The organism is Micromonospora sp. WMMA1998 (genome assembly GCF_027497375.1).
Taxonomy (GTDB): Bacteria; Actinomycetota; Actinomycetes; order Mycobacteriales; family Micromonosporaceae; genus Micromonospora; species Micromonospora sediminicola.
In genome coordinates this window covers 946,388-1,000,082 of the sequence record NZ_CP114911.1, presented here as the reverse complement: position 1 = coordinate 1,000,082, position 53,695 = coordinate 946,388, and the positions used below count along the sequence as shown (strand labels likewise).

Sequence of the window (53,695 nt, the reverse complement as noted above, 5' to 3'; positions counted from 1 at the left end):
TTGCGGGACTTCCTCGGCCGCGCCGTGCGGGCTGTCGCCGCCGACGGGGTGGACGGCTTCCTGGTCTTCGGCGCCGGCGTGCCGACCTGCGGCAACGTGCACGAGGTCGCGCCGGACGCCACGGTCCTCTACACCGACGTGGACCCGGAGACGGTCCGGCTCGGTCAGCGCCTGCTGGCCGGCAGCGAGCGCGCCGGCTACGGGTACGGTGACGCCGCCGACATCGGCACGGTCGACCCGGCCCAGCTGCACCGGTTCGTGCCGGGGTGGGGGAGGCGGCCGGTGGGGGTGGTCTTCCTCGGGCTGGCCGCGTTCCTGGACGACGACACGCTGGCCCGTACGCTCGACGAGCTGTACGCGGCGGCCGCGCCGGGCAGCTGGCTGGCGATCGACTTCGACAGCGAGGAGCTGGCCGAGCACCCGGAGGCGCTGGCCATGATGGGGCCGGAGTTCCGGATGCGGGCGCCGGAGGAGTTCGCGCCGCTGCTGGGCCGGTGGCGGCCGAGCGCCGACGGCATCGTGCCGGTGGCCCGGTGGCGGCCGGAGGGGGAGCCCGAGTCGGTGCCCGACGCGTTCTACGGCGGGCTGGCGTCGCGGCCGGCCGGCTGAGCCAGGTGGGGGCGGGGCGTTGTCGGTGGCCCTCCGTATGATGTTTGCCTTGTAGCAATAGTCGTCATCGGAGGATGAGCATGCCGGAGGCGTCCGGAACGGTGTCGCGTGCCCTGCGCACGGCGCCGCCCGACCAGGTGGCGGAGACCGCGGACGCGGTGCTCCGCCAGACGCTCGGCGCCACGCGGACGGAGGTGTTCGTCGCCGACTACCGCGCCAGCGGCCTCTGGCCGGTGCGGGAACCGGACCGGCCCGACGGCGTCCGACTCCGCTCCGACGGCGTGGCACAGCGGTGTTTCAGCAGCCAGCAGCCCGTGCTCGACATCGTCGACGACGGCCGTTGCCGGGCTTACCTGCCGCTGTCGGTGTGGGGGGAACGACTCGGTGTGCTGATGGTGGAGCTGCCCGCCGCGCCGGACGCGGCGACCGTCGAGGAGGCCCGCGACGCCGCCGGCGAGGTGGCGCTGGCCATGCGCGCGGCCGACCGGGAGACCGACCGCTACCGCCGGGCCCGCCGCCGGGAACGGTTGAGCATGGCCGCGGAGATGCAGTGGGACCTGCTGCCCGGGCGCAGCGTCCGGCACGGCGACGTGCTGCTCGCCGGGCAGCTCGAGCCGGCCTACACCGTTGGTGGGGACCACTTCGACTGGTCGGTCGACGGCGACCGGCTCACCGTCACGGTCCTCAACGGCACCGGCACCGGACTGGCCGCGTCGATGCTGACCGCGATGACCGTGAACGCCATGCGCAACGCGCGCCGGTCCGGGGGCAGCCTGGTCGAGCAGGCGGAGCTGGCCTCGGACACCATCTTCTACCAGCACCGGGGCAACCGGCACGTGGCCACGCTGCTGCTCGAGCTGGACGACCGCCGGGGTGTGGTGCGGGCGGTGGACGCCGGCTCCCCGCACGTGCTGCGGCTGCGCGGCGGCCGGGTCACCCGCGTCACCCTGGAGCAGCAGCTGCCGCTGGGCATGTTCGCCGAGACCCGCTACGACGTGCAGGAGTTCCCGCTGGAGCCGGGGGACCGGCTGTTCGTCGTCAGCGACGGCGTGTACGCGGCCGAGCCGGGTGAGCAGGAGCCGTACGGGGTGCGGGCGATGGCGCGGTCGATGCGGTCCACTCGGTTGCAGCCGGCGACCGAGGCAGTTGGTACGGTGATGCGCGAACTGCACGCGTACCATGCCGACGCGGATCTTCGCGACGACGCGGTCGTCGTCTGCCTGGACTGGCACGGTTCCGACCGGTCGGGCGACAGCGCCGGGCAGTGAGCGGAGCGGCGGAGCGAACACGAGCGGGACGATCCCAGGGGACAACGGGTGGAGCGACCTCCGAATCTTGCCGCAGCCGTCGAGGCGGCTGCCGAGGCGCTCATCGGTGTGCTCGACTCCGCCACCTCGCGCCACAACGTCAGTGTCTCGCCCACCCAGCTGCGGGTGCTGTCGCTGATCGTGTCGCACCCCGGCACCAACGTGAACCGGCTGGCCGAGCTGCTGGACGTGGTGCCCTCGTCGGCGAGCCGGCTCTGCGACCGCCTGGAGGCGGTCGGGCTGCTGCGCCGGGTGGCCGACCCGCGGGACCGGCGCGAGGTGCGGCTGGTCCCCACCGTGGCGGCCGAGACCCTGCTGCGCGAGCTGCAGGAGCGGCGGCACCGGGCCGTCCAGGCGGTGCTCGACCGGATGCCCAACCGGGTGCAGCACGAGCTGCTGCTGGCGCTTCTGGCGTTCGGGCAGGCGGCCACGACGACGACGGTGCCCCAGCCGGGGTCCGACGCCACCGCCCGCACGGCCTGATCTCCTCCCGCGTCCCGTCGGATCCACCTTCCGCACCGGATGCCAGCTAGTGTCCTAGGACGCCTTAGCGGTTGTGACGCTGCCCACCATGACAACGCTGAGCAGTGACGCAGCGCGGCGACCGAAGCGGACCGGACGGCCCGATATAGTGGCAGCGCAACTGGCCGGCCCATGATCGAAACGATGGTGGGCCGCATCGGGGAGGTCCCAGCCCGGGATCGCAGAGGGCGCCGGCGTCAGACCGGCCGGCAACGCGCACGTCCCTCCGGCGGCCGCACGTTCGGCTGCCGGACCGTGCTGCGGAGGGAGGGTTCGGTGTCGCGTCGGCCGACTCCAGCGGAGCACCCGGAGGATGCGGCGACGGCCGCGGGGGACCGCGTCCTCACGTTGCCCAACCTGATCAGCTTCGTCCGGCTCCTGGGTGTGCCGCTGTTCCTGTACCTGTTCCTGGTGGTCCGGGCCGACGTGGTCGCCATCGTGGTGCTGGCCGTGGGCGGCACCAGCGACTGGGTCGACGGCTGGATCGCGCGCCGGCTGCGCCAGGTGAGTCGGTTGGGCGAGCTGCTGGACCCGTTGGCCGACCGGCTCTACATCCTGGCCACGCTGCTCGCGTTCACCGCCCGCGAGGTGGTGCCCTGGCAGTTCACCGCGGCGCTGCTGGCCCGCGAGCTGCTGCTGCTCGGCTCACTGGGGGTGCTGCGCCGCTACGGCTACGGCCCGCCGCCGGTGCACTACGTCGGCAAGACCGCCACGTTCCTGCTGCTGGCGGCGTTCCCGCTCCTGCTGTTGGCGGACGCGGCGCCGAGTGTGGCCACGGCGGCCGGCGCGATCGGCTGGGGGTTGGCGTGGTGGGGCCTGGTCCTCTACTGGGTGGCCGGCGCGATGTACGTGGTGCAGGCTCGCCGCCTGGTCCGGGGGATGCGGGCGCGGCGTACGGGAGCGGCGGCGTGACGGCCACCCCGCCCCGGGACGGGGATCGTGACCCGTCGGCGCGGGTGTACGCGCCGGACTTCCTGACCGAGCTGTTCCGCAATCCGCTCGATCCGGGTTACGGGGACGCGGCGGCGCGGCGGGCGGTGGGGCCGGTGTCGCGGGTGCGTGCGGTGCTGGGTCGTCCGGTGAGCCTGGTGGTGCTGCTGGTGATCGGGTTCCTGTTCGCGGTGGCGTACCGGGAGACGATGGCCGAGGAGCCGAGCCGGGCGACGGCGCGGGCCGGGCTGATCGCCGAGATCAAGAAGCGCGAGGCGGAGACCGACCGGTTGACCGAGCGGGCGGAGCGGTTGCGCGAGGAGGTCGGCCGGCAGCGGGATGCGGCGCTGAGCGGTTCGCAGGCGTCCCGGTTGCGCAACCTGGAGGCCGGTACGGGCCTGGGCCGGGTGCGCGGCGACGGTGTGGTCGTGCGGTTGACGGACGCGCCGCAGGCCAAGGACGCGGTGACGGGCGAGGAGACGGAGACGGGTCCGCAACGGGTGCTGTACTCGGATCTGCAGAAGGTGGCAAACGCGTTGTGGTCGGCGGGCGCGGAGGCCGTGGCGATCAACGGGCAGCGGTTGACGGCGACGACGACGATCCGGCAGGCGGGCGAGGCGATCCTGGTGGACTACCGGCCGGTGACGAGTCCGTACGAGGTGCAGGCGATCGGGCCGGGGTCGATGCGGGACCGGTTCGACGACAGTCGGGCGGCGGAGTTGATGCGGTACCTGGCGCGGACGGCGGGGTTGTCGTTCGCGGTGAAGGAGGTCGACGACCTCACCCTGTCGGCGGCTCCTGAGCCACAGCTACGCTACGCCGGGCCTCCGGCGAGCCCGAGCCCTGGTGCGTCGGGTTCCGGTGTCGCCGGTTCGTCCAGTCCCGGGCCGTCCGGCTCGGGTTCTCCCAGCCCTTCCGGAGGTGGCCGATGATCGCGGTGCTGGCGTTGCTCGCCGGTGTGGTGCTCGGGGTGTATCTGGACCCGACGGTGCCGGCGGCGTTGCAGCCGTATCTGCCGATCGCGGTGGTGGCCGCGCTGGACGCGGTGTTCGGTGGGGTGCGGGCGAAGCTGGACCGGATCTTCGACGACAAGCAGTTCGTGGTGTCGTTCATCTCGAACGTGCTGGTGGCTGGTCTGATCGTGTATCTGGGTGACCAGTTGGGCGTGGGTGGTCAGTTGTCCACGGGTGTGGTGGTCGTGTTGGGCGTGCGCATCTTCGGAAACGTCGCGGCGATCCGCCGGCACCTGTTCCGGGCGTAGGTTGGTGGCGATGAGCGAGGAGCACAGGGAGACGGGTACCGGGTGGCCGCAGCCGGCGGGGCCGGGGCGGCCGTCGGGTCCGGCGGGTGAGCCGGATCCGCGTCCGGACGCGCCGGATCCGGACGAGTTGAGCCCGTTGGCGCCGGAGGCTGAGCCGGCGGCGCCGGTGGAGCGGGAGGACGTGCCGGCGCCGGCGGAGGAGCCGGGCGCGGTCGTGTCGCCCCGGCCCGAGCCGGAGGCGGAGCCGGGGGCGGAGCCGGGCCCGGAGCGGGTCTCGGTGTCGCGGCGGTTGACGTCGGCGGGCGCGATGATCGCGGTGTTGCTGGCGTTGTTGGGTTTCACGTTGGTGGTGCAGCTGAAGACGACGTCGACGGATCCGACGCTCGCGGCGACGCGGGAGGAGGACCTGGTCCGGATCTCGTCGGATCTGGATGCGCGGGAGCGGCGTCTGCGGCAGGACATCGAGGCGTTGGAGGACAGCCAGCGGCAGTTGCGTTCGGGTGAGCAGGGTCGGCAGGCGGCGTTGGAGGAGGCGACGCGGCGGGCGGACGAGCTGGGCATCCTGGCGGGGACGCTGCCGGCGGTGGGGCCGGGCCTGACGGTGGAGTTCCGGGGGCCGGAGAAGGCGACGTCGTCGACGCGGATCCTGGACGCGGTGCAGGAGTTGCGGGGTGCGGGCGCGGAGGCGATGCAGATCCAGGGTGCGGACGGCACCGCGGTTCGGGTGATCGCGTCGACGTATTTCGTGGACGGCCCGGGTGGAGGCCTGGTGGTGGACGGGCGGCGGTTGAGTGCGCCGTACACGATCCTGGTGATCGGTGATCCGGCGACGATGCGTACGGCCTTGAACATTCCGGGCGGGGTGGTCTCCACGGTGCGGGAGGCCGGCGGTAACGTGACGTCCGAGGATCGTGAGGTTGTGGAGGTTTCGCAGCTGCACGCGCCGATCAAGCTGGACCACGCCCGGCCGGTCTCCTGACCGGTCGCGGCCGCGCCGGTTTCTCCGGTGCACCGATGACGAAGGACGCAGTTGGTGATTCCTGAGGATCTGCGGTACACCGCCGAGCACGAGTGGGTGGTCGGTGGTGACGGTGGTGTCGTCCGCGTCGGTATCACGCACTTCGCGCAGGACGCCCTGGGTGACATCGTGTTCGTGCAGCTGCCGGAGCCGGGTGCGGTGGTGGCGGCGGGTGAGTCGCTGGGCGAGATCGAGTCGACGAAGAGCGTGTCGGAGATCTACGCGCCGTTGAGCGGTACGGTGGCGGCGCGCAACGAGGCGTTGGCTGACACCCCTGAGGTGATCAACACGGATCCGTACGGTGCGGGGTGGTTGGTGGAGATCACTCCGGATGATCCGGCGGCGGTCGAGGGTCTGTTGACCGCTGACGCGTACCGCGAGCTCACCGAGAGCTGAGTTCGTGTCGTTTCGGGCGGCGGGCTTGGTTCCGCGCGTCCGGTTGCCCTGCATTTCGGCGCTGGCTAGGCTCGCCCAGTCGACCGAGAACCAATAGTTTGAGCGTTGCGGAGTGCGCCTTCCCGGGCACGGGGAGCCAGCCGCCGGGTGTGGGTTTGCCCGGCGGCCAGACCCGCCATTCCCCGACGCCGACCGAACAGATCCGTGAGGTGGTCCCATGACGCGCCCAGACGACGAGTTCCCCCCGCTCGACGTCACTTCGACGCTCAATCTCGGTTCGCTCGACGAAGTGCTGGAGGGCCCGGACACCGATGTGGTGCCGAGCCGTATGTCCGGCTCGTTGCCGCCGGGTATGGCGTTGCTGGTGGTTCGCCGGGGCCCGAACGCGGGTGCCCGGTTCCTGTTGGACCACGACGTGACGACGAGTGGGCGGCACCCGGACAGTGACATCTTCCTCGACGACGTGACGGTGTCGCGGCGGCACGCGGAGTTCCACCGCGACGGTGGGACGTTCACGGTGCGGGACGTCGGGAGCCTGAACGGCACCTACGTGAACCGGGAGCGGGTCGAGGCTGCGACGTTGAGCAATGGTGACGAGGTGCAGATCGGCAAGTTCCGGGTGGTGTTCATCGCCGGTCCGCGCCCGGAGGAGGAGGCCGGCCGGGGGTGAACGAGCCTGCGGCTTCGACGCCGTCCGGGGCGGCGCGGGCGCCGGCGCTGATGAGTATCGGCGAGGTGCTGGCGCAGTTGCGGGCGGAGTTCCCGGACGTCACGATTTCGAAGTTGCGGTTCCTGGAGGCCGAGGGCCTGGTGGAGCCGCAGCGCACGCCGGCGGGTTATCGGAAGTACGGCTGGGACGACGTGGCTCGGCTGCGGTTCGTGTTGACGGCGCAGCGGGATCAGTATCTGCCGTTGCGGGTGATCCGGGAGCAGTTGGCGGAGTGGGACGTCTCGGATGCGCCGGTGGGGCGGTCGCGGCCGAATCTGGTGGCGGTCGGTCCGGGTGGTGAGGTGCCGGGTCGGGAGTCGGTGGAGCCGGTCGGGTCGTCGGAGGTGCGGCTGGGTCGGGCGGAGTTGATCTCCCGCAGTGGGGTCGACGAGTCGACGTTGGTCGAGTTGGAGCGGCTCGGTGTGCTGGTGTCGGATCCGCCGGGGTGGTATGACGCGGACGCGTTGATCATCGCGAGTGCGGTGGCGGGGTTGGCGGCGTACGGGTTGGAGCCGCGGCACCTGCGGGCGTACCGGTCGGCGGCGGATCGGGAGGTCGGTCTGTTCGCGCAGTTGGTGGCGCCGTTGGTGCGGCAGAGTGATCCGGCGGCGCGGGCCCGCGCGGCGGAGACGGCGCGGGAGTTGACGGCGTTGTCGCAGCGGTTGCACGCGGCGTTGGTGCGGGTGGGGCTGCGGTCGACGTTGGGTCGGTGAGGTCGGTGGTGGGGCCGGGTGCCGTGGGGTGCCCGGCCCTTCGTCGTGGGTGGGCGCGGAAAGATCTGGTGCGGGAAGCGTGTCGTAGGCTTGCCGGGGTAAGCCCGTCCGTCGAGGCGTGGTGCACGTAGCGCGTGGGACTCCCGTGTCCTGGTCCGTGTACCGTGCAGGGAAGGGCGCGGTGCGAAGGTGACGACGACACGGAGGCGGCGGTGCGCGAGCTGAGCGTGGTCGGAGTTCGGGTGGAGTTGCCCAGCAACCAGCCGATCGTCCTGCTGCGGGAGGTCGAGGGGGACCGTTATCTGCCGATCTGGATCGGTGCGGTCGAGGCGACGGCCATCGCTTATGAGCAGCAGGGGGTCAAGCCGGCGCGGCCGTTGACGCACGATCTGCTGCGGGACGTGTTGGCGGCGTTGCAGGCGCCGTTGCGGGCGGTGGAGATCACCGAGTTGAAGGAGAACGTCTTCTACGCGGATCTGCTGCTCGGTGACGGGGTGCGGGTGTCGGCGCGGCCGAGTGACTCCATCGCGTTGGCGTTGCGGGTGGGGGCTCCGATTCGTTGTGCGGAGCAGGTCCTCAGCGAGGCGGGGATCGTGATTCCCGACGAGCAGGAGGACGAGGTGGAGAAGTTCCGCGAGTTCCTGGACCAGGTGCGGCCGGAGGATTTCGCGGGTTGAGTGTGCCGGCCGGGTGGCCGGGGTGCGCGGCGGTGGTGGTCACGGTGGGTGGCTACTGGCCGCCGTGTGTGCTGTCGTGGGCCGGTGGCGCGGCGTGTCGGGTGTCTCCTGCCGGTGTGGGGGCGGGGCCGGCGTTAGGGTTGCCGTGTCGAGGGGTGCGCGTACGGGGAGTCGACGTGGCACCGCACGGGCGCGGGGAGGTTGGTCCGGATGCACGAGCCGCGGGATCCTGGTCCGAGTGCGGAACAGCAGGCCGGTGACGGCGAGGTGGGTTACCGGGGTGTGACCGCGTGTTCGGCGGTGGGCATCAGTTACCGGCAGTTGGACTACTGGGCGCGGACGGCGCTGGTGGTGCCGAGTGTGCGGGACGCGTCGGGTTCGGGGACGTCCCGGTTGTACTCGTTCCGCGACCTGGTGGTGTTGAAGGTCGTGAAGCGGCTGTTGGACGCCGGGGTGTCGTTGCAGAACATCCGTAAGGCGATTGAGGCGTTGCGGTCGCGTGGCGTGGATGATCTGGCGGGCATCACGTTGATCTCCGACGGGACGACGGTGTACGAGTGCCGGTCGCCGGAGGAGGTGGTCGACCTGTTGCAGGGCGGCCAGGGCGTGTTCGGGATCGCGATCGGTGGCGCGTTCAAGGAGATCCAGGGTTCGTTGTCGCACCTGCCGGCGGAGCCGGTGGGCGCCCCGGAGCGGGAGGACGCCCCGGTGGTGGAGCCGGAGGCGGATTCGGTGGGGGACGAGTTGGCGGCGCGGCGGGCGCGGCGTCGCGCCGGGTGATCCGTCGGCGTCTCGTGCACGGGATCGCGTCGTGGCCTTGTGGCCCGGCGCGATTTCTCGTTCGGTGACGGGTTGTGTGGGTGGCGGCGCGGTGCGGGTTGTCGTTGCCGGTGGGTCCGGGCCGTTGTGGGTGTGTGCAGGTCACAGTGGGTCCGGATGCAATGTCCGAAAGGGACCGTGGGCGCGCTGTGTTGACCTTGCGTGTGGGGCTGCTCGCGGTGTGTGCACCGTCTCGGGTGGATGTGTTGACTGTCCGTAGTTGACAGTTGTCGGGAACTCGATAGGCCAGGCGTGAAGTGTCGCGGCGGGCGCGCTATGGTCCGTCTCGGTCGTCGGCGTGTCGGCGTCATCGCGGAACGCTGTGTGACGCCGCGCCGGCTGGCGATGCCCCTGCCGCGGCGCTGCCGCGGACCCCTGTCGGAAGGACCGAGCATGACGGTGACGAACGAGACCACCCCGATCTCCCACTACGAGCGCATCGGCGGCGCGGCGGCGGTGAAGGCCGCGGTGGAGCTGTTCTACGACAAGGTGCTCGCCGACCCGGATCTCGCCGGCTACTTCACCGACGTGAACATGGCCGACCAGCGGCGGCACCTGGCGCTGATGCTGGCGGTCGTGCTGGGCGGCCCGAACGAGTACACGGGTCGGGGGTTGGCCGAGGCGCACCAGCCGTTGGACATCCCGGGCGAGCACTACGCGAAGGTCGGGCAGCACCTGACCGCCACGCTGGTGGAGCTGGGTGTGCCGTCCGATGTGATCGCCGACGTGCAGGTGGTGCTGGGTCAGGTGCGGGAGCAGGTCGTGTCGGCGGGGAACGCCTGAGCGTGGACGCGGCACGGCTCAAGCAGAGCTGGGCCCTGGTCGCCGCGCACGGCGACCAGGTGCCGCTCTACTTCTATTCGACGCTGTTCCTGGCGCATCCGGAGACCCGGCAGATGTTCGGCACGAACATGGCCGGGCAGCGCGACCGTCTGGTGTCGGCGTTGGGGCACATCGTGTCCCACGTGGACCAGGTGGACCGGCTGGTCGGGTTCCTGCAGCAGCTCGGCGCGGACCACCGCAAGTACGCGGTGCGCGCCGAGCACTACCCGGCGGTCGGTGCGGCGCTGCTGGAGACGTTGCGGCACTTCTGCGCGGAGGCGTGGACCGAGGAGCTGGCCGCGGACTGGGCGGCCGCGTACGGGCTGGTGGCGCAGGTGATGACGGAGGCCGCGCAGGCGGCGGAGGCGCACTCCCCGCCGTGGTGGGTGGCGGAGGTGCTGACCCACGAGCGGCGCACGTTCGACGTGGCGGTGCTGACGGTGCGACCGCAGTACCTGCTGCCGTTCACCCCGGGGCAGTCGATCGGGGTGTCCCATCCGGCGGTGCGGTCGTGGCGGTACTACTCGCCGGCGAACGCGCCGCGCCCGGACGGCACGGTGGAGTTGCACGTGCGGGCCGCGCCGGGTGGCGCGGTGTCGTCGCGGCTGGTGTACGGGTGCGCGGCCGGTGACCAGATCCACCTGGCGTCGCCGGTGGGGGACCGGTTGACGTTGTGGCCGGCCGGGTCGTCGGATCTGTTGCTGCTGGCCGGTGGCACCGGCTGGGCGCCGGTGAAGGCGTTGGTGGAGCAGGTCGCGGCTGAGGGTTCGGGGCGGCGGGTGGACCTGTACGTGGGGGCCCGCTCGCGGACCGAGTTCTACGACAGCGAGGCGATCGACAAGTTGGCGGCGACGCATCCGTGGCTGCGGGTGTCGTACGTGGCCGGGTCGGATCCGGCGCGGCCGGGGGAGCCGGTGCGGCTCGCCGACCGGGTGCTGGCCGACGGGGACTGGCGGTCGCGGCACGTGTACGTGTGTGGCTCCGACGAGCTGGTGAGCCATTCGGTGGCGGCGTTGACCGGTGCCGGCTACCAGCCGGGTCAGGTGCACCACGAGGGTTTCGGCAAGCACTGGTACGGGCCGACGTGGCGGACCGTGACGACCCCTGACGGAGGTATCCGATGAGTGCGACTCCGATCAGTCGGTACGACGCGCAGCAGGTGTCCGGGCCGGTGCAGGTGCGGCTGACCGCGGACCGGGTGCGGCGGTGGGAGTTCGGGTCGGCGGCGTTCACCCGCCGCGGCTACGAGCAGGCCGACGTGGACCGGTTCCGGATGCAGGTGGCCGACGAGTTGGATCTGCTGGCCGCGCAGGTGGCGAACCTGCGGGCGGAGAACGAGCGGCTCAACGACCACCTGGAGCTGCACCGGCACGGGGTGATTCCGAGCGCCGACAAGCCGGCGATGCCGGCGGCGAAGGAGGTCAACCTGCTGTCGGCGGCGCAGCGCGAGGCCGAGCAGATCATCGCGCAGGCCCACGACTACGCCCGCCGGGTCGCCGAGTACGCCCGGACGCAGTACGAGAGTTACATGCGGGCGGCGGCGGAGGAGGCGAAGCAGGAGGCGGAGCGGGTGGTGGCGGAGTACCGCAGCAGCGCCGGCGGGAGCTTCGACGACTCGGTGGCCGCGCGGGAGGCGTTGCGGATCTTCGGCGAGATGATGATGTCGCACATGCAGGCGGCGGCCCGGCACCTGGACGAGGGCAGCGAGCAGTTGGCGCGCACGATGGAGCGGATCGCCCGTGAGGCGCCGCCGGTGGGTGGCGTCGCGGCGCAGCCGGCGTTGCCGCGTCACCAGCGGTAGGCCCTCAGCCGCCGGCCCGGCTCATCCGACCGTCCGGCCCGGCCCACCGGCGTCGGTGGGCCGGGACGGACGGTCGGGGTCGACGGTGGACTCTTCGACGATCCGGGCGGGTGGTGGAGCGGCACCCGCGGGCACGGGACCGGCTGCGGCCGGTGGACCTGGCTCGGGGCGCGCGGGCGGGCCCTGCTCACCGGCGCCGCCGCTCTCGCCGCCTACCTCGACGCGGACGGGACCTAGCCGGCGCGAGCGCCGACGGGACCTAGCCGGCGAGGGCGCCGACGGCCTCGGCGATGGGGGTGTCCCCGCCGACGAGTTCGACGGTGTGCCCGGCGGTGCCCGGGGCGTACAGCAGGGCCAGCAGCACCCGGGCCACGTCGGCGCGGCTGACCGCGCCGGCGTCGACGTGCCGGGCCAGGGTGATCCGGCCGGCCGGTTCGTCGTCGGTGAGCCGGCCGGGGCGCAGCACGGTCACGTCCAGGTCCCGGGCGGTGACCTCGTCCTCGGCGGCCTTCTTCGCCCGCAGGTACGCCGCCCACACCTCGTCGGTGCCGGCGGCGGGCGGGTCGTCCACGCCCATCGAGGAGACCAGCAGGTAGCGGCGGACGCCGGCGCGGACGGCGGCGTCGGCGAGCAGCACGGCGGCGCCCCGGTCGACGGTGTCCTTGCGGTCGGCGCCGCTGCCCGGCCCGGCCCCGGCGGCGAACACCACCGCGTCGGCGCCGGCGAGGTGGGAGGCGAGGGCGTCGACGTCGGTGTGTTCCAGGTCGCACACCAGCGGCCGGGCGCCGGCGGCGCGCAGCGCGGCCTCGTGCTCGGGGTTGCGGATCAACCCGAGCGCGGTGTCCCCGCGCCCGGCGAGTTCCCGCTCCAGCAGCTTGGCGATCTTCCCGTGGCCTCCGGCGATGACGACGCGCATGCCCTCAACCTAGCCCGCCACACCGCACCCCGCGGGGTGACCGGCCTCGTCGATCATGAGGTTGGCGGCACGACACGCCGGGCCGGGCCACCGCCAACCTCATGGTCGACGCAGTGATGCGAACCGCGGGGGTGGGAGGTGCGGGGGTGGGCGAGGGAGCATGGACGGGTGAGTGACGAGTTCGAGGCGTTGACGCGGCTGGTGGCCGCCGGGGGTGTGGTGGTGCTCAGCGGCGCCGGCCTGTCCACCGAGTCGGGCATTCCCGACTACCGGGGACCCAGCGGCGCGGCCCGCCGGCACACCCCGATGACCTACCAGGCGTTCACCCGCGACCCGGTGGCCCGGCGACGCTACTGGGCGCGCAGCCACCTGGGGTGGCACACCATCGCCCGGGCCGCGCCCAACGACGGGCACCGGGCGGTGGCCCGCCTGCAGCACGCCGGGCTCCTCGACGGGATCATCACCCAGAACGTCGACGGGCTGCACACCGCCGCCGGCGCCACCAGGGTGATCGAGCTGCACGGCCGCCTCGACGAGGTGACCTGCCTGGACTGCGGCAACGCCACCGGCCGCGACGAGCTGCACCGGCGCCTGTCCGAGGCCAACCCGGGCTTCGACGCGGTCGCGGCGCACGTCAACCCCGACGGCGACGTGGACCTGCCCGACGAGGCGGTGGCCGGGTTCCGCGCCGTCGACTGCGGGGTGTGCGGCACCGGCATGCTCAAACCGGACGTGGTGTTCTTCGGCGAGACGGTGCCGGCGCCCCGGGTGGCCGACTGCTTCGCGCTGGTCGAGCGGGCCCGGGCGCTGCTGGTGCTGGGGTCGTCCCTGACGGTGATGTCGGGGCGGCGGTTCGTGTTGCGCGCGGCGAAGCACGGCATCCCGGTGGGCATCGTCAACCAGGGCGCCACCCGCGGCGACGGGTACGCCACGCTGCGCCTGGACGCCCCGCTGGGCGCCACCCTCACCGCGCTGACCGCCGCGCTCACCGCGCCGGCGCCGGCGGCACGGTGATCACCCCCGGGACATGAGCCGGAAACACGCCCGCTGGTAGCGTGGGAGGTGCCGGTACCACCCACGTGGGAGAGACCGTCTCGCCGACGGCGCCGAAGGGGCAGATTCTCCCCGGAACCTCTCAGGCAAAAGGACCACGTGGGCAGGCGCTGTGGAGCGCGTCAGCGCGACTCAGGGGGAGGCCGACCCGTCGACCTCGCCCCCACAAGGAGCGCCGCCCATGACCGCAGAGCAGTTCGCCGACCGGCACATCGGCCCCGGCCCGGACGACGAGCGCCGGATGCTGGAGGCCGTCGGCTACAGCTCCGTCGACGAGCTGATGGACGCCGCGATCCCCGAGGTGATCCGCTGGCACGGCACCCTCGACCTGCCCGCGCCCGCCTCGGAGCGGGAGGCCCTGGCCGAGCTGCGCGCCCTGGCGGCCCGCAACACCGTCGCCGTGTCGATGATCGGCCTGGGCTACCACGGCACCCACACCCCGGCGGTGATCCGCCGCAACGTGCTGGAGAACCCGGCCTGGTACACCGCGTACACGCCGTACCAGCCGGAGATCAGCCAGGGCCGGCTGGAGGCGCTGCTGAACTTCCAGACCATGGTCACCGACCTGACCGGCCTGGCCACGGCGAACGCCTCGATGCTCGACGAGGGCACCGCCGCGGCCGAGGCGATGACCCTCGCCCGCCGGGCGTCGAAGAGCAGGAGCGCGGTGTACGTGGTGGACGCCGACGCGCTGCCGCAGACCGTCGCGGTGATCACCAGCCGCGCCGAGCCGCTCGGCATCGAGGTGCGCGTGCTCGACGTGGTGCGCGACGACCTGCCGGCGGAGTTCTTCGGCCTGCACCTGCAGTACCCGGGGGCGTCCGGCGCGGTCCGGGACCACCGGGCGCTGGTCGAGGCGGCGCACGGTGTGGGCGCGCTGGTGACCGTCGCGGCGGACCTGCTGGCGCTGACGTTGCTGCGCCCGCCGGCGGAGATCGGCGCGGACATCGCCGCCGGCACCACCCAGCGTTTCGGCGTACCCATGGGTTTCGGTGGCCCGCACGCCGGTTACCTGGCCGTGCGCGCCGGCCTGGAGCGGATGCTGCCCGGCCGGCTGGTCGGGGTGTCCCGCGACGCCGACGGCAACCCGGCGTACCGGCTGGCGTTGCAGACCCGCGAGCAGCACATCCGCCGGGAGAAGGCGACCAGCAACATCTGCACCGCGCAGGTGCTCCTCGCCGTGATGGCCGGCATGTACGCGGTCTACCACGGCCCGGACGGGCTGCGGGCGATCGCCCGGCGCACCCACGAGGCGGCTGCCCGGCTCGCCGCCGGGCTGCGCGCCGGCGGCGTCGAGGTGGCCGACGTGCCGTTCTTCGACACGGTCACCGCGACCGTGCCGGGCCGCGCCGCGCAGGTGGTGGCCGCCGCCGCCGAGCGCAACGTGAACCTGCGGCTGGTCGACGCCGACCGGGTCGGCGTCTCCTGCGACGAGACCACGACCGCCGCGCACCTTGCGGCGGTGTGGGCGGCGTTCGGCGTCGACGGGTTCGACGGGGACGTCGACGCGGGCCTGCCGGGCGGCCTGGCCCGCACGTCGGACTTCCTCACCCACCCGGTGTTTCGCACCCACCACTCGGAGACGGCGATGCTGCGCTACCTGCGCCGGCTGGCCGACTTCGACTACGCCCTGGACCGGGGCATGATCCCGCTGGGCTCGTGCACGATGAAGCTCAACGCCACCACCGAGATGGAGCCGATCAGCTGGCCGGAGTTCGCGCACGTGCACCCGTTCGCGCCGGACGCGCAGACCGTCGGCTACCGGGAGATGATCGCCCAGCTGGAGGGTTGGCTGGCGGAGGTCACCGGCTACGACGCGGTCAGCGTGCAGCCCAATGCCGGTTCGCAGGGTGAGCTGGCCGGGCTGCTGGCCATCCGCGCCTACCACCGCGAGCGTGGGCAGGGGCACCGGGACGTGTGCCTGATCCCGTCGTCGGCGCACGGCACCAACGCCGCGTCGGCGGTGATGGCCGGCATGCGGGTCGTGGTGGTCGGCTGCGACGCCGACGGCAACGTCGACCTGGTCGACCTCGACGCGAAGATCGACAAGCACCGGGACGCGCTCGCCGCGATCATGGTGACGTACCCGTCGACGCACGGGGTGTACGAGACCGGCATCGCGCAGTTGTGCGCGAAGGTCCACGACGCCGGCGGTCAGGTGTACGTCGACGGGGCGAACCTCAACGCGCTGGTCGGGTTCGCCAAGCCGGGCAAGTTCGGGGCGGACGTGTCGCACCTGAACCTGCACAAGACGTTCTGCATCCCGCACGGCGGCGGCGGCCCGGGGGTGGGGCCGGTGGCGGTGCGGGCGCACCTGGCGCCGTTCCTGCCCGGCGACCCGGCCGACGGGCGGCCGGCGATCTCGGCCGCCCGGTACGGGTCGGCGGGGATCCTGCCGATCCCGTGGGCGTACCTGCGGATGATGGGCGCGCACGGGCTGGCCCGGGCCACCGGCGTGGCGGTGCTGGCCGCGAACTACGTGGCGGCGCGGCTGCGGGCGCACTTCCCGGTGCTCTACGCCGGCAACAAGGGCCTGGTGGCGCACGAGTGCATCCTGGACCTGCGGCCGTTGACGAAGGCGACCGGGGTGAGCGTCGACGACGTGGCCAAGCGGTTGATCGACTACGGCTTCCACGCGCCGACGATGTCGTTCCCGGTGGCGGGGACGCTGATGGTGGAGCCGACCGAGAGCGAGGACCTGGCCGAGCTGGACCGGTTCTGCGAGGCGATGATCGCCATCCGCGCGGAGATCGACCAGGTCGGGTCGGAGCAGTGGCCGGCGGGGGACAACCCGCTGTCGAACGCGCCGCACACGGCGGCGATGGTCTCCGCTGACGAGTGGCCGCACCCGTACCCGCGGTCGGTGGGCGCCTACCCGGGCGACACGGACCCGGTGGGGAAGTACTGGCCGCCGGTGCGGCGCATCGACGGCGCGTACGGCGACCGGAACCTGGTCTGCTCGTGTCCCGCGCCGGAGGCGTTCGCGGAGGACTGAGCGCATCGCGCCGGGGCGGTGGGGACACGGCCGCCCCGGCCGGCGCGCCGACGATCTTCGTCGGCGCGTACGCTCACTGACGCTGCGTGATCGCTCAGGCGACGAGGGCGTGGCGGGCCGGTCCCCGGTGCGGGGCGATGGTCCGCCCGTCGGGGAGCAGCTCACCGGTGTCCTCGAAGACGATGACGCCGTTGCAGAGCAGGCTCCAGCCCTGCTCAGGGAAGCAGGCGAGGACGCGGGCGGCTTCGCGGTCGGTCGCGTCGGCGGAGGGGCAGGTGGGTTGGTGCTGACACATCGGGTTCTCCGGACTGTGGGGGCACTGTGTCATGGTTCACATGACCAGTGACGCACAGTACCAAGGAAAACTGAGCGGCATCGAGCAAGGATGCGTCTTGTTCACCCAGAATCGGCTGAACGGATGAGCCGGAACCGCCCAGACGTTGTGGAAGCGCTCCCACAGGTGCCGGTCGATGCCCCCGGCGCGCCGCCCGCGTGCCGTGGCCGGCTGGTCGAGACCGCCCGGCTGCAGTGGCGCGTCGGCGACGGCGGCGACCCCGCCGAGCTGGCGCAACGCTTCCTCACCGCGCACGGCGTACCGACCGACGACCTTGCCCGACCCGCCCGGCACGCACCGGACGGGGTGTGCGGCGCGGCGCTGTTCCTGTCCGCCGCCGCCGGCGCCCACACGATCGGCGCCCCACCCGGCGCGCCGAGCCCCGCCCCCACGCTGCCGGACCTGGCCGTGGTCGTCTACCACCACACCGACCGGCCACCCACCCGACGCCCGACGCCCGACCGATGGTGGCTGGGGGACTGGCAGGACAGCTGGAGCGCCGCCGAGCACGCCGCCGCCGTCGACGCCGTCCGCGCCGCCATCGGACGCGGCGACGTCTACCAGGTCAACCTCGTCGGCCACGCCGCCGCCCCGTACACCGGGGACCCCCGCCCGGCGCTGGCCCGCCTCGCCGCGCTGCCCGGCGCCCGCTACGGCGGCACCCTCACCGGCGCGGGCTGGGCGGTCGGCTGCGCCTCCCCGGAGACGCTCGTCGCACTGGAACACGGCCGCCTGGTCACCCGTCCGATCAAGGGCACCCGCCCGGCCACCCCCGCCGGCCGCCGCGAACTGCTCGCCTCGGCCAAGGAACGCGCCGAACACGTGATGATCGTCGACCTGGAACGCAACGACCTCGCCCGGGTGGCCCGCACCGGCTCCGTGCGGGTCGACGAACTGTTCGCCGTACGCCGCTGGTGCGACCTGTGGCAGGCCGAGTCGACGGTGTCCGCGGTGCCCGCCGACGGCCTCGGCCTGGCCGACCTGCTGCGCGCGGTCAGCCCCGGCGGGTCGGTCACCGGCGCGCCCAAACACGCCGCCGTGGCGCACCTGGCCGCGCTGGAACCGGTCGGGCGGGGCGCCGGCATGGGCGCGCTCGGCTGGGTCGGCCCCGGCCGGCTCGACCTGGGACTGACCATCCGCACCGCCGCCGCCGACGCCCGCCGGCTGCACCTGTGGGCCGGCGGCGGCATCACCTGGGGCAGCGACCCGGCCGCCGAGGTCGCCGAGGCCGCCGCCAAGGCCGCCCCGGTGCGCGCCCTGCTCGCCGCCGGCTGACCCCCCCCCGGCCGCAGCCGGTGACCGCTCAGGCGGCGGCGAACGCGTCCAGGGCGGCGACCACCCGCTCACCCACACCGTGCCCGCCGCCGTGCCCGCCGGCCTCGACGATCTCCAGCCGCGCGTCCGGCCAGTCCCGGGCCAGACGCCAGGCGACGTCCGGCGGGCCGCTGACGTCCAGCCGGCCCTGCACCATGACCCCCGGGACGCCGGCGAGCCGGCCCGCGTCGCGCAACAGCTGCCCGGCGGGCAGGAACCCCCGGTTGGCGAAGTAGTGGGTGACCAGCCGGGCGAACCCGAACCGGAACACCGGGTCGGCGAACCGGGGGTCCGGCGCGAACCCGCCGGCCAGACTGACGTGCACGTCCTCCCAGTCGCACCAGTCGCGGGCCGCCCGTTCCCGCACCGCCGGGTCGGGGTCGTTCACCAACCGGGCGTACGCCGCCGCCAGGTCACCGTCACGGTCGGCCTCCGGCACCCCGTCGCGGAACCGCGCCCAATGCTGCGGGAACACCCGACCCATGTCCCGGGTCACCCACTCGACCTCCCGCGCGGTGGTGGCGACCACGCTGAACAACACCAGCGCGCTCACCCGATCCGGGTGCCGCTGCGCGTACGCCAACGACAACGTCGACCCCCACGAGGCGCCGCACAACAACCACCGGTCCACCCCCAGATACGCGCGCAGCGCCTCCATGTCGGCCAGCAGATGCCCGGTGGTGTTCACCGACAGGTCGGTGGCCGGATCCGACACCGGCGGGGTGCTTCGCCCGCAGCCGCGCTGGTCGAACAACACGATCCGGTAGGCGGCCGGGTCGAACAGCCGCCGCCACGACGCGTCCGCGCCCGACCCGGGGCCACCGTGCACCACCAGCGCCGCACGGCCGTCGGGATTGCCGCTGGTCTCCCAGTGGATCCGCTGCCCGTCACCGACGTCCAGCATCCCCCGCGCGTACGGCTCGACCGGTGGATACACGCGACACCCCTCCCACGACGGATCCGACAGCGCGCCCACCCTACGACCCGCCCGCCGCGCCGACGGGTGGGCACCCCGAGCCGGTAAGCAACGGATAGCCTTCCGGGCATGACTATGCGCCCGATCCGGATCATCGGCGACCCCGTGCTGCGCACCCCCAGCGAGACGGTCACCAGCTTCGACGCCGAACTGCGCACCCTCTTGCAGGACCTGATGGACACCCTGCTCGGCGCACCCGGACGCGCCGGCGTCGCCGCCCCGCAGATCGGCGTCAACGCCCAGGTGTTCGTCTACCAGGCCGACGGCCACCGCGGCCACATGATCAACCCCACCCTGGAGTTGTCCGAGGAACTCCAGGACGACGACGAGGGCTGCCTGTCCATCCCCGGGCTCTACTTCCCGACCCCCCGCGCGCTGCACGCCACCGCCCACGGCGTCGACCAGCACGGCGAACCGCTCACCGTCACCGGCGCCGGCTTCCTCGCCCGCGCCCTGCAACACGAGACCGACCACCTGCGCGGCCGCCTCTACGTCGACACGCTGCGCGGCGACACCCGCCGCCGCGCGCTGCGGGAGATCCGCGCCGGCCGGTTCGACTCACCCAGCCGCGCCCGCTGACCCACAGCGGCCCGCTCAACCCGCGACGGGCCGCTCAGCCCGCCCCCGGCTCGCCGGGCAACCGGGTCAACGCGCACTCGGTGAACCCCGCGACCGCGGTGAACCCCAACCGCTCGTACAACCGCACCGCCGCGGCGTTGTCCGCCCGCACGTTGAGCGTCACGTGATCCACCGACGCCCGCAACCGCGCGCACAACGCCGCCACCACACCCGCGCCCAGGCCACGCCCCCGCACGTCCGGATGCGTCGTCACGTTCCCCAACGCCGCCACCCGCCACCGCGGCGACCACACGTGCACCCCCGCCACCGCCACCAACCGGCCACCCGCGCGCACCCCCACGTACTGGCCGGTGTCCAGCATCCGCGGATCGAACCAGTTCCCCGGATACGCCACCGCGTACAACTCCCGCAACTGCGCCAGATCAGCCCGACCCAACGGCTCACCCACCGCCGGCACCGCCGCCGCCCGCGGAGGATCCGTCCACGCCATCCGCAGGTGCGCCGCCGCGTCCGACACCGCGTACCACCGCGACACCGTCGCCTCCAACCCGGGGGACAGGTGCGCCCACAACCGCGCCGGCAGCACCGGCGCCGCCTCCACCAGCAACCCCGACAGCGCCGCCACCCGCTCCGGCGCCGCGAACGCCAACAACGTCGGCAACTGCACCCCGTGGTACAGCAACACCACCTCGTCACCACGACGGAACCACGACGTGTACGGCCAGAAGAAATCGTCCAGATCACCCAACTGGTACGCGTGCAACACCGGATCCCGACCCAGCAACCCGGCCAACACCGCCCGGTCGTGCTCCGCCCGCACCGCCATCACCGCACCGCCGTCCACTGGTCGTACCCCAGCCGCGCCACCAACGCCAGCACCACCACCAGCAGCACCACCCGCACGAACTCGGCGCCACGCCGCAACGCCATCCGCGCGCCCACCATCGCCCCCGCCACGTTGCACACCGCCATCGCCGCACCCACCAACCACCACACGTGCCCGGTCACCCCGAACACCACCAGCGCACCCAGGTTCGTCCCCGCGTTGACCACCTTCGCCATCGCCGACCCGTGCACGAAATCCGCACCCACCAGCGCGGTGAACGCCAACACCAGGAACGTGCCCGTACCCGGACCGATCAACCCGTCGTACAACGCGATGCCCACCCCGGCCACCGCCACCGCCGCCACCACCCGCCCCCGGGTCCGCCGCGCCGGCGACGCCACCACCCCCAACCGCGGCCGGATCAGCACGAACACCGCCACCGACACCAACACCACCAACACCACCGGCCGGTACGCCCCCGCCGGCACCGCCCCCGCCAACGCCGCACCCAGCCCCGCCGTCACCACCGCCAGCCCCGCCGCCGGACCCGCCACCGCCCAGTCCAGCTTCGTCCGCCGCGCATACGTCACCGCCGCCGTCGACGTCCCAAAAATCGCCGCCAGCTTGTTCGTCCCCAACGCCGTGGCCACCGGCAACCCCGGCGCCGCCACCAACAACGCCGGCAACAACAACAGCCCACCGCCGCCCACCACCGCGTCCACCCACCCGGCCAGCGCGGCAGCGCCCAACAACGTCGTCAGCGACACGGCATCCACGGCCGCATTCTTCCCACCCCGCCACCGGCCACGAGACCCCCTGTGGCCAGCCTCACCGGCCCCGACGCCGCCGCAACCACACCCCCACCGACGCCACCGCCACGAACACCAGCATCGAACAGCACAGCAGCTTCAGCACCCGGCAAGCCTGCCACGGCGACGTAGGGTGTGCAGGTGCGCCTGGCCACCTTCAACCTGCTGCACGGCCGTTCCCTCACCGACGGGCTCGTCGACCCGGACCGGCTCACCGCCGCCGTCACCGCCCTCGACGCCGACGTCCTCGCCCTGCAGGAGGTCGACCGCGACCAGAGGCGCAGCGGCAAACTCGACCTCACCGCCCTCGCCGCCCGCGCCCTGCACGCCGAGCACCACCGCTTCGCCGCCGCCGTCGTCGGCACCCCCGGCGAACAGTTCCGCCCCCTCACCCACGACGACGACGGCCACGGCGAACCCCTCTACGGCATCGGCCTGATCAGCCGCCACCCCGTCCGCTCCTGGCGGGTCACCCGACTGCGCGCCGCACCCGTACGCTCACCCATCTACGTACCCGGCCCCGGCGGCGGACTCGTCCTGCTCCGCGACGAACCCCGCGTCGTGCTCGCCGCCGTCCTCGACACCCCCCACGGCCCGCTCACCGTCGCCGCCACCCACCTGTCCTTCGTCCCCGGCTGGAACGTGTGGCAACTGCGCCGCGTCGTACGCGCCCTGCGCGCACTGCCCGCACCCCGGATCCTGCTCGGCGACCTCAACCTGCCCGCCGGACCCGCCGCCGCCCTGTCCCGCTGGCGACCCCTGGCCCGCCGCCCCACCTACCCGGCCGGACAACCCCGCGTCCAACTCGACCACATCCTCGCCGACCGGCAGCACCTCGACCGGCTCCCACCCGTCACCGCCGTCGACACCCCCCTGGCCACCATCTCCGACCACCGGCCCCTCGTCGTCGACCTCGGCTGACCTAGCCGGTCTGCCGCACCGCCGCCCGCACCGCGTTGCGGAACAACATCGCCACCGTCGTCGGACCCACCCCACCGACGCGCGGCGTGATCGCCCCCGCCACCTCGGCACACGACTCGTCCACGTCCGGCAGCAGACGCCGCCCCTCGTACCGCACCCCACCACCGACCACCACCGCACCCGGACGCACATGCTCCGGCCGCACGATCCCCGGCACCCCCGCCGCCGCCACCAGGATCTCCGCCCGCCGCGTGTACCGCGGCCAGTCCGCCACCCCGGTGTGCACCACCGTCACCGCCGCGTTCGCCGTCGGCCGCTTCTGCGCCAACAACATCGCCAACGGCCGACCCAACGTCGCACCCCGACCCAGGACCACCACCTCCCGGCCCGCCACCGGCACCCCGTGAAACGCCAGCAACGCCTCGATCCCCGCCGGCGTACACGGCAACGGACCCGGCAACCCCAACGCCAACCGGCCCATGTTCACCGGATGCATCCCGTCGACGTCCTTGTCCGGATCCAACTCCGCCAACGCCCGGTCGTAGTCCAGGTGCCCCGGGATCGGATGCTGCACCAACACCCCGTGCACACCCTTGTCCGCGTTGAAGTCCGCCAGCACCGCGTGCAGATCCGCCTGCGACGCCGACGCCGGCAGATGCACGTGCGGCGACACGAAACCCAACTCCGCCGCCTGCCGAGACTTGATCCGGATGTAACCCGCGCTCGCGTCGTCGTCACCCACCAGCACCGTCGCCAACGCCGGCGTCACCCCCGCCGCACGCAGCTCCGCCACCGACGCGGCGACCTCCGACAACACCCGCTCCGCCACCGGCCCACCCGGCAACAACCGCGCAGAAGACATACGACACCCCGCCCGCGGAGGCCCAGGCGGTCGACCCCCACGACGAGCTCCCCGATGGTTCACCCATCCCCGTGCCGCCAGTCGCGTCCCCCTCACCCTGCCACAGCACGCGCCGCGACCGCATCCACCACCGCCTGCCACTCCGGCAACGCCGCCAGCAGCGCATCCGACCGCAGCCGCCGATCCGCCGCCGACGCCACCCCCAGATCCGCCAACACCGCCGCGAACGCCGGCCGCAACGCCCGCTCCCGCGACGGCGCCACCGACCCCAACACCGCATGACACCGCGCGTACGTCACCAGCACCCAGAACATCGCTTCCCGGTGCCGCCCCGCCGCCACCAGCTCCGCCGCCCCGTCGAACACCACCGGCCGCCCCGCCGCACCCAGATCCGCCCCGAACCCGAACCCCGCCCGCGGCAGACGCGCCACCTCGTCGAACACCACCGCCAACCCGGCCAGGTGCTCCCGCACCCGCCCCGCACCCACCCCACCGCCGTCCAGCGTCGCCAGCAACTCCGGATACCTCCCGGCGAAACCGAACCGCCCCAACACCTCCGCCGCCCGCACGTACCGCCGCCGCACCGTCGGATCCACCAACGCCGCCACCGCCGGCCACACCGCCACCAGCGACGTCGGGAACACCCACGCCAACACCTGCTCCGCCGGCGGCGCCTCCGCGTCCAGCACCCGCAACCCGACTTCGACCCGCCGCCGCACCCCGGCACACCGCCGCCGCACCCACACCGGATCCGCGAACCCCGCCGCCACCCGCTCCCTCACCACGGCCAGCCGGCCCGACGGATCCGCGATCACCCCATCGGTACGGAACATCGGCGCGAACACCCACGACCCCAACACGTCCTCCGGGCCGCCAAGCTCGTCCCAGGTGACCGTGCCGACATCCAGCAGCACCCCCCGATGGGTGAGCTTGCCCAGCTTCGTCGCGGGGGAGTCACGCACCAACACCACGTCCACGTCCGACGACGCCGGCAGCTCCGCGTCCTCCGGCATCCCCAGCGTCGACCCGCTGAACAACGCGCCCCGCACCGACGGATCCGCGCGCATCCGCTCCCGCACCCAGCCGACCGCCACCGCCCGCGCCGCACCCACCCGCACCGACCCGATCCTGCCAGCGCCCCACCAGTTCCGAAACCGGAGCCCGATCGACCGGACCACCGAGGTGACACCACGCCGCGTGACCGCTCGATGGAAGGGCCCCTACAAAGCGATATACCGCTCAGTCATAGATGTGACCCAGCGGTATATCGCCAAGATGAGGACACTGTCCCGACGCCCGGTCAGCTCCGTGCCGTCAGCCCGGACAGCGCCCGGTTGGTGCGGTTCGCCGCCACCGCCGCCCGCTGCTGACCCGCCGTTACCTCGATGTACGTCTGCGACGACGCCAACGACGCGTGCCCCAGCAACCGCATGATCTCCGCCGCGCTCGCCCCGTCCTCGGCCAACCGCGTGGCGAACGTGTGCCGCAACGCGTGCAACCGCGCCCCACGCGGCACCCGGTCCCCGATGCCCGCCCGCCGGTAACACGACTCCACCAGATACTGCAGGCCGCCCCGGCGCAACGGCTCACCCCGCCGGTCCACCAGCAACGGCCCGTCCGGACGCACGCTGCGCGCGCCGAACCGGAACCGACGACTGTCCAGGTAGCCGACCAGCACCCGGTCCACGCCCGCCTCGATCGGCACCGTTCGGGGCCGCCCACCCTTGCCCGCCACGTCCACCCGACGCTCACCGGCGCGGCCCGCCACCGACGACACCCGCAACGCCAACAGCTCCGACAGACGCAACCCCGCGCACAGCGCCAGCGCCAGCACCGCAAGGTCCCGCTCCGGCCACGGATCGCGCTGCCGGCCCTCCGCGCGCGCCACCGCCGCCAGCAGCTCCTCCGGCGTGTCCTCGCCCCGCAGCGGCTTCGGCCGGGGGAGCGGCGTGCGGGGCCGCCCCACCGCCGGCATCGGATTCCCCGGCACCACACCCTCGGCGACGAGGAAGGTGAAGAAGCTGTTCCAGGTGGACCAGGCACGGTGAACGGACGCGGCGGCGCGGGGAGCGGCGAAACGCGCGAACGCCGCCCGCATCACGCGGGGGGACAGGTCGGTCACCGGTAGCCGGTTCAGGGGGAGGGGAGTGCCGCCGTCGTCGGCCGCCACCAGGGCCGCCACCGTGGTCAGGTCCCGGCGGTAGGCGGCCAGGGTGTGGGGGGAGGGCTTACGGGTGGCCCGCGCGGTCAGGAACTCCTCGATCAACATCTCGACCATTTCGTCCGCTTTGTCGTGCATAAGGGATATTATGCACGATATTCACGTTCACGCCAGGCCGCGCCCCGGGGGAGAGCGGACGGAAAAGGCGTTGTGCACGCCCGGAGACTGGACCGCATGGTGGAGATCGACGCCGCGCTCGTCCGCACCCTTGTCGCCGCGCAGTTCCCGCAGTGGGCGCACCTGCCGGTCACGGCCGTCACGCGACAGGGGTGGGACAACCGAACCTTCCGTCTCGGCGACGACCTGCTGGTCCGCCTGCCCAGTGCCGAGGGCTACGCGTCGGGCATCGCCAAGGAGGATCGCTGCCTGCCGATCCTGGGCCGCCACCTGCCGCTGCCCGTACCCGAACCGGTCGCCACCGGCGCGCCCGGCGCCGGTTACCCCCACCCGTGGTCGGTCCGCCGCTGGCTGCCCGGCGACACCCTGGCCGCCGCCGACGACGTCGACCGCACGGCCGTCGCGCGCGAGCTCGGCACCCTGCTGGCCGCGTTGCGGCGGGTCCCGACGGCCGGCGGCCCGGCGGCGGGCCGGCACTCCGCGTTCCGCGGGTGCCACCCGAGCGTGTACGGCGACGACGTCGAGCAGGCCCTGGAGCGCCTCGGTGACCGGGTTGACGGTGACGCCTGCCGCGAGGTGTGGGCTCGCGCGCTGACGTCGGCCTGGCCGGGAGCGCCGGTGTGGTTCCACGGTGACGTCTCGGCCGGCAACCTGTTGGTCGTGGACGGCCGGCTCGCTGCGGTGATCGATTTCGGCACGTGCGGGGTGGGTGATCCGGCGTGCGATCTGGTGCCGGCGTGGACGTGGTGCGTCGGCGCCGAACGCGCGGTGTTCCGGGACGCGGTCGGCCTGGACGCCGACAGCTGGCGTCGGGCCCGCGGGTGGGCGCTGTGGAAGGCGCTGATCTCGGTCGCGTACGGCAGCGACGCTCCGGAAGAGCCGTTGCGGGTGGTGGCGGAGGTCCTCGCCGATCCGGTGGTGTGAACGGGCGCGGGGAGACCCCGACCCGCCTTACTTGACATAATGTAGATTATCGAATCCAGCGGAACGGGGGTGGAGGGCGGCGGCGTCGGTGCCGGACGCCGCCGCCCCGGCGCCTACGCCGGCTCAGGCCCCGACGTAGGCGGCGAGGTGCTCGCCGGTGAGCGTCGACCGGGCGGCCACCAGCTCGGCCGGCGTGCCCTCGAAGACGATCCGGCCGCCGTCGTGACCGGCGCCCGGACCGAGGTCGATGATCCAGTCGGCGTGCGCCATGACCGCCTGGTGGTGCTCGATGACGATGACCGACTTGCCGGATTCGACTAGCCGGTCGAGCAGGCCGAGCAGCTGGGCCACGTCGGCCAGGTGCAGGCCGGTCGTCGGCTCGTCGAGGACGTAGACCCCGCCCCTGTCCCCCATCCGGGTGGCGAGCTTGAGCCGCTGCCGCTCTCCCCCGGACAGGGTGGTGAGCGGCTGGCCGAGAGTGAGGTAGCCGAGTCCGACGTCGGCGAGCCGGTCGAGGATGGCGTGGGCGGCCGGGGTGCGGGCGTCGCCGGCGCCGAAGAACTTCTCGGCCTCGTTGACCGGCATGGCGAGAACCTCGCTGATGTCGCGGCCGCCGAGGTGGTAGTCGAGCACGGCGGCCTGGAACCGCTTGCCGTCGCAGTCTTCGCAGGTGCTGGCGACGCCGGCCATCATGCCGAGGTCGGTGTAGACGACGCCGGCGCCGTTGCAGGTGGGGCAGGCGCCTTCGGAGTTGGCGCTGAACAGGGCGGGTTTGACGCCGTTGGCCTTGGCGAAGGCCTTGCGGATGGGGTCGAGCAGGCCGGTGTAGGTGGCCGGGTTGCTGCGGCGGGAACCGCGGATGGCGGTCTGGTCGACGCTGACCACGTCGTCGCGCTTGCCGAGGGAGCCGTGGATGAGGGAGCTCTTGCCGGAGCCGGCGACACCGGTGACGACGACCAGGACGCCGAGCGGGATGTCGACGTCGACGTCGCGCAGGTTGTGGGTGCGGGCGCCGCGGATGGGCAGGGTGCCGGTGGGTGTGCGGACGGAGTCCTTGAGGGTGGCGCGGTCGTCGAGGTGGCGGCCGGTGACGGTGTCGCTGGCGCGCAGGCCGGCGACGGTGCCCTGGTAGCAGATGGTGCCGCCGTCGGTGCCGGCGCCGGGGCCGAGGTCGACGACGTGGTCGGCGATGGCGATGGTCTCCGGTTTGTGTTCGACGACGAGGACGGTGTTGCCCTTGTCGCGCAGGCGCAGCAGGAGGTTGTTCATCCGGGCGATGTCGTGCGGGTGCAGGCCGATGGTGGGTTCGTCGAAGACGTAGGTGACGTCGGTCAGTGACGAGCCGAGGTGGCGGATCATCTTGGTGCGCTGGGCCTCGCCGCCGGAGAGGGTGCCGGAGGGGCGGTCGAGGCTGAGGTAGCCGAGGCCGATCTCGACGAAGGAGTCGAGGGTGTCCCCCAGTGCGGCGAGCAGCGGGCCGACGGAGGGTTCGTGCAGGTCGCGTACCCAGGTGGCGAGGTCGCTGATCTGCATGGCGCAGGCGTCGGCGATGTTGATGCCGTTGATCTTCGAGGAGCGGGCTTCGGGGGCCAGTCGGGTGCCGTCGCAGTCGGGGCAGGTGGTGAAGGTGACGGCGCGTTCGACGAAGGCGCGGATGTGGGGCTGCATGGCGTCGACGTCCTTGGCCAGCATCGACTTGCTGATGGCGGGGATGAGGCCGGTGTAGGTGACGTTGATGCCTTCGACCTTGACCTTGGTGGGTTCCTTGTGGAGCAGGTCGTGCAGTTCGCGTTTCGTGTAGTCGCGGATGGGCTTGTCGGGGTCGAACATGCCGCTGGCGCGGAAGATGCGGCCGTACCAGCCGTCCATGCTGTAGCCGGGGATGGTGATGGCGCCCTCGTTGAGGGTGCGGTCGGCGTCGTAGAGGACGGTGAGGTCGAAGTCGGTGACGGCGCCGCGGCCCTCGCAGCGGGGGCACATGCCGCCGAGGCGGTGGAAGGTGCCCTTCTTGGTCTGGGTCTTGCCGGGGCCGCGGTCGACGGTGATGGCGCCGGCGGCGCGGACGGAGGGGACGTTGAAGGAGTAGGCGTTGGGTGGGCCGATGTGGGGTTGGCCGAGGCGGCTGAAGAGGATGCGCAGCATGGCGTTGGCGTCGGTGGCGGTGCCGACGGTGGAGCGGGGGTCGGCGCCCATGCGTTCCTGGTCGACGATGATGGCGGTGGTGAGGCCTTCGAGGATGTCGACCTCGGGTCGGGACAGGGTGGGCATGAAGCCCTGGACGAAGGCGCTGTAGGTCTCGTTGATGAGTCGTTGGGACTCGGCGGCGATGGTGCCGAAGACCAGTGAGCTCTTGCCGGAGCCGGAGACGCCGGTGAAGACGGTGAGGCGGCGTTTGGGAAGGTCGACGTCGACGTCGCGCAGGTTGTTCTCGCGTGCGCCGTGGACGCGGATGACGTCGTGGCTGTCGGCGGTGGCCGTGGTCATGGTGTCTCCGTCCGGTCGTGCGGGGTGTCAGTCGAGCCAGGCGCCGTCGCGCATGAGCGTGCGGTCGGTCATCTCGTTCACCTCGCGCCAGGCCTGGATGCGGCGGGGTCGGATGCGGTACCAGTGGTAGGGCTCGGTCAGGGTACGGGGGTCGAAGCCGGTGCGGGTGGCGAAGCGGTCGCCGCGGTCGGTGGGTAGGGCGTGGATGTCGAGGGTTTCGACGTCGCCGTCGATCATGACGACGTCGCGGGTGTGGCCGAGGCCGACGCGGGCGTGGCCGGTGGCGAGGTTGCGGCCGGTGGGGCTGTGCGTGGCGGTGGCCAGCAGCAGGGTGTGGCCGTCCCAGTCGAAGGACAGGGGCACGAGGTGCGGGGTGCCGTCGGGGTCGGCGCTGGCGACCCAGCAGTCGATGTCGTGGTCGAGCCGGTGGGTGGTGTCCTGGCGGCGTCGGGCGCGGGTGCGGGGGGCGTCGGTCATCGGTGGGTTCAGCGCCGCTCGTTGATGCGGATGAGGTTGCCGGTGGGGTCGCGGAAGGCGCAGTCGCGGACGCCGTAGGGCTGTTCAGTGGGTTCCTGGACGACGTCGGCGCCGCTGGCCTGGAGGCGGTCGAACAGTCCGTCGAGGTCGTCGGTGGCGAGGGTGAGAGCGCCGTAGCTGCCCTTGGCGATGAGTTCGTGGATGGTGCGGCGTTCGTCGTCGGTGATGCCGGGGTCGACGGCCGGGGGGTGCAGGACGATGCCGGTTTCGGGCTGTTCGGGCGGGCCGACGGTGAGCCAGCGCATGGTGTCGCCCTGGCCGACGTCGTTGCGCAGGTCGAAGCCGAGGGTGTCGCGGTAGAAGGCGATGGCGGCGTCGGCGTCGGTGTGCGGCAGGAACGCGTAGTGGATGGTGATCGTCATGGTGGTCACGCTAGTGGGGGCGTGCCGGTGCGGGCTTCTCGATTCCTGATCGGTCGGGTGGCTTGTTTGGTCAGGCACGGGGGTGGTTCGGCGGCGCCGGGTGTGTGGCGGGCGCGGTAGGCGCTGGGTGGTTCGCCGACGAGTTCGGTGAAGCGGGTGCTGAAGGTGCCGAGGGACTGGCAGCCGACGGCGAAGCAGACATCGGTGACGGTGAGGTCGCCGCGGCGCAGCAGGGCCATGGCGCGTTCGATGCGGCGGGTCATGAGGTAGGCGTAGGGGGATTCGCCGTAGGTCTGGCGGAACTGGCGGCTGAGGTGGCCGGCGGACATGTGCACGCCGCGGGCGAGGGCTTCGACGTCGAGGGGGCGGGCGTATTCGCGGTCGATGCGGTCGCGGACGCGGCGCAGCCGGGTGAGGTCGCGTAGGCGTTGGGCGAACGCGGGGTCGTCGGTGGCCGGGTGGTGGGCGTGCACGTGTGCATCTTCCCTGCTCGGCGGCGGGGTCGTCCACCTGTTCGGTCAGGGCGGCGTGTCGGTCGACCCGGCGGCCCAGGCGGTCCAGGCGTCGCGCCAGCCCTGGTCGGCGGCGGCGCGTCGGCGGAAGTCGGCCGTGGGGTCCGGCACCAGTCGTTGGTGGTGTCGCCAGGCTCGGTGGGCTGGACCGCTGGGTAGGTCGTCGGCGAGGCCGGTGACGTGCAGGAGGGTTTCGGTGATGGCGCGCTCGCGTAGCCGGGGTGAGGTGTCGAACCAGTCGGCGTGCCCGGCGAGCGTGGTGAGGTGGGTGATCGCGTCGGACACCGCACGGTTGGCCGCTGGTTCGCTCTGGTCGGTGAGTTCCTGCTGGCGTCGCACGGCGGCGCGCCAGAGGCCGGACCAGTGGGCCGGTAGTTCGGGGTGTGCTCCCCCTCCGGCGATCCAGGTCAGGGTTTGGCTGCGGTGTCGCAGGGCGGCGTCGATCAGCGCCCGGTGCGGTTCGCGGGTGAGGTCTTGTGGCACGGGCGGTGGGGGTGGCTGCGGGAGCGGGTCGGGTCGATGCCAGGCGCGGTCGAACAGGGGTGCCGGGTCGGCGACGAGGCGGAGCTGGATGGCGGGGGGCCAGTCGCGGGCCACGACCGTGATCTCGGCGTCGATCTGGGCGTCGGCGCAGCGGGTCGCCGCCCACCGGTCGCCGGCTCGCACGGCGCGCCCGGTGACGGGCCGGCCGTCCAGGTGCATCGTGGCGTCGTCCTCGGTCCATTCGACGTCGGACAGGTGTGCGCCGGCCATGCGCATCGCATGTTCCAGTCGGTGGCGGAGGGGGTCGCCCCGGTTGTCGGTGCGGCGCGCGGTGTCGACGGTCGCCCACGGGCCGGTCGTGGCGTCGCCGTGGGCGACCCGTACGTGGGTGATCGTGCCGTCGGTGGATTCGAGTCCGGCGAACCGCGCGGTGGTGGGCAGGCTGGGGCCGGTGAGCGCGACGACGGGCAGGCCGCTGTCGCGGAGTTCACGGCGCAGGCGTTCGGTCTGTCGGGCGAGGCGTTCGTCGGTGGGAGGTCTGGGGTCGTGCTGCACCGCGGCTCCTCTGGTGTCCGGCTGCGGGTGTGACGGTACTCGCGGCCGGCCGCCGCCCGGCCGCGTCAGGCATGTCCGCGGGGCCGGGCGGGTCGCCGCGTTCCGAGGTGGGTGGTCAGCGCAGTCGGCGGGCGGTGAAGCGGGTGGGTGGGTCGGCGATGGCGTCCTGGGCGGCGACGAGTTGCAGTTCGCGGGTGCCGGCGGCAAGGGTGGCCTCGAGTATCGCGAAGATCGAGTTGGTGGTGCGTTCGAGCGCGGTCTGGGGTGAGCCGGTGGTGGCGAGGTGGGCCAGGTAGAGGGCCGCGGTGACGTCGCCGCCGCCGTTGGGGGCGATCGGCAGCAGCGGGGTGGTGACCGCCCACGCGCCGGTGTCGGAGACGGCGACGACGTCGAGGTGGTCGGCGGGCAGGTCGCCGTGCAGGACGCTGGTGACCAGGACGTGGCGGGGGCCGGTGGCGCGGACGGTGTCGACGGCGGCGAGCAGGTCGTCGAGGGTGGCGGTGGTGCGGCCGGAGAGGAACTCCAGCTCGAACTGGTTGGGGGTGACGATGTCGGCGCGGGGCACGACGGTGTCGCGGAGGTATTCGGGGATGCCGGGGCGGACGAACATGCCGCGGCCGACGTCGCCCATGACCGGGTCGCAGCAGTAGAGGGCGTCGGGGTTGGCGGCTTTGACCTGGGCGACGGCGTCGAGGATGACCGCGCCGACGGCCGGGTCGCCCTGGTAGCCGGAGAGCACGGCGTCGGCGGTGCCGAGCACGCCGCGGTCGGCGATGCCGGCGATGACGTCGGCGACGTCGGTGGGGGCGAGCAGGGGGCCGCGCCAGGCGCCGTAGCCGGTGTGGTTGGAGAAGTGCACGGTCAGCACCGGCCAGACCTCGTGGCGGAGGCGTTGCAGTGGGAACACGGCGGCGGAGTTGCCGACGTGGCCGTAGGCGACCGATGACTGGATGGACAGGATCTTCACCTGTTCATGGTCGCATCCGGCGGCGGTGGTGACCGTTCGGCTCAGGGTTTCGACCGTCGGGCGCGGGGCGGGTTTGGGCGCAGCGTGCGGCGGGGGCATGAAGCGAGGTGTTCTCGTCATCCGGACGGAGGAAGCACTGATGCTTTCCGCACTCGATCGTCGGCACACCGTCGCGCCACCGGGTTACAGCCGTTGGCTGATTCCCCCGGCGGCGTTGGCGATCCATCTCTGCATCGGGCAGGTCTACGCGACCAGCGTCTACAAGAACTCCCTGATCGCGCACTTCGACACCGGGCAGACGGCGATCGGGGTGATCTTCAGCATCGCGATCGTGATGTTGGGGTTGTCGGCCGCCGTGGCCGGTACGTGGGTGGAGGCGAACGGGCCGCGCAAGGCGATGTTCGTCTCGGCGTGTTTCTGGGCGGCCGGGTTCCTGGTGGGCGCGTTGGGGATCGCGACGTCGCAGCTGTGGCTGCTGTACCTGGGGTACGGGGTGTTGGGCGGGATCGGGCTGGGGATCGGGTACATCTCCCCCGTCTCCACGTTGATCAAGTGGTTCCCGGACCGGCCGGGCCTGGCGACCGGTCTGGCGATCATGGGGTTCGGTGGTGGGGCGATGGTGGCCTCTCCCCTGTCCCGGCAGCTGCTGTCGTTCTTCGACTCCGGGTACGACCCGTCGAACAGCGGGTCGACGGCGTCGGGATCGGCGCTGGTGTGGCTGTTCGTCACCCTCGGCGTCGGCTACTTCGTGATCATGATGTTCGGGGTGTTCAACGTGCGGGTGCCGGCGGCGGACTGGCGTCCGGCCGGCTTCGACCCGGCGAGGGTGGCGGCGAAGCCGCTGGTGACCACCGCGAACGTGTCGGCGGCGAACGCGGTGAAGACCCGTTCGTTCTGGCTGCTGTGGGTGGTGCTGTTCTGCAACGTGACCGCCGGGATCGGCATCCTGGAGCAGGCCAGCCCGATGATCCAGGACTTCTTCCGCGAGGGTGGCACGTCGGCGGTGTCGGTGGCGGCGGCCGGCGGTTTCGTGGGGCTGCTGTCGTTGTTCAACATGGCGGGGCGGTTCGTCTGGTCGTCGACGTCGGACATGATCGGCCGGAAGCCGATCTACGTGGTGTACCTGGGTGTGGGCATGGTGCTGTACCTGCTGCTGGCGCTGGTGGGGCAGACCGCGACGGCGTTGTTCGTGCTGCTGGCGTGCGTGATCCTGTCGTTCTACGGCGGCGGGTTCGCCACCGTGCCGGCGTACCTGCGGGACCTGTTCGGCACGTTCGAGGTGGGCGCCATCCATGGTCGGCTGCTGACCGCCTGGTCGGCGGCGGGGGTGGCGGGTCCGCTGATCGTCAACGCGTTCCTCGACGCGCAGGGCGAGCCGGGCACGTTGACCGCGGCGGCGTACCGGCCGGCGCTGTTCACGATGGTTGGGGTGCTGGCGGTGGGGTTGGTGGCGAACCTGCTGATCCGGCCGGTGCCGCAGCGGTTCCACGAGCCGGCTTCGGGCCGGGACGAGATGGCGGACGAGCGGCCGGTGGTGGCGGAGAGGAGCGGGTCGTGAACGAGCGGGTCGGTGGCGGGCAGCGGGTCCGCCTGGTGGTGTCGTGGCTGGTGGTGTCGGTGCTGTTGGGTTACGGCGTGGTACAGACGCTGGTCACGGCGGTGAAACTGTTCACGCAGTGAGGGGCGGCGGCGGCCCGGGGTCTCCCCCGGGCCGCCGTGCCGCTCAGAGGCCGCCGGCCACGCGCAGGACGGCGCCGGTGGTGTACGAGGCGTCGGGGCCGAGCAGGTGGGCGATGGCGCCGGCGACCTCGTCAGGTTCGCCGGCGCGGCCCAGCGGGATCCGACCGGCGGCGGTGTCGGGCCGGTCCGGCATGCCGGAGCGGGCGTGGATGTCGGTGCGGATGATGCCGGGCGCGACCGCGTTGACCCGGATGCCGCGCGGGGCGAGTTCCTTGGCCAGGCCGACGGTGAGGGTGTCGGTGGCGGCCTTCACGGCGGCGTAGTGGATGTACTCGCCGGGGCTGCCGAGGGTGGCGGCGGCGGAGGAGACGTTGACGATCGCGCCGCCGGCGCTCATCCGGCGGGCCGCCTGCTGGGCGCAGAGGACGTAGCCGACGAGGTTGACGTCGACGACCTCGCGCAGGTCCTCGGCGCGCAGGTCGGTGAACGGGCCGATGGGGCTGGTGACGCCGGCGTTGTTGACCAGGCCGGTGAGCGGTCCGAGCTGGTCGGCGGCGGCGAACAGCCGAGTCACCTGCTCGGGGTCGCAGGTGTCGGCGGCGACGGTGACCGCGCGGCGGCCGGCGGCGCGCACGTCGGCGGCCACGGATTCGGCGGCGGCGTGGTCGATGCGGTAGCCGATCACCAGGTCGTGGCCGTCGGCGGCGAGTCGTCGGGCGGTGGCCGCGCCGATGCCGCGCCCTCCCCCGGTGACGACGGTGACGGAGGTCAATGCCCTTCTCCCCTGCCTGGTGGTGGGGGCGACGTTACCGTGAGCGGGACGACCCGGGGTGGAGAGGACTGTCACATGGGGCGCGCGTTGGTGTTGGGTGGCGGCGGGGTGACCGGGGTGGCCTGGGAGGTGGGTCTGCTGGCCGGGTTTGCCGGGCGCGGGCTGCGGCTGGACGAGGCGGACCTGGTGGTGGGCACGTCGGCCGGGTCGGTGGTCGGGGCGCAGGTGCGTTCGGGTACGCCCCTGGCAGAGCTGTACGAGGCGCAGTTGCGGCCACCGCGCGACGAGGTGCCGGCCCGGCTCGGGGCGGGCGTGCTGTTGCGCTGGGCGTGGGCCGGTGGGCGGGGCCGGGACGCGGCGCGGGCCCGAGCGCGTATCGGTGCGATGGCGTTGTCGGCGCGTACCCCGTCGGAGCAGTCGCGGCGGGCGGTGATCGCGGCGCGGTTGCCGTCGTCGCAGTGGCCGGCGGCGCGGCTGCTGGTCACCGCGGTGGAGGCGGTGTCGGGTGAGTTCGTGGTGTTCGACGCGGACAGCGGGGTGCCGCTGGCGGACGCGGTCGGCGCGAGTTGCGCGGTGCCGGGGGTGTGGCCGCCGGTGACCGTCGGTGGCCGGCGTTACGTCGACGGCGGGGTCCGTTCGCCGGTGAACGCGGATCTGGCGGCCGGGTGCGGGCAGGTGGTGGTGCTGGCGCCGACGACTGCCGCGGTGGGGCCGATGCCCCGGTTGGCGGCGCAGGTGGGGGCGTTGCGGAAGGCGGGGGCGCGGGTGGCGGTGGTGTCGCCGGACCGGGCGGCCCGCACGGCGATCGGTCGTAACGTGCTGGACCCGGCGCGGCGCGCGGCGTCCGCGCGGGCCGGGTTCGCGCAGGCCGAGGCGGTGGCGCACGAGGTGAGCGCGGTGTGGCGCTGACCGGGGGCGCCGAGCACGAGCGGCCTGACCGGCAGGGCCGCTGCCACCGGCGGTGTCAGGAGACGCCGGTCAGGCGGGCCAGGCGTCGGTTGAGGTAGCGCTGTTCGGGCAGGCTTCCGGTCAGCCGCGCCGCCAACCGGTAGTGGTCGGCCGCGGCCCGCGGATCGCCGTCGAGTTCCAGCAGGTGGGCGCGGACGGCGTGCAGCCGGTGGTGGCCGCGCGTCGCCGGGTCGGCCAGCAGCGGGTCGAGCAGCGCCAGCCCGAGGCCGGGGCCGTGCGCCATGACCACGGCGACGGCCTGGTTGAGCGTGACGAACGGGCTGGGAGCGACCCGGCTCAGCATGTCGTAGAGGATGCTGATCTGCCGCCGCTTCCCCGCCGCTCGCCGGGTACGACGGAGCGGGATCGCCGATGTCTACATATCCTCGCGTCATGAGTGACGCGGTGGGTGTCGGTGACCTGGTCGAGGATTTCACGCTGCCGGACGAGACGGGCACGGCGCGGCGGCTGTCGGAGTTCCTGGCCGCCGGTCCGGTGGTGCTGTTCTTCTACCCGGCGGCGATGACGAGGGGCTGCACGGCGGAGAGCTGCCACTTCCGGGACCTGGCGGCGGAGTTCGCGGCGGTGGGCGCGTCCCGGGTCGGGATCAGCCGGGACCCGGTGGCGAAGCAGGCGGAGTTCGCCCGCCGGCACGGGTTCGACTATCCGCTGCTGTCGGACGTCGACGGCGCGGTGGCGCAGGCGTTCGGGGTGCGGCGGCGGTTGCCGCTGGGGGCGTTGAGCACCCGCCGGATGACGTTCGTGATCGGGGCGGACCGGCGGGTGCTGGCGGTGGTGCACAGCGAGTTGAGCATGAACGAGCACGCCGACGCGGCGTTGCGGGCGCTCGGGGGCTGATCCCCGCGCTGTCGCAGTGGGCTGGTATCAAGGCTGCAGTCAAACAGGTGTACGGAAGAGGGCGTGATGGCGGGCCAGGGTTTGTCCACTGACGAGGTGCAGCAGTTCCGGGAGGCGTTGGCGACGGGCCGCAAGCCGCGGGTGGTGTTCACCGCGGCGGCCGGGCAGGTGGCCGGTCAGCTGGGGCAGGTGGTGGCGCTGACCGACCCGGCGGAGTCGGAGGAGTTCGTGGTGGTGCGGTTCGGCCGCGACGAGTTGCCCTTCTCCCCGGCCGACGTGGCGGTCGCGCCGAAGGGGGCGGGGCGGCGGCCGGCCGCCGAGGTGAAGCCGGAGCCGGAGGCGCCGCAGCCGCCGGCCGCGCCGGAGCCGGAGTTCGTGTTGGACACGCCGCGGGTGCCGGCGCCGCGCCGGGAGGAGCCGAAGGTGGAGCAGCAGCCGCAGCAGCAGGCCGAGCCGAAGCCGGCGAAGCGGGCGACCAAGGCGGTGAAGCCGAAGGGCCCGGCCTGGTTGACGGTGACGTTGGCCTACGCCGACGGCGAGTGGACCGTCGCCGCCCAGCAGGGCGCGAAGGCGCTGGCCCGGCCCTATGTGGTGAAGCCGGCCGAGGCGCTGCGGATGGTGGCGCTGGTCGACGTGCCGGGGGTGCAGGAGGCGGTGGAGCAGATCCTGGCCGCGGAGCGGGCCGAGGCGGAGCAGCAGGCGGAGAAGCTGCGCGCCGAGCTGGCCGAGATCGAGGCCCGGCTGGCGGAGCTGCGCGAGGCCCGCTGAGCGGGTCCGGACGCCCCGCGGGGCCGGTGCGACCCCCTCGCACCGGCCCCGCGTCACCCCTGCGCCCGCAGGTCCCTCAGTGTTGTGGAATGTTCTGTACCCCGATCCGGCGGCGGAACACCCAGTAGGTCCAACCTTGGTAGGCCAGGACGATCGGGGTGAACACCACCGCCACCCAGGTCATGATCTTCAGGGTGTGCGGGGTGGACGCGGCGTTGGTGGCGGTCAGCGTGCCGGCCGCGTCGAGGGTGGACGGCAGCACGTTCGGGAACAGCGCGGCGAACAGGGTCGCCACGGCCAGGGCGATGGCCACGGCGGTGCCGGTGAACGCCCAGCCCTCCCGGCGTACCCGGGCGGCGGCCAGGCCGCCGAGCAGCGCGAGGGCGGCGCCGACGGCGAGTACGACGGCGGCGGCGCTGGAGCGGATGGTCAGCGACCAGCTCAGGAACGCCACGGCGGCCACGGCGGTGCCGGCGCCGAGCTTGACCGCGAGGGCGCCGGCGCGCTCGCGGATGTCGCCGGTGGTCTTCAGGGCGAGGAACACCGCGCCGTGGGTGAGGAACAGCCCCAGCGTGGTCAGGCCGCCGAGCAGCGCGTACGGGTGCAGCAGGTCGAGCAGGCCGCCGACGTACTCGTGTTCGGCATCCAGCGGCACGCCGCGGAAGATGTTGGCGAACGCCACCCCCCACAGCACGGCCGGTACGGCCGAGCCCCAGAAGATGGCCTGGTCCCAGCGGCGCTTCCAGGACGCCTCGGGCCGCTTGTGCCGGTATTCGAACGCGACGCCGCGGGCGATCAGGGCCAGCAGGATGAGCAGCAGCGGCAGGTAGAAGCCGGAGAACAGGGTGGCGTACCACTCGGGGAACGCGGCGAACATGGCGCCGCCGGCGGTGATCAGCCACACCTCGTTGCCGTCCCAGACCGGGCCGATGGTGTTGATCAGGACGCGGCGTTGCCGGTCGTCGCGGCCGAGCACGGGCAGCAGCATGCCGACGCCGAAGTCGAAGCCTTCGAGGATGAAGTAGCCGGTGAAGAGCACGGCCACGAGGAGAAACCAGACGGTCGTCAGTTCCACTGTGGGCTCCGGGTCAGTAGGCGAACGCGAGCGGGCGCTCGGCGTCGTCGGTGTCGTCGTCGGCGGGTTCCGGGGTGAGGTCGGGTACGCCGGCGCGGGCGTAGCGGACCAGCAGCTTGAACTCGATCACCGCGAGGGTGGCGTAGATGAGGGTGAAGGCGGTGAAGGAGGTGAGGACCTCGGTCAGGGAGACGCTGCGGGACACGCCGTCGCGGGTGAGCATCTCGCCGAAGACGATCCACGGCTGGCGGCCCATCTCGGTGAAGATCCAGCCGAAGGAGTTCGCCAGCAGCGGCAGCACCGGCATGACCAGGCCGGCGCGCAGCAGCCAGCGGCTGGTGGGGGTGCGGCCCTTGCGCTGGCTCCAGAGCACCAGCAGCGCGATCGCGGCGGCGGCCAGCCCGAAGCCGATCATGAAGCGGAAGCTCCAGTAGGTGACCGGGATGATCGGGGCGTAGTTGCCGGGGCCGTACTGGCTGGCGTACTGGGCCTGCAGGTCGTTGATGCCCTGCACGGTGCCGTGGGGGTCGCCGGTGCCGAGGAACGACAGCAGGTAGGGGATCTTGAGGGCGAACACCTCGCGGCTGCCGTCGAGGCTGCCGACGGTGAGCACGGAGAACGAGGCGGGGCTCTCGGTGGTGTAGAGGCCCTCGGCGGCGGCCATCTTCATCGGCTGCACCTCGGTCATGATCTTGCCCTGGATGTCGCCGGTGAGGACCACCAGCGCGGAGGAGACCAGGACCACCCAGGAGCCGAACTTGGTGGCGAAGCGGTAGGCGCCGGTGTCGGCGCTGCCCCGGTTACGCATCACGTGCCACAGCCCGACGGTGACCACGAGGGACCCGGCGACCAGGAACGACCCGGCGAGGGTGTGCGGGAAGGTGACCAGGGCGACCTTGTTGGTGAGCACGGCGACGAAGTCGGTCAGCTCGGCCCGGCCGCTGTCGGGGTTGATCCGGAAGCCGACCGGGTTCTGCATGAACGAGTTCGCGGCGAGGATGAAGTAGGCCGACAGGTTGGTGCCGATCGCGGCGGCCCAGATCGCGGCGAGGTGCAGCCGCTTGGGCAGCCGGTCCCAGCCGAAGATCCACAGGCCGATGAAGGTCGACTCCAGGAAGAACGCCACCAGGGCCTCGATGGCCAGCGGGGCGCCGAAGATGTCGCCGACGAAGCGGGAGTAGTCGCTCCAGTTCATGCCGAACTGGAACTCCTGCACGATGCCGGTGACCACGCCCATTGCGAAGTTGATCAGGAACAGCTTGCCGTAGAACTTGGTGAGCTTGAGATACCGCTCGTTGCCGGTGCGGTGCCACATCGTCTGCAGGACGGCGACGAGCACGGACAGGCCGATGGTCAACGGCACGAACAAGAAGTGGTAGACGGTGGTGACACCGAACTGCCAGCGGGCGACGTCCAACGCGTCCACCTGAAACCCCCAGCTGTGCATACTACGAGACGTAGTAAATACTACTCGGCGTCGTAGAGAAAGCGGCAGGGCCGCACGGCCCGAACGGTCCCGGGACCAATGACCCTGATCACCTCGGCCGGGTGGCCCGTGCCGGGGCGCACGGCCACCCCCGCACGTGCGACCATCCAGCACTGATGAACAGCACCCCCTGGCGCGCGCCGCTGCTGTGGCGCGGCGCGCAGACGCTCGCCCGCGCCGCCGTCGGGCTGGTCGGCCGGCTGGAGGTCACCGGCGACGTGCCGGAGACGCTGCGGCACGGGCCGCTGATCCTGGCGGCCAACCACATCAGCCCCTTCGACCCGGTGGTCCTCGCCGCCGCCTGCCGGGTCCGGCGGGTCGCCCCCCGGATCATGGCCACCGCCGGGCTGTTCCGGGCCCCGCTGATCGGGTCGCTGATGCGCCGCGCCGGGCACATCCGCGTCGACCGGGGCACCGCCGCGGTGCACCGGTCGCTGGAGGTCGCCGCCGACGCGGTGGCCGGCGGCTCCGTGGTGCTGGTCTACCCGGAGGGACGCATCGGCCTCGACCCCGGCATGTGGCCCGAGCGGGGCAAGACCGGCGCCGCGCGGCTCGCGTTCGCCAGCGGCGCCGCCGTCCTCCCGGTCGCCCAGTGGGGCTCGCACGAGGTGCTGCCCTACCGGGCACCGAAGGGGATGCTGCGCGCCCTGGCCCGGGCGGTGACCCGCCGGCCCGTGATCCGGGTGCACTTCGGCGCGCCGGTGACGCTGCGCGACCTGCATCCCGCCACGCCCGGCGCGGCCCGCCGCGCCACCGACCGGATCATCGACGCGATCACCGAGGACCTGGTTGCGCTGCGCCCGCAGGAACCCGACCGGCCGCGACACGTCGACCCGGGTCGCCCGGTGGACCCCAGCCGCGCGCACCGCCGCCCCCGGACCGGCTGAAACCCACCCCGGCGCCCCGGCGAGGTGAGACCGTGGCAGGCGTGAGCGCACCCGTCGTGCTGATCACCGGCACGTCCACCGGCATCGGCCTGGAGACCGCCGTGGGCGCCGCCCGCGCCGGCTGGCGCACCGTGGCCACCCTGCGCGACCCCGAGCGCGCCGGCCGGCTGCGCGCCGCCGCCGACGCCGCCGGGGTCGGCGACCTGCTGGAGGTACGCCGGCTCGACGTGGTCGACCAGGCCTCGGTCACCGCCTGCGTCGCCGACGTGGTGGCCCGCCACGGCCGGCTCGACGCGGTGGTCAACAACGCCGGCGCCGGCCACGTCGGCACCCTGGAGCAGGAGACCGTCGACGACGTGCGGGCGGTGTTCGAGGTCAACTTCTTCGGCGTCCTGCACGTCACCCGCGCGGCCCTGCCGCACCTGCGCGCCGCGCGCGGGCGGCTGATCGCCGTCACCAGCGTCGGCGGCGTGGTGGGCCAGCCGTTCAACGAGGCGTACTGCGCGGCCAAGTTCGCCGTCGAGGGGTTCATGGAGTCCCTCACGCCGGTGGCGGCCACCGTCGGGGTGAGCGTCAGCGTGGTCGAGCCGGGCGCGGTGGCCAGCGAGTTCGTCGCCAACGTCGGGATCGACGCGGACGCGGCGGTGGCCGACGCCGGGCCGTACGGGGCGGCGCTGCGAGCGTACCTCGATCGCAGCGCCGGGGCGTTCGCGTCCGCGCAGTCGCCGGCCGAGGCCGCCGCGGCGGTGGTGGCGACGCTGACCGACCCGGAGCCCGCGCCCCGGGTGCAGACCTCGGCCGCCGCCCGGCAGTTCGTCGCGGTCAAACTGGCCGACACCGACGGTCTCGGGGTGACCGCGCTGACCGCCGGCTGGCTGCGGTAGCGGTCAGCCGGCGGCGCGCAGCCGCTCGTCGAGCGCGTCCAGGTCGGGCAGGAACCACACCTGGGCGTGCCGGTTGGACTCGGCCACCAGCGCGCGCAGCGCGTCGCTTCGCGCCAGGTGGGCCGAGATGTCCCCGACCACCACCAGGCGCAGCCGGTAGTTGACGAACTTCTGCATGACCTCGCCGGCGAAGCGGGTGCCCAGCGCGAAGAAGCTCGGATCGAGCCGGGCCGCGGGCACCGCCACCACCGTGGCGCCGAGGAACGCCGCGCCGATCAGGTCCAGCGCGTCGCGCTCGGTGGCGATCGGCGGGCCGGCCGGGTCGGCGACCAGCACGGTCGTGCCGCCGAGGTCACGCAGCTCGTCAGCCACGGTCGGCCCCCTCGCCGGCGAGCAGGCCGTTGTCGCCGCCCAGCACCGCGTCGACCAGCCGCAGCAGGTCGGCGGTGGCGGCGACGTCGCCCAGGATCACGATCTTCATGCGGTGGCGCTCCTCGTCGTGGACGGTCTGCACGCGTAGCGGACGGTCCGGGTCGTGGTGGGTGTTCACGCCGGCGAGCACCAGCGTGGCGAGCCGGTCGGCGGCGGCCCGGTCGACGCCGTCGAGCTGCACGATGCTCGACACCTCCGCCGTCGCCGACGGTGCCGGCGACGCCGGGCGGCCGGTCAGCGTGTCCAGGTCGGCGCGGGCTATCCGGTACTGCTTGCCGATGCGCACCGCCCGCAGCCGCCCGGCCCGGATGTAGCCGCGCACCGTGCGTACGTGCAGCCCGAGCAGCTCCGCGACCTGCTCCACCGAGTACATGTCGTTACCCATCGCACCCTATGGTAGCGCCGCCAGGGAAGGATAGGTAATTTCACCGGCCGGCCACGCCGTTGCCACCTGCGCCCGGCATACTGCCGGCGTGCAGCCCCGTCACGGCTACCTCGACGCGCCCGCGCCGCTGGCCTTCGCCCACCGTGGCGGCGCGGCCGACGGCGACGAGAACACCGCCGCCGCGTTCGCCCGCGCCGTCGCCCTGGGCTACCGGTACGTGGAGACCGACGTGCACGCCACCGCCGACGGCGTGCCGGTGGTCTTCCACGACCCCACGCTGCGCCGGGTCACCGGCGAGGCGGGGCGCATCGCCGACCTGCGCTGGGCCGACCTCGCCTCGGTACGCGTCGGCGGCGCCGCCCTGGTCCCCCGCCTCGACGACGTCCTCGGCGCCTGGCCGCAGGTGCGGTTCAACGTCGACGTCAAGGCCGACGGCGGCGTCGAGCCGACCGTCGAGGCGGTCACCCGCGCCGGCGCCGCCGAGCGCGTGCTGCTGGCCTCGTTCAGCGACGCCCGGCTGACCCGGCTGCGCGCCCTGGCCGGGCCGAAGGTCGCCAGCAGCCTCGGCATGCGCGGCGTGGCCCGGCTGCGGATGGCCTCGCTGCACGGGCGGCCGATGCGGCTGCCCCCGTCCGTGGTCGCCGCCCAGGTCCCCGTCTCCTACGGACGGATCCCCGTGGTCGACCGCCGGTTCCTGGCCTACTGCCACCGGATCGGGCTGCAGGTGCACGTCTGGACGATCGATGAACCCGCCCAGATGCACCACTTACTTGATCTTGGTGTGGATGGCATCATGACCGATCACGTCGGCGTGCTCCGCGACGTCTACCGCAGCCGCGGCCACTGGGCCGCCTGAGCCCCGAGGACCACCCGATGGCCGATACGGTCACCCCCGCCGTCGCCGAGCCCGCGCGCCCGGGCAGCACCCGCCGCGAGCGCACCGGCTGGTACTTCTACGACTGGGCGAACTCCGCGTTCCAGACCACCGTCATCACGGTCTTCCTCGGGCCGTTCCTGACCACGGTCACCGAGCTGGCCGCCGGCTGCGAGCTGGGCGCGGACAGCTGCGACGGGGTGGTGCACCCGCTCGGCATCCGGGTCGCCGCCGGCTCCTACTACCCGTACCTGATCTCGCTGTCGGTCTTCCTCACCGTGTTCGTGCTGCCCGTGGTCGGCGCGATCGCCGACCGCTCCGTGCACAAGAAGCGGCTGCTCGCCGCCGCCGCGTTCACCGGCGCCGGAGCGACCGTCGCCTTCGCGTTCGTCACCGGCGAGCGGTACCTGCTCGGCGGCGCGCTGTTCCTGATCGCGAACATCTCCTTCGGCGCCGCCGTGGTGGTCTACAACTCGTTCCTGCCGCAGCTCGGCGGCCCGGACGACCGCGACGGCATCTCCAGCCGGGGCTGGGCCATCGGCTACCTCGGCGGTGGGCTGCTGCTGGCGCTCAACCTGGTCGCGGTCACCGTGCTCAGCGAGGAGGGCAACGCGCAGCGCACCCTCGACCTGGCCCGCTGGTCGATCGTCTCGGCCGGCGTGTGGTGGGCGGCGTTCACGCTGCTGCCGCTGCGCTGGCTGCGCGAGCACCCCACCGCCGCCGCGCTGCACGGCGGCGCCAACGTGCTCACCGACGGGTTCCGGCAGCTCGGCCGCACCCTGCGGGAGATCAAGGCGTACCCGCTGACGCTGTTCTTCCTGCTCGCGTTCCTGGTGTTCAACGACGGCATCCAGACCGTCATCACGCTGGCCAGCCAGTACGGCACCGAGGAGCTGCGGCTGGAGCAGAGCACCCTGATCGTGACCATCCTGCTGGTGCAGTTCCTCGCCTTCGGCGGCGCGCTCGCCCTGGGCGCCCTCGCCCGGCGCATCGGCGCGTGGAAGACGGTGCTGCTGTCGCTGGTGCTCTGGACCGGCGTGATCATCGCGGCGTTCCGGCTGCCCGCCGAGGCGCCCGTGCCGTTCATGATCCTCGGCGGCTGCATCGGCCTGGTCCTCGGCGGCAGCCAGGCGTTGAGCCGCTCGCTGTTCAGCCAGCTCATCCCCGCCGGCAAGGAGGGCGAGTACTACGGGTTCTACGAGATCAGCGACAAGGGCACCAGCTGGCTCGGACCGCTCGCCTTCGGCCTGGTCTTCCAGCTGACCTCGTCGTACCGGGTCGGCCTGGTGTCGCTGCTGATCTTCTTCGTGGTCGGGTTCGCGCTGCTGGCCGCCGTGCCGATGCGCCGGGCCATCATCGCGGCCGGCAACACCCCGCCCCGGGTGCTCTGACCCGCACGCCGGTCGGTGGATCATCGCCGACCGATGCAGCGGCGTCGATCGGCTAGGCTGCCCCGACGTGACCGACGACGCCGCTGCCGCCCCGACCTGCCTGGCCCGCCCCCTGCCGGGGCCCGGCGACGACCGCGCCGGCGGCTGCGCCGCCGCCCGGGGCGTGGACGGTCGCCCGCTGCACGCCGCCGCGCTGAAGTTCTTCTGGGGTCCGATGGACTGCGGCAAGTCGACGATGGCGCTGCAGATGAACCACAACCACGCCCGGCAGGGCCGGCGTGGCCTGGTCACCACCCGCATCGACCGTTCGCTCGGCCCGCAGGTCACCACCCGCATCGGCCTGGCCCACGAGGCCGTCGAGGTCACCGACGACCTCGACCTGCGCGACCTGGTCCGCGACGCCTGGGCCGAAGGGGTACGGGTCGACTACCTGATCTGCGACGAGGCGTCGTTCTACAACCTGGAGCACGTCGAGCAGATGGCCGAACTGGTCGACAAGTTCGACGTCGACGTCTACGCCTTCGGCCTGGCCACCGACTTCCGCTCCTGCCTCTTCCCGGCCGCGCAGCGGCTGTTCGAACTGGCCGACGAAGTGGCCCGCATCCAGGTCGAGGTGCTCTGCTGGTGCGGCCGCGAGGGCCTGCTCAACGCCCGCGTGGTGCGCGGCGAGGTGGTCCGCGAGGGCGCGCAGGTCGTCATCGGCGACACCGTCGACACCGCCGACGTGCGCTACCAGGTGCTCTGCCGGCGGCACTACCGCTCCGGCGACCTCGGCCCACGCGCCTGATCAGAACGGGTCCCCGCACACCCGCCAGCCCCCGTCCTCCGGCACCACCGACAGCTCCCGCTCCTCGCTGCCGCCACCGTCGCGGCTGATCCGCACCACCACCGTGCCGCGCGGCCGACCGCCCCGGGTCGCCACCGACACGTCGACGATCTCGTAGCCGCTGACCACCGGCGGGGTACGCACCCAGCTGCCGAACCCGGCCTGGCTCCACCGGCCGCGCGCGTCCCGGCACAGCCGCTCGTACGCCCGGTCGGTGTCGCCGGCCGCGACGTCGCGGAAGAACCCGTCCGCGGTCTCCCGCACCGGCCCGTCGGCCTGCAGCACCACCTGGGCGTTCCACGCCGCCAACCCGGCCACCCCGACCAGGCAGGTGCCCAGCCCGAGCACGGCGACCAGCACACCGGCGCGTACCGGTCGGCGACGCCGGGCCGGCCGATGCCATCCCTGCTCCCTGCCCATCACCACCGACGGTAGGCAACCGGCGACCGGTGCGCAGCCGGTTGCGCCGCTGTCGTCCCGCCACGGGGAATCGTCTACCGTCGGCGCACGACCCCCTCAAGGAGCGGTGGATGACGCGTGACGGGCACCCGGAGACGGCCGTGATCGAACTGGACCGGCCGCCCGCGGGTCCGCGGTCCCGCCCGCCTCGCCGCCGCCGGTGGCGGACCGCGGCGACGCTGGCCGGATGCCTGCTGCTGGGCGCCGCCGCGCCGCCGCGCTCCGGGCCGGTCACCGGTCCCCCGCTGCCCGCCCGGGTCGCCCTGCTGAGTGCCGGCGGGCTGCTGCTCGTGGCCGACCCGCCCGCGCTGACCGCGTACGGCCGCGACGGCCGGGTGCGGTGGCGGGGCCCGGCTCCCGTCGGCGCCTGGTCCGCGGCGTCCACCGCAGACCTGATCCTGGTGACCGGGCGCGACAGCGCGCGGCAGGTGACCGGCACCTGGGCGTACGCGGTCGGCACCGGAGAGGTGCGCTGGTACCGGCCCGATCGCGTCCGGCCCGCCGGTGACGGCGCGGTGGCGGTGACCGAGGTCCGCAGCGTCGCCGACCCGGGCCAGCGGATCCAGGGCACGGTGCGGGGCGTCGACCTGGCCACCGGCGTCGACCGGTGGTCGGTGCCGGTGCCGTCGACGGCCGTGCTGGCCACCACGCTCGGCCGGGTCGTCGTGGTGCACGACAGTGGCCTGGCCCGGGTGCACGACACGCGCGACGGCGCCCCGCTCGGCGAGACCCGACTGCCCCCGGCCGGGTACGCCCCGGACAACCCGCTCGTCGTCGGCGCGCACCTGGTGCTGCGCCACCCGGGGCCGGGCGGCGCAGCGCTCGGCGGCTACGACCTGCCGGCGCTGACCCCACGCTGGCGTCGGCTGCTGCCCGCCGGGGAGACGACCTCGGCGGGCTGCGCCGCGGTGCTCTGCCTGACCGGTGTGCGGGACCGGCGTGCGCTCGACCCGGCCACCGGTGGGCAGGTGTGGCGCTGGCCCGGCGGCGCCGCGTGGCGGGCCGGCCCCGACGACGGAGACCCGACCCGGCAGGTGCTGCTGCGCACCGCCCGCGCCGACGGACACACGCTCGTGGCCACCGTCGGCCGCGACGGGCCCCGACCGGGCCCGGTGCTGCCCGCCGGCACCCGCGACTGCCATCCGGTGGCCGACGCGCTCGCCTGCCGGGGGCCGCACGGGCGGCTGGCGGTGTGGCCGTCGGGATCCGCCGGACGTACCTGACAGCAGGTGGCAGGTACCGGCGACACACTGCCGGCATGACGACGAACGCCGACCTCGCGATGGTCAACCTGGACAGCTCCGACCCGGCCGCCCACGCGGCCTTCTACGCCCACGCCCTCGGCTGGGAGATCACCCACAGCGAGACCGAGTACGCCATGATCACCAAGGACGGCACGTCGATCGGCTTCGGCCGGGTGCCCGGATACGCGCCGCCGGCCTGGCCGGACGAGACCGGCGCCAAGCGCTACCACCTCGACCTCACCGTCGACGACGTGGCGGTCGCGGAGAAGGACCTGGTGGCGGCCGGGGCGACCCGACCGGAGTTCCAGCCCGGCGGGGAGAACTGGACCGTGCTGCTCGACCCGATCGGGCAGCCGTTCTGCCTGTGCCCCCGGCGCTGACCGGTCAGCGCAGCGGGCCGCGGGCGACCGCGGCCCGCATCGCGGCCGGGTCACCGGCCGGCACGTACTCCAGCCACCAGGTGGCGCCCGCCCCCGCCAACTCGGCCAGGTAGGCCCGCTCGGCCCGCTCGTCGTCCCGGCGACGCCGACCGCCGACCACCACGTCGAACGGCTGCCCGTCGGCGCGGGTCGCCGGCAGCGCGGCGACCAGGTCGGCGACCTCGTCCGGGGTGAAGTCGGACCAGTCGTCGGTGTCGGTCAACTTGTAGGGCACGATGCCGTCCGCCCGGGCGGCACGCCGCAGCACCGCCCTGGCCTGGGTGCTGCCGCCCACCCAGACCGGCACCCGCGGCGACTGCACCGGCGCGGGACGCAGGGCCACGCCCTCGGCCCGGTAGTGGGTCCCCCGGTGCGTGACCCGCTCGCCGCCGAGCAACCCGACCAGCAGGTCGAGGCCCTCGTCGAGCATCGCGGCGCGGGTCCTGAGGTCGGTCGTCTCGCCGAACGCGGCCAGGCCCCGGTCGCCCGGGTCGCCGACACCGACCGCGACGCCGGCCCGGCCGCCGCTGAGATGGTCGAGGGTGAGCACCTCGCGGGCCAGCTTGGCCGGGCGACGCCGGGGCAGCGCCGTCACCGTGGTGCCCAGCCGGACCCGCTCGGTGCGGGCGGCGACCACCGCCAGCACCAGCCACGGGTCCCAGGTGGGCGGCTCGTCCCCGGCGTGGTGGACGAGATAGTCCTCCAGGAACACGCCGTCCCAGCCGGCCCGCTCGGCCAACTCACCGAGCATCACCAGATCGGCCACCGTCACCGCGGCGCCGCCGCAGCAGATCTCCAGCCCGTGTCGCATCCCGGCACCCTAGGGCCCGGGTACGACGCTCACCCGCGGCGGCGGGCGCGGGCCGCCCAGATCGCGTACGCCGGGTCGCGGTCGAGGTTGTGCCGGTCGCGGTCGTAGCGGCGGGTGGTGCGCGGGTCGGCGTGGCCCATGGCGTCCTGCACGTCCTCCAGCGGCACCCCCTCGGAGCGGGCCGTGGTGGCGAACGCGTGCCGCAGCGAGTGCGGTGACAACCGCGCCCAGGCGGCGATCCCGGCGCTCTGCGCGAGCCGGCGCACCATCCGGAACACGGCGTGCCGGTCCAGTCGGCCCCCGGTCGCGGTGACCAGCAGCGGACCGGTCAGCTCCGGCACCGTGACGCCCTGCGCGGCGGCCCGGGCGGCCAGATAGGCGTCGAGCGCGTACGCGGTGCCGGGGGTCAGCGCGCGGCGGCGTGCCTTGCCGCCCTTGCCGACGAAGCGGACGCTGCGGTGACCGCGTTCGCTGCCCAGGTCGGCCAGGTTCAGCGAAACCAGCTCGCCGACCCGCAGTCCCAGGTCGGCCAGGAGCGCCAGCGCGGCCCGGTTGCGGGCGGCGGTCGGGCCGGTGTCGGCGTCGGCGGCCGCGAGCAGCGCGTCGACCTCGTCCGGGCTCAGACCGACGGTGGCGGAGTGGTCCCGGTCGACGCGGGGGCGGTCCGCCGCCGCGACGGGGTTGGCCGGCACCGCGCCCAGCTTGGCCAGGAAGTCGTACCAGCTGGACAGCGCGGACAGCCGGCGTGCCACGGTGGCCGGGGTCAGTGGCCGGCCGTCGCGGCCACGGGGGGTGGACTCCAGGTCCCGGCCGTAGGCGTTGACGTCGAGGAAGGTGACCCGCAGCGGGTCCAGCCCACGCTCGGCGCACCAGGTCAGCCAGCCGGTGACGTCCCGCCGGTACGCGTCGCGGGTGTGCTCGGACAGGCGCCGGTTGCGCAACCACGCCTCGGTGAAGTCGGCCGGGCCGCCGGGCAGCGCGGGACGAGCGCGGGACAGCACCTCGGGACGCAGCATGTGAGAAAGGTTCTCAGTCGGCGGGGCGTTTCGCGACGAGGCGCGCCCGGGCAGATTCGCTCCGCGGGTTACCGTCACCGGGTGCGCGCCAGCCGGCTGGTCTCCCTGCTGCTGCTCCTGCAGACCCGGGGGCGGATGACCGCCCAGGAACTCGCCGACACCCTGGAGGTGTCGGTGCGGACCGTCTACCGCGACGTGGAGTCGCTCGGCGCCGCCGGCGTGCCGGTGTACGCCGACCGCGGACCGGCCGGCGGCTACCGCCTGCTGGAAGGCTGGCGTACCCGGCTGACCGGCCTGACCGGGCCGGAGGCCGAGGCGTTGTTCCTCGCCGGCGTGCCCGGGCCGGCGGCGGAGCTGGGTCTGGCGTCGGTGGTGGCCGCCGCCGAGCTGAAGGTGCGCGCCGCGCTGCCCGGGGACCTGGCCGACCGCACCGGCCGGATCCGGCAGCGGTTCCACCTGGACGCCCCCGGCTGGTTCCGTCACCCCGAGCCGGTGCCGCACCTGGAGACGCTGGCCGGCGCGGTGTGGGAGGACCGGCTGGTACGGCTGCGCTACCGGCGCTGGCGTGCCCCGCGCGAGGTGACCCGGCTGGTCGCGCCGCTGGGCGTGGTGCTCAAGGCGGGCCGGTGGTATCTGGTGGCCCGGTGCGGGGAGCAGACGCGCACCTACCGGGTCGGGGCGGTGCTCGACGCGGTGGTCACCGAGGAGCGCTACGACCGCCCGGACGACTTCGACCTGGCCGCGTACTGGCGGGAGTGGACCGCGTGCTACGAGCGCGACGTCTACCGGGGCGAGGCGCGGATCCGGCTCACCGTGGCCGCGCTGGAGTTCATGTCGTACGTCTTCCCGCCGGAGATGAGCCGGGCGGCCCGGGCGGCGGCCGGCGAACCGGGCCCGGACGGCTGGTTGGAGACCACCGTGCCGATCGAGTCGGCCCGGCACGCCCACGCCGAGCTGCTCAAGCTCGGCGCCGAGGTGGAGGTGCTGGCGCCGGCCGAGCTGCGGGACCGGTTCACCGCCACGGCGCACGCGCTGACCCGGCTCTATCCCACGGACGCCGAGGCGGGGTCGGCCGGCGCTCCGGCCTCCCCCGCCTCGGCGTGATCCCCTGCTCAGGCGGTGGTGAGCTGGCGGTGGCCGTTGCCCTCCGCCGTCGACGTGACGGTGATCCGGCGCGGCTTGGCCCGCTCGGCGATCGGGATGCGCAGCGTCAGCACCCCGTTGTCGTAGCCGGCTTCCAGGCGGTCGGTGTCGAGCGTGTCGCCCAGGAACAGCTGGCGGGTGAAGGTGCCCATCGGACGCTCGGCGGCGACCAGTTCGACGTTCTCGCCGGTCGGGCGGCGCCGCTCGGCGCGGACGGTCAGCACGTTGCGCTCGACCGTGCAGTCGATGCTGTCCGGGTCCACGCCGGGCAGGTCGAAGGCGGCGTAGAAGTGGTCGCCGTCGCGGTAGGCGTCGAGGTGCATCACGGCCGGCCGGGTGGTGGTGCCGAAGAACTGCTCGGCGATCCGGTCGATCTCGCGGAACGGGTCGGTACGCATCAACATGGCAGTGCCTCCTCGGTTCTCCTGGCCCAAGGTCTCGCGTTGAGTCTGGTCGACTCAACTTCCCGGTTTCTGTTTTAGCGCGGCGTCGCGGCGTCGTCAACTCGCGCCGGCAGTGACTTCTCGAACCAGTGCTGCGCGTACGGGCCGGAGGTGAACGCGGGGATCTCCCGGTAGCCGTGGCGGGCGTACAGGGCACGTGCCTCGACCAGGTCGGAGCGGGTGTCCAGGCGGATCCGGTGCGCCCCCGCGCCGACCGCGTACGCCTCGGCCGCGGCGAGCAGGGCCGCGCCGCCGCCGGCGCCCCGGTGCGCCGGGCGCACGTACAGCCGGGTCAACTCCGCCCAGCCCGGCCGCCACCGCAGCCCGACGCACCCGGCGGGACGGCCGTCGTGGTGGGCTGTCACCAGCAGGCCGGTGGGCGGGGTCAGGTCGTCGCTGGGCATCTCGGTCAGCGCGGCGTCGACCTCGCCGGGCCGCTCCGGGCGGCCGTACCAGCGGCGGACCATCTCCGCCATGTATTCCCGCAGCAGCACCCGCGCGACCGGACCGTCGGGCGGGTCGAGACGGGTGTGCCAGCCGGTCACGGGCCGGTCCGCCAGTAGACGCCGTGCTCGCGGGTGAGCAGCATGTCGTCGACCAGGTAGCGGCGCAGCGTTACGTGGTCGGCCTCGCCGCCGGCGCACCAGGGGCGCAGCGCGTCGTCCACCGCCCGTTCCGGGTAGCGCAGCCCGGGTTCGAAGGTGTGCGTGGTGATGTGTTCCAGCAGCACGCGGCGGCGGCCGCGCTGCGCGGGCAGCCGGGTCAGCGCGCCGTCGCGCAGGAACGTGCGCAGGATCGACTCGCGCCGGTCGACGGGCGGGGCGGACGGCGTCGCGCCGGAGCGGGCGACGTCGCGCAGCCACCCGTCGTCGACGCGCAGCCCGGCGCCGTCGTCGACGAACACGCCGGTGTCGGTGAGCCGGCGCACGGCGGTGGCCACGTCGCGGGCGGGCAACCCGGTGCGGGCCACCACGGCGGGCACGTCCCGGGCGCCGAGGACGACGGCGGCGAACACGACGCGGCGGCGCTCGTCGGCGAGCGCGCCCGCGAGGGCGTGGGCGGTCATGCCCGGCAGCCTGACAGCACCCGACGCGGACGGCGAGGCGTTTTCCGGCCCGCGCGGGGTGTCAGGCCGGCACGGTCGCGGCGAAGTCGACGTCGGCGGTGTCGACCGTGCCGGCGGTGCGTCCCGGCGCGCTCTGGAAACGCCAGTAGAGGTTGGTGTGGGCGATCACCTGCGCGGGCGGGGGCGCGCCGTAGGCGGACAGGTCCTCGGTGGTGTGGGCGTCGGCGACCAGCGTGGCGTCGTAGCCGCGGGTGAACGCGCCGTGCAGCGTGGAGCGCACGCACGCGTCGGTCTGGGCGCCCGTGACGACGAGCCGACCCACGCCGCCGGCGGCGAGCACCTGCTCCAGGTCGGTGTCCTCGAAGGAGTCGCCGTAGGCCTTGTGGACCAACGGCTCGTCGTCGCGGCGGGTCAGCTCCGGCACGATCTGCCAGGGCTCGCTGCCGGCGGGCAGGTCGTCGGCGCGGTGCTGCACCCAGACGACCGGAACGCCGGCGGTGCGGGCGCGGTCGACCAGGGCGGCGATGTTGGCGAGCACCCGGTCGCGGTCGTGGGCGTCGCGCACCACGCCGTTCTGCACGTCGATGACGAGCAGGGCGGTGTGCGGGCGGTCGGTGAGCGTGGTCATGGCGGCTCCTTCGGCGGCTGCGGTCGGCCTCAACCTAGCCGTGGCCCCCGACGTTTCCGGTCGGTCGCTCGGCGGCCGAGTTCACCCGGCGCAGCAGGTCGGCCAGCGTCCGCCGCTCCGCCGCGTCCAGCGCGCCGAACACCCGGTGCTCCTCGTCGCCGACGACGTCCAGGGCCTGCCGCCAGATGGCCTCGCCGGCCTCGGTGAGTGCCACGTCCACCCGCCGCCGGTCGACCTCGGACGGGATCCGGCGCACGAAGCCGCGCCGGACCAGGGCGTCCACCCGGGCGGTGATCGAGGCTGGCGCCATCCGCAGCGCGTCGGCGATCTCCGACGGGGCGGCGCGCCCGCCGCGCCCGGCGAGGACGTGCAGCGTGCCGTACTCCTTCTCCTGCAGGTCGAGGTCGGCCAGGACCCGGTCCTTGACCGCGCGCAGGTGCCGGGTGAGCAGCATCATCCGCACCACGGCGCCCTCCACGTCGGGATCGAGGTCGGGCAGGACGGGCTGCCAGCGCGCCACGTGCTGGTCGACGGAGTCGCGGTCGGTCACGGCAACCACGGTACGTCGAACCTAAAATATTCGTTGTCGAAATGTTCGATGTCGAAGTAGCCTGCGGCGGTGACGCATCCCCTCCGGCTCCGCGCCTTCCGTCTGCTCTTCCTCGGCCGCACGGTGTCCGCCCTCGGCGACGCCGTGGTCCCCACCGCGCTCGCGCTCGCCGTGCTGCGGGCCACCGGCTCGACCGCCGCGCTCGCCCTGGTGCTCGGCTGCGCCATGGTGCCCCGGCTGCTGCTGCTCCCGCTCGGCGGCGTGGTCGCCGACCGGTTCGCCGCCCGCCGCGTCGCGCTCGCCACCGACCTGATCCGCG

At 73.4% G+C, this 53,695-nt stretch carries 63 protein-coding genes and 1 riboswitch (2 of these 64 cut by a window edge); of the genes, 35 read left to right on the top strand and 28 right to left on the bottom strand.

Annotated elements, in window-relative coordinates; genetic code table 11:
- The 15 genes from O7600_RS04075 to O7600_RS04005 form a co-directional block, all read left to right on the top strand.
- On the top strand, window positions 1-609 hold the 3' portion of the coding sequence (locus O7600_RS04075; RefSeq protein WP_281592360.1) for an SAM-dependent methyltransferase. The gene continues 138 nt to the left of window position 1, outside the view; 609 of the gene's 747 nt are visible here — the last part of the coding sequence; the start codon falls outside the window, past its left edge; the stop codon is at window positions 607-609.
- Between the two features lie 80 nt (window positions 610-689).
- The gene (locus O7600_RS04070; RefSeq protein WP_281594064.1) at window positions 690-1,877 is read left to right on the top strand and encodes a PP2C family protein-serine/threonine phosphatase; all 1,188 of its coding nucleotides are present in this window, start codon (window positions 690-692) and stop codon (window positions 1,875-1,877) included.
- A 48-nt stretch (window positions 1,878-1,925) separates the two neighbouring features.
- A complete protein-coding gene (locus O7600_RS04065; protein ID WP_281592359.1) occupies window positions 1,926-2,399 on the top strand; it encodes a MarR family transcriptional regulator in 474 nt (157 codons plus the stop codon).
- Window positions 2,400-2,714: 315 nt separating this feature from the next.
- Window positions 2,715-3,350: a CDP-alcohol phosphatidyltransferase family protein gene (locus O7600_RS04060; protein WP_281592358.1), complete on the top strand. Its 636-nt coding sequence runs from the start codon at window positions 2,715-2,717 to the stop codon at window positions 3,348-3,350.
- Window positions 3,347-4,300 carry a DUF881 domain-containing protein gene (locus O7600_RS04055; protein ID WP_281592357.1) on the top strand — a complete coding sequence of 318 codons (954 nt, stop codon included), beginning with the start codon at window positions 3,347-3,349 and terminating at the stop codon, window positions 4,298-4,300. Before O7600_RS04060 ends, O7600_RS04055 begins: the two co-directional genes overlap by 4 nt.
- The gene (locus O7600_RS04050) at window positions 4,297-4,629 is read left to right on the top strand and encodes a small basic family protein (protein ID WP_007071104.1); all 333 of its coding nucleotides are present in this window, start codon (window positions 4,297-4,299) and stop codon (window positions 4,627-4,629) included. The genes O7600_RS04055 and O7600_RS04050 overlap by 4 nt, the downstream gene beginning before the upstream one ends.
- Window positions 4,630-4,639: 10 nt before the next feature.
- Window positions 4,640-5,608, top strand: coding sequence for a DUF881 domain-containing protein (locus O7600_RS04045; protein WP_281592356.1), 969 nt, complete (start codon window positions 4,640-4,642; stop codon window positions 5,606-5,608).
- Window positions 5,609-5,662: 54 nt separating this feature from the next.
- A complete protein-coding gene (gcvH, locus tag O7600_RS04040) occupies window positions 5,663-6,043 on the top strand; it encodes a glycine cleavage system protein GcvH (protein ID WP_013286373.1) in 381 nt (126 codons plus the stop codon).
- Window positions 6,044-6,260: 217 nt separating this feature from the next.
- A complete protein-coding gene (locus tag O7600_RS04035) occupies window positions 6,261-6,713 on the top strand; it encodes an FHA domain-containing protein (protein WP_007071101.1) in 453 nt (150 codons plus the stop codon).
- A 50-nt stretch (window positions 6,714-6,763) separates the two neighbouring features.
- The gene (locus tag O7600_RS04030; RefSeq protein WP_281594063.1) at window positions 6,764-7,465 is read left to right on the top strand and encodes a MerR family transcriptional regulator; all 702 of its coding nucleotides are present in this window, start codon (window positions 6,764-6,766) and stop codon (window positions 7,463-7,465) included.
- A gap of 212 nt (window positions 7,466-7,677) precedes the next feature.
- Complete coding sequence (locus O7600_RS04025; protein WP_091577612.1) at window positions 7,678-8,142, top strand: bifunctional nuclease family protein; 465 nt, start codon at window positions 7,678-7,680, stop codon at window positions 8,140-8,142.
- A 210-nt stretch (window positions 8,143-8,352) separates the two neighbouring features.
- Window positions 8,353-8,922, top strand: coding sequence for a MerR family transcriptional regulator (locus O7600_RS04020; protein ID WP_281592355.1), 570 nt, complete (start codon window positions 8,353-8,355; stop codon window positions 8,920-8,922).
- A gap of 432 nt (window positions 8,923-9,354) precedes the next feature.
- Window positions 9,355-9,744, top strand: coding sequence for a group 1 truncated hemoglobin (locus O7600_RS04015; RefSeq protein ID WP_281592354.1), 390 nt, complete (start codon window positions 9,355-9,357; stop codon window positions 9,742-9,744).
- Window positions 9,745-9,746: 2 nt separating this feature from the next.
- Complete coding sequence (locus O7600_RS04010; protein WP_281592353.1) at window positions 9,747-10,907, top strand: globin domain-containing protein; 1,161 nt, start codon at window positions 9,747-9,749, stop codon at window positions 10,905-10,907.
- On the top strand, window positions 10,904-11,584 hold the full coding sequence (locus O7600_RS04005) for a cell division protein DivIVA (RefSeq protein WP_281592352.1): 681 nt from the start codon (window positions 10,904-10,906) through the stop codon (window positions 11,582-11,584). Before O7600_RS04010 ends, O7600_RS04005 begins: the two co-directional genes overlap by 4 nt.
- A gap of 259 nt (window positions 11,585-11,843) precedes the next feature.
- Here the strand turns inward: O7600_RS04005 and O7600_RS04000 are convergent, their stop codons facing one another.
- Window positions 11,844-12,500 carry an NAD(P)H-binding protein gene (locus O7600_RS04000; protein WP_281592351.1) on the bottom strand — a complete coding sequence of 219 codons (657 nt, stop codon included), beginning with the start codon at window positions 12,498-12,500 and terminating at the stop codon, window positions 11,844-11,846.
- Between the two features lie 168 nt (window positions 12,501-12,668).
- On the opposite strand from O7600_RS04000, the gene O7600_RS03995 reads away from it, so the two are divergent.
- On the top strand, window positions 12,669-13,514 hold the full coding sequence (locus O7600_RS03995) for an NAD-dependent protein deacetylase (protein ID WP_281592350.1): 846 nt from the start codon (window positions 12,669-12,671) through the stop codon (window positions 13,512-13,514).
- 56 nt (window positions 13,515-13,570) lie between these two features.
- Window positions 13,571-13,661: riboswitch (glycine riboswitch) on the top strand.
- 73 nt (window positions 13,662-13,734) lie between these two features.
- Window positions 13,735-16,548, top strand: coding sequence for an aminomethyl-transferring glycine dehydrogenase (gene gcvP, locus O7600_RS03990; protein ID WP_281592349.1), 2,814 nt, complete (start codon window positions 13,735-13,737; stop codon window positions 16,546-16,548).
- 94 nt (window positions 16,549-16,642) lie between these two features.
- On the opposite strand, the gene O7600_RS03985 is transcribed toward gcvP, so the two are convergent.
- Window positions 16,643-16,843 carry a DUF5999 family protein gene (locus O7600_RS03985; protein ID WP_013286363.1) on the bottom strand — a complete coding sequence of 67 codons (201 nt, stop codon included), beginning with the start codon at window positions 16,841-16,843 and terminating at the stop codon, window positions 16,643-16,645.
- Between the two features lie 123 nt (window positions 16,844-16,966).
- Here O7600_RS03985 and O7600_RS03980 point away from each other — a divergent pair, with 123 nt between their 5' ends.
- Entirely contained in the window at window positions 16,967-18,157 is a 1,191-nt protein-coding gene (locus tag O7600_RS03980; RefSeq protein ID WP_281592348.1) for a chorismate-binding protein, read from the top strand.
- A 28-nt stretch (window positions 18,158-18,185) separates the two neighbouring features.
- On the opposite strand, the gene pip is transcribed toward O7600_RS03980, so the two are convergent.
- A complete protein-coding gene (pip, locus tag O7600_RS03975; protein ID WP_281592347.1) occupies window positions 18,186-19,133 on the bottom strand; it encodes a prolyl aminopeptidase in 948 nt (315 codons plus the stop codon).
- A 108-nt stretch (window positions 19,134-19,241) separates the two neighbouring features.
- On the opposite strand from pip, the gene def reads away from it, so the two are divergent.
- Window positions 19,242-19,751, top strand: coding sequence for a peptide deformylase (gene def, locus O7600_RS03970; RefSeq protein WP_281592346.1), 510 nt, complete (start codon window positions 19,242-19,244; stop codon window positions 19,749-19,751).
- A 34-nt stretch (window positions 19,752-19,785) separates the two neighbouring features.
- Here the strand turns inward: def and O7600_RS03965 are convergent, their stop codons facing one another.
- Together O7600_RS03965 and O7600_RS03960 are read right to left on the bottom strand one after the other, a co-directional pair.
- The gene (locus O7600_RS03965; RefSeq protein WP_281592345.1) at window positions 19,786-20,577 is read right to left on the bottom strand and encodes a GNAT family N-acetyltransferase; all 792 of its coding nucleotides are present in this window, start codon (window positions 20,575-20,577) and stop codon (window positions 19,786-19,788) included.
- Window positions 20,577-21,353, bottom strand: coding sequence for a TSUP family transporter (locus O7600_RS03960; RefSeq protein ID WP_281592344.1), 777 nt, complete (start codon window positions 21,351-21,353; stop codon window positions 20,577-20,579). The genes O7600_RS03965 and O7600_RS03960 overlap by 1 nt, the downstream gene beginning before the upstream one ends.
- Before the next feature lie 174 nt (window positions 21,354-21,527).
- Between O7600_RS03960 and O7600_RS03955 the strand changes: the two genes are divergently transcribed.
- The gene (locus O7600_RS03955; RefSeq protein ID WP_281592343.1) at window positions 21,528-22,307 is read left to right on the top strand and encodes an endonuclease/exonuclease/phosphatase family protein; all 780 of its coding nucleotides are present in this window, start codon (window positions 21,528-21,530) and stop codon (window positions 22,305-22,307) included.
- A 1-nt stretch (window position 22,308) separates the two neighbouring features.
- Here O7600_RS03955 and O7600_RS03950 read toward each other — a convergent pair whose 3' ends face one another.
- The 3 genes from O7600_RS03950 to O7600_RS03940 form a co-directional block, all read right to left on the bottom strand.
- Window positions 22,309-23,169, bottom strand: coding sequence for a tetrahydrofolate dehydrogenase/cyclohydrolase catalytic domain-containing protein (locus O7600_RS03950; RefSeq protein WP_281592342.1), 861 nt, complete (start codon window positions 23,167-23,169; stop codon window positions 22,309-22,311).
- A 92-nt stretch (window positions 23,170-23,261) separates the two neighbouring features.
- Window positions 23,262-24,287, bottom strand: a complete 1,026-nt coding sequence (locus O7600_RS03945; RefSeq protein WP_281592341.1) for a hypothetical protein — start codon at window positions 24,285-24,287, stop codon at window positions 23,262-23,264.
- 182 nt (window positions 24,288-24,469) lie between these two features.
- On the bottom strand, window positions 24,470-25,468 hold the full coding sequence (locus O7600_RS03940; RefSeq protein WP_281592340.1) for a tyrosine-type recombinase/integrase: 999 nt from the start codon (window positions 25,466-25,468) through the stop codon (window positions 24,470-24,472).
- A 96-nt stretch (window positions 25,469-25,564) separates the two neighbouring features.
- Between O7600_RS03940 and O7600_RS03935 the strand changes: the two genes are divergently transcribed.
- Window positions 25,565-26,431: an aminoglycoside phosphotransferase family protein gene (locus tag O7600_RS03935; protein WP_281592339.1), complete on the top strand. Its 867-nt coding sequence runs from the start codon at window positions 25,565-25,567 to the stop codon at window positions 26,429-26,431.
- Between the two features lie 123 nt (window positions 26,432-26,554).
- Here O7600_RS03935 and O7600_RS03930 read toward each other — a convergent pair whose 3' ends face one another.
- The 6 genes from O7600_RS03930 to pdxY form a co-directional block, all read right to left on the bottom strand.
- A complete protein-coding gene (locus tag O7600_RS03930) occupies window positions 26,555-28,915 on the bottom strand; it encodes an excinuclease ABC subunit UvrA (RefSeq protein WP_281592338.1) in 2,361 nt (786 codons plus the stop codon).
- A gap of 27 nt (window positions 28,916-28,942) precedes the next feature.
- Window positions 28,943-29,392 (bottom strand): pyridoxamine 5'-phosphate oxidase family protein, encoded by a 450-nt coding sequence (locus O7600_RS03925; RefSeq protein ID WP_281592336.1) that lies wholly within the window; start codon window positions 29,390-29,392, stop codon window positions 28,943-28,945.
- An 8-nt stretch (window positions 29,393-29,400) separates the two neighbouring features.
- Complete coding sequence (locus O7600_RS03920; protein ID WP_091577623.1) at window positions 29,401-29,814, bottom strand: VOC family protein; 414 nt, start codon at window positions 29,812-29,814, stop codon at window positions 29,401-29,403.
- Window positions 29,815-29,819: 5 nt separating this feature from the next.
- A complete protein-coding gene (locus tag O7600_RS03915) occupies window positions 29,820-30,287 on the bottom strand; it encodes a helix-turn-helix transcriptional regulator (protein WP_281592335.1) in 468 nt (155 codons plus the stop codon).
- A 45-nt stretch (window positions 30,288-30,332) separates the two neighbouring features.
- A complete protein-coding gene (locus O7600_RS03910) occupies window positions 30,333-31,364 on the bottom strand; it encodes a hypothetical protein (RefSeq protein WP_281592334.1) in 1,032 nt (343 codons plus the stop codon).
- A 115-nt stretch (window positions 31,365-31,479) separates the two neighbouring features.
- Window positions 31,480-32,331, bottom strand: a complete 852-nt coding sequence (gene pdxY, locus O7600_RS03905; RefSeq protein ID WP_281592333.1) for a pyridoxal kinase PdxY — start codon at window positions 32,329-32,331, stop codon at window positions 31,480-31,482.
- A gap of 139 nt (window positions 32,332-32,470) precedes the next feature.
- Between pdxY and O7600_RS03900 the strand changes: the two genes are divergently transcribed.
- Together O7600_RS03900 and O7600_RS03895 are read left to right on the top strand one after the other, a co-directional pair.
- A complete protein-coding gene (locus O7600_RS03900; protein WP_281592332.1) occupies window positions 32,471-33,889 on the top strand; it encodes an OFA family MFS transporter in 1,419 nt (472 codons plus the stop codon).
- The gene (locus O7600_RS03895; RefSeq protein ID WP_281592331.1) at window positions 33,886-34,011 is read left to right on the top strand and encodes a hypothetical protein; all 126 of its coding nucleotides are present in this window, start codon (window positions 33,886-33,888) and stop codon (window positions 34,009-34,011) included. Before O7600_RS03900 ends, O7600_RS03895 begins: the two co-directional genes overlap by 4 nt.
- A 43-nt stretch (window positions 34,012-34,054) precedes the next feature.
- Here the strand turns inward: O7600_RS03895 and O7600_RS03890 are convergent, their stop codons facing one another.
- Entirely contained in the window at window positions 34,055-34,783 is a 729-nt protein-coding gene (locus O7600_RS03890; RefSeq protein WP_281592330.1) for an SDR family oxidoreductase, read from the bottom strand.
- 75 nt (window positions 34,784-34,858) lie between these two features.
- Between O7600_RS03890 and O7600_RS03885 the strand changes: the two genes are divergently transcribed.
- Window positions 34,859-35,692, top strand: coding sequence for a patatin-like phospholipase family protein (locus O7600_RS03885; protein ID WP_281592329.1), 834 nt, complete (start codon window positions 34,859-34,861; stop codon window positions 35,690-35,692).
- A gap of 55 nt (window positions 35,693-35,747) precedes the next feature.
- Here the strand turns inward: O7600_RS03885 and O7600_RS03880 are convergent, their stop codons facing one another.
- The gene (locus O7600_RS03880; RefSeq protein WP_281592328.1) at window positions 35,748-36,035 is read right to left on the bottom strand and encodes a hypothetical protein; all 288 of its coding nucleotides are present in this window, start codon (window positions 36,033-36,035) and stop codon (window positions 35,748-35,750) included.
- 89 nt (window positions 36,036-36,124) lie between these two features.
- Between O7600_RS03880 and O7600_RS03875 the strand changes: the two genes are divergently transcribed.
- Window positions 36,125-36,589 carry a peroxiredoxin gene (locus tag O7600_RS03875; RefSeq protein ID WP_281592327.1) on the top strand — a complete coding sequence of 155 codons (465 nt, stop codon included), beginning with the start codon at window positions 36,125-36,127 and terminating at the stop codon, window positions 36,587-36,589.
- 66 nt (window positions 36,590-36,655) lie between these two features.
- Window positions 36,656-37,357 (top strand): hypothetical protein, encoded by a 702-nt coding sequence (locus O7600_RS03870; RefSeq protein WP_281592326.1) that lies wholly within the window; start codon window positions 36,656-36,658, stop codon window positions 37,355-37,357.
- A gap of 76 nt (window positions 37,358-37,433) precedes the next feature.
- Here O7600_RS03870 and cydB read toward each other — a convergent pair whose 3' ends face one another.
- Both cydB and O7600_RS03860 read right to left on the bottom strand, forming a co-directional pair.
- A complete protein-coding gene (gene cydB / locus O7600_RS03865) occupies window positions 37,434-38,432 on the bottom strand; it encodes a cytochrome d ubiquinol oxidase subunit II (RefSeq protein WP_281592325.1) in 999 nt (332 codons plus the stop codon).
- A gap of 13 nt (window positions 38,433-38,445) precedes the next feature.
- Window positions 38,446-39,858 carry a cytochrome ubiquinol oxidase subunit I gene (locus tag O7600_RS03860; RefSeq protein ID WP_281592324.1) on the bottom strand — a complete coding sequence of 471 codons (1,413 nt, stop codon included), beginning with the start codon at window positions 39,856-39,858 and terminating at the stop codon, window positions 38,446-38,448.
- Between the two features lie 176 nt (window positions 39,859-40,034).
- Between O7600_RS03860 and O7600_RS03855 the strand changes: the two genes are divergently transcribed.
- Together O7600_RS03855 and O7600_RS03850 are read left to right on the top strand one after the other, a co-directional pair.
- Window positions 40,035-40,805: a lysophospholipid acyltransferase family protein gene (locus O7600_RS03855; RefSeq protein ID WP_281592323.1), complete on the top strand. Its 771-nt coding sequence runs from the start codon at window positions 40,035-40,037 to the stop codon at window positions 40,803-40,805.
- A 41-nt stretch (window positions 40,806-40,846) separates the two neighbouring features.
- Window positions 40,847-41,689, top strand: a complete 843-nt coding sequence (locus O7600_RS03850; RefSeq protein WP_281592322.1) for an SDR family NAD(P)-dependent oxidoreductase — start codon at window positions 40,847-40,849, stop codon at window positions 41,687-41,689.
- Window positions 41,690-41,692: 3 nt separating this feature from the next.
- Here the strand turns inward: O7600_RS03850 and O7600_RS03845 are convergent, their stop codons facing one another.
- Window positions 41,693-42,061, bottom strand: a complete 369-nt coding sequence (locus O7600_RS03845; RefSeq protein ID WP_281592321.1) for a DUF4180 domain-containing protein — start codon at window positions 42,059-42,061, stop codon at window positions 41,693-41,695.
- Window positions 42,054-42,506, bottom strand: a complete 453-nt coding sequence (locus O7600_RS03840) for a helix-turn-helix domain-containing protein (protein ID WP_281592320.1) — start codon at window positions 42,504-42,506, stop codon at window positions 42,054-42,056. The genes O7600_RS03845 and O7600_RS03840 overlap by 8 nt, the downstream gene beginning before the upstream one ends.
- Window positions 42,507-42,594: 88 nt before the next feature.
- Between O7600_RS03840 and O7600_RS03835 the strand changes: the two genes are divergently transcribed.
- From O7600_RS03835 to O7600_RS03825, 3 genes are all read left to right on the top strand, one after another.
- Window positions 42,595-43,362, top strand: coding sequence for a glycerophosphodiester phosphodiesterase family protein (locus O7600_RS03835; RefSeq protein WP_281592319.1), 768 nt, complete (start codon window positions 42,595-42,597; stop codon window positions 43,360-43,362).
- Between the two features lie 17 nt (window positions 43,363-43,379).
- On the top strand, window positions 43,380-44,771 hold the full coding sequence (locus tag O7600_RS03830) for an MFS transporter (protein ID WP_281592318.1): 1,392 nt from the start codon (window positions 43,380-43,382) through the stop codon (window positions 44,769-44,771).
- Between the two features lie 112 nt (window positions 44,772-44,883).
- Window positions 44,884-45,558 carry a thymidine kinase gene (locus O7600_RS03825; protein WP_245666635.1) on the top strand — a complete coding sequence of 225 codons (675 nt, stop codon included), beginning with the start codon at window positions 44,884-44,886 and terminating at the stop codon, window positions 45,556-45,558.
- Here the strand turns inward: O7600_RS03825 and O7600_RS03820 are convergent, their stop codons facing one another.
- Window positions 45,559-46,017, bottom strand: coding sequence for a hypothetical protein (locus tag O7600_RS03820; protein WP_281592317.1), 459 nt, complete (start codon window positions 46,015-46,017; stop codon window positions 45,559-45,561).
- Between the two features lie 110 nt (window positions 46,018-46,127).
- Here O7600_RS03820 and O7600_RS03815 point away from each other — a divergent pair, with 110 nt between their 5' ends.
- The gene (locus O7600_RS03815) at window positions 46,128-47,279 is read left to right on the top strand and encodes a PQQ-binding-like beta-propeller repeat protein (protein ID WP_281592316.1); all 1,152 of its coding nucleotides are present in this window, start codon (window positions 46,128-46,130) and stop codon (window positions 47,277-47,279) included.
- A gap of 35 nt (window positions 47,280-47,314) precedes the next feature.
- On the top strand, window positions 47,315-47,680 hold the full coding sequence (locus O7600_RS03810) for a VOC family protein (protein ID WP_281592315.1): 366 nt from the start codon (window positions 47,315-47,317) through the stop codon (window positions 47,678-47,680).
- 4 nt (window positions 47,681-47,684) lie between these two features.
- On the opposite strand, the gene O7600_RS03805 is transcribed toward O7600_RS03810, so the two are convergent.
- Window positions 47,685-48,530, bottom strand: a complete 846-nt coding sequence (locus O7600_RS03805) for an LLM class flavin-dependent oxidoreductase (protein ID WP_281592314.1) — start codon at window positions 48,528-48,530, stop codon at window positions 47,685-47,687.
- Window positions 48,531-48,559: 29 nt separating this feature from the next.
- Window positions 48,560-49,546, bottom strand: a complete 987-nt coding sequence (locus O7600_RS03800; RefSeq protein WP_281592313.1) for a tyrosine-type recombinase/integrase — start codon at window positions 49,544-49,546, stop codon at window positions 48,560-48,562.
- Between the two features lie 81 nt (window positions 49,547-49,627).
- Here O7600_RS03800 and O7600_RS03795 point away from each other — a divergent pair, with 81 nt between their 5' ends.
- Window positions 49,628-50,650 (top strand): WYL domain-containing protein, encoded by a 1,023-nt coding sequence (locus tag O7600_RS03795; protein ID WP_281592312.1) that lies wholly within the window; start codon window positions 49,628-49,630, stop codon window positions 50,648-50,650.
- 8 nt (window positions 50,651-50,658) lie between these two features.
- Here the strand turns inward: O7600_RS03795 and O7600_RS03790 are convergent, their stop codons facing one another.
- From O7600_RS03790 to O7600_RS03770, 5 genes are all read right to left on the bottom strand, one after another.
- Window positions 50,659-51,093, bottom strand: a complete 435-nt coding sequence (locus O7600_RS03790; RefSeq protein WP_099160974.1) for an Hsp20/alpha crystallin family protein — start codon at window positions 51,091-51,093, stop codon at window positions 50,659-50,661.
- A 74-nt stretch (window positions 51,094-51,167) separates the two neighbouring features.
- The gene (locus O7600_RS03785; protein WP_281592311.1) at window positions 51,168-51,677 is read right to left on the bottom strand and encodes a GNAT family N-acetyltransferase; all 510 of its coding nucleotides are present in this window, start codon (window positions 51,675-51,677) and stop codon (window positions 51,168-51,170) included.
- Window positions 51,674-52,198, bottom strand: a complete 525-nt coding sequence (locus O7600_RS03780; RefSeq protein WP_281592310.1) for a DUF2087 domain-containing protein — start codon at window positions 52,196-52,198, stop codon at window positions 51,674-51,676. Before O7600_RS03780 ends, O7600_RS03785 begins: the two co-directional genes overlap by 4 nt.
- 61 nt (window positions 52,199-52,259) lie before the next feature.
- Window positions 52,260-52,826, bottom strand: coding sequence for a cysteine hydrolase family protein (locus O7600_RS03775; RefSeq protein WP_281592309.1), 567 nt, complete (start codon window positions 52,824-52,826; stop codon window positions 52,260-52,262).
- A 34-nt stretch (window positions 52,827-52,860) separates the two neighbouring features.
- A complete protein-coding gene (locus tag O7600_RS03770) occupies window positions 52,861-53,376 on the bottom strand; it encodes a MarR family transcriptional regulator (protein WP_281592308.1) in 516 nt (171 codons plus the stop codon).
- Between the two features lie 69 nt (window positions 53,377-53,445).
- Between O7600_RS03770 and O7600_RS03765 the strand changes: the two genes are divergently transcribed.
- Window positions 53,446-53,695, top strand: the 5' end (the start) of a protein-coding gene (locus O7600_RS03765) for an MFS transporter (RefSeq protein WP_281592307.1). Its footprint extends 980 nt past the window's final position; 250 of the gene's 1,230 nt are visible here — the first part of the coding sequence; it begins with the start codon at window positions 53,446-53,448; its stop codon lies off the right edge, out of view.

Coding starts and splice junctions, on each gene's coding strand:
- O7600_RS04070 (WP_281594064.1), top strand. CDS start 690: ATGCCGGAGGCGTCCGGAACGGTGTCGCGTGCCCTGCGCACGGCGCCG.
- O7600_RS04050 (WP_007071104.1), top strand. CDS start 4,297: ATGATCGCGGTGCTGGCGTTGCTCGCCGGTGTGGTGCTCGGGGTGTAT.
- O7600_RS04045 (WP_281592356.1), top strand. CDS start 4,640: ATGAGCGAGGAGCACAGGGAGACGGGTACCGGGTGGCCGCAGCCGGCG.
- O7600_RS04035 (WP_007071101.1), top strand. CDS start 6,261: ATGACGCGCCCAGACGACGAGTTCCCCCCGCTCGACGTCACTTCGACG.
- O7600_RS04030 (WP_281594063.1), top strand. CDS start 6,764: ATGAGTATCGGCGAGGTGCTGGCGCAGTTGCGGGCGGAGTTCCCGGAC.
- O7600_RS04020 (WP_281592355.1), top strand. CDS start 8,353: ATGCACGAGCCGCGGGATCCTGGTCCGAGTGCGGAACAGCAGGCCGGT.
- O7600_RS04015 (WP_281592354.1), top strand. CDS start 9,355: ATGACGGTGACGAACGAGACCACCCCGATCTCCCACTACGAGCGCATC.
- O7600_RS04005 (WP_281592352.1), top strand. CDS start 10,904: ATGAGTGCGACTCCGATCAGTCGGTACGACGCGCAGCAGGTGTCCGGG.
- O7600_RS04000 (WP_281592351.1), bottom strand. CDS start 12,500: ATGCGCGTCGTCATCGCCGGAGGCCACGGGAAGATCGCCAAGCTGCTG.
- gcvP (WP_281592349.1), top strand. CDS start 13,735: ATGACCGCAGAGCAGTTCGCCGACCGGCACATCGGCCCCGGCCCGGAC.
- O7600_RS03985 (WP_013286363.1), bottom strand. CDS start 16,843: ATGTGTCAGCACCAACCCACCTGCCCCTCCGCCGACGCGACCGACCGC.
- O7600_RS03980 (WP_281592348.1), top strand. CDS start 16,967: ATGAGCCGGAACCGCCCAGACGTTGTGGAAGCGCTCCCACAGGTGCCG.
- def (WP_281592346.1), top strand. CDS start 19,242: ATGACTATGCGCCCGATCCGGATCATCGGCGACCCCGTGCTGCGCACC.
- O7600_RS03965 (WP_281592345.1), bottom strand. CDS start 20,577: ATGGCGGTGCGGGCGGAGCACGACCGGGCGGTGTTGGCCGGGTTGCTG.
- O7600_RS03950 (WP_281592342.1), bottom strand. CDS start 23,169: ATGTCTTCTGCGCGGTTGTTGCCGGGTGGGCCGGTGGCGGAGCGGGTG.
- O7600_RS03940 (WP_281592340.1), bottom strand. CDS start 25,468: ATGCACGACAAAGCGGACGAAATGGTCGAGATGTTGATCGAGGAGTTC.
- O7600_RS03935 (WP_281592339.1), top strand. CDS start 25,565: ATGGTGGAGATCGACGCCGCGCTCGTCCGCACCCTTGTCGCCGCGCAG.
- O7600_RS03930 (WP_281592338.1), bottom strand. CDS start 28,915: ATGACCACGGCCACCGCCGACAGCCACGACGTCATCCGCGTCCACGGC.
- O7600_RS03925 (WP_281592336.1), bottom strand. CDS start 29,392: ATGACCGACGCCCCCCGCACCCGCGCCCGACGCCGCCAGGACACCACC.
- O7600_RS03920 (WP_091577623.1), bottom strand. CDS start 29,814: ATGACGATCACCATCCACTACGCGTTCCTGCCGCACACCGACGCCGAC.
- O7600_RS03900 (WP_281592332.1), top strand. CDS start 32,471: ATGCTTTCCGCACTCGATCGTCGGCACACCGTCGCGCCACCGGGTTAC.
- O7600_RS03885 (WP_281592329.1), top strand. CDS start 34,859: ATGGGGCGCGCGTTGGTGTTGGGTGGCGGCGGGGTGACCGGGGTGGCC.
- O7600_RS03880 (WP_281592328.1), bottom strand. CDS start 36,035: ATGCTGAGCCGGGTCGCTCCCAGCCCGTTCGTCACGCTCAACCAGGCC.
- O7600_RS03875 (WP_281592327.1), top strand. CDS start 36,125: ATGAGTGACGCGGTGGGTGTCGGTGACCTGGTCGAGGATTTCACGCTG.
- O7600_RS03870 (WP_281592326.1), top strand. CDS start 36,656: ATGGCGGGCCAGGGTTTGTCCACTGACGAGGTGCAGCAGTTCCGGGAG.
- O7600_RS03855 (WP_281592323.1), top strand. CDS start 40,035: ATGAACAGCACCCCCTGGCGCGCGCCGCTGCTGTGGCGCGGCGCGCAG.
- O7600_RS03840 (WP_281592320.1), bottom strand. CDS start 42,506: ATGGGTAACGACATGTACTCGGTGGAGCAGGTCGCGGAGCTGCTCGGG.
- O7600_RS03830 (WP_281592318.1), top strand. CDS start 43,380: ATGGCCGATACGGTCACCCCCGCCGTCGCCGAGCCCGCGCGCCCGGGC.
- O7600_RS03820 (WP_281592317.1), bottom strand. CDS start 46,017: ATGGGCAGGGAGCAGGGATGGCATCGGCCGGCCCGGCGTCGCCGACCG.
- O7600_RS03815 (WP_281592316.1), top strand. CDS start 46,128: ATGACGCGTGACGGGCACCCGGAGACGGCCGTGATCGAACTGGACCGG.
- O7600_RS03810 (WP_281592315.1), top strand. CDS start 47,315: ATGACGACGAACGCCGACCTCGCGATGGTCAACCTGGACAGCTCCGAC.
- O7600_RS03805 (WP_281592314.1), bottom strand. CDS start 48,530: ATGCGACACGGGCTGGAGATCTGCTGCGGCGGCGCCGCGGTGACGGTG.
- O7600_RS03800 (WP_281592313.1), bottom strand. CDS start 49,546: ATGCTGCGTCCCGAGGTGCTGTCCCGCGCTCGTCCCGCGCTGCCCGGC.
- O7600_RS03790 (WP_099160974.1), bottom strand. CDS start 51,093: ATGTTGATGCGTACCGACCCGTTCCGCGAGATCGACCGGATCGCCGAG.
- O7600_RS03780 (WP_281592310.1), bottom strand. CDS start 52,198: ATGACCGCCCACGCCCTCGCGGGCGCGCTCGCCGACGAGCGCCGCCGC.
- O7600_RS03775 (WP_281592309.1), bottom strand. CDS start 52,826: ATGACCACGCTCACCGACCGCCCGCACACCGCCCTGCTCGTCATCGAC.